The sequence below is a fragment of the Methylobacterium sp. CB376 genome, from assembly GCF_029714205.1.
Lineage (GTDB): Bacteria > Pseudomonadota > Alphaproteobacteria > Rhizobiales > Beijerinckiaceae > Methylobacterium.
On sequence record NZ_CP121648.1, the window covers coordinates 5,151,760 to 5,208,070 of the forward strand.

Annotated in this window: 50 protein-coding genes, 1 tRNA gene, 6 pseudogenes and 1 other annotated feature (2 of these 58 running past the window's edge); of the genes and pseudogenes, 39 read left to right on the top strand and 18 right to left on the bottom strand. The window is 68.7% G+C overall.

Annotated features, from left to right (window positions below; genetic code table 11):
* On the top strand, positions 1-501 hold the final stretch of the coding sequence (gene istA, locus QA634_RS23620) for an IS21-like element ISMtsp8 family transposase (protein ID WP_012290058.1). Its footprint begins 783 nt before the window's first position; 501 of the gene's 1,284 nt are visible here — the last part of the coding sequence; the start codon falls outside the window, past its left edge; its stop codon occupies positions 499-501.
* Complete coding sequence (istB, locus tag QA634_RS23625; protein WP_012290057.1) at positions 498-1,373, top strand: IS21-like element ISMtsp8 family helper ATPase IstB; 876 nt, start codon at positions 498-500, stop codon at positions 1,371-1,373. The genes istA and istB overlap by 4 nt, the downstream gene beginning before the upstream one ends.
* On the opposite strand, the gene QA634_RS23630 is transcribed toward istB, so the two are convergent.
* Together QA634_RS23630 and QA634_RS23635 are read right to left on the bottom strand one after the other, a co-directional pair.
* Positions 1,355-1,696, bottom strand: a complete 342-nt coding sequence (locus tag QA634_RS23630) for a hypothetical protein (RefSeq protein ID WP_012334426.1) — start codon at positions 1,694-1,696, stop codon at positions 1,355-1,357. The two genes, istB and QA634_RS23630, sit on opposite strands and share 19 nt — an antisense overlap.
* Positions 1,697-1,748: 52 nt before the next feature.
* A pseudogene (locus QA634_RS23635) lies at positions 1,749-1,829 on the bottom strand (IS5/IS1182 family transposase); the annotation flags it as partial.
* Positions 1,830-2,117: 288 nt separating this feature from the next.
* Between QA634_RS23635 and QA634_RS23640 the strand changes: the two are divergent.
* The 5 genes and pseudogenes from QA634_RS23640 to QA634_RS23660 all read left to right on the top strand — a co-directional run bounded on the left by QA634_RS23640 (position 2,118) and on the right by QA634_RS23660 (position 5,498).
* Entirely contained in the window at positions 2,118-2,669 is a 552-nt protein-coding gene (locus QA634_RS23640; RefSeq protein ID WP_012334427.1) for a cupin domain-containing protein, read from the top strand.
* 562 nt (positions 2,670-3,231) lie between these two features.
* Positions 3,232-3,435 (top strand): dodecin family protein, encoded by a 204-nt coding sequence (locus tag QA634_RS23645; RefSeq protein WP_012334428.1) that lies wholly within the window; start codon positions 3,232-3,234, stop codon positions 3,433-3,435.
* Between the two features lie 94 nt (positions 3,436-3,529).
* Positions 3,530-3,757 carry a hypothetical protein gene (locus tag QA634_RS23650; protein WP_012334429.1) on the top strand — a complete coding sequence of 76 codons (228 nt, stop codon included), beginning with the start codon at positions 3,530-3,532 and terminating at the stop codon, positions 3,755-3,757.
* 171 nt (positions 3,758-3,928) lie between these two features.
* A pseudogene (locus QA634_RS23655) lies at positions 3,929-4,488 on the top strand (IS3 family transposase); the annotation flags it as partial.
* Positions 4,210-4,326, top strand: a sequence feature (AL1L pseudoknot). (Overlaps the previous pseudogene by 117 nt.)
* Positions 4,489-4,784: 296 nt before the next feature.
* A complete protein-coding gene (locus tag QA634_RS23660) occupies positions 4,785-5,498 on the top strand; it encodes a PAS domain-containing protein (protein ID WP_265576412.1) in 714 nt (237 codons plus the stop codon).
* Between the two features lie 27 nt (positions 5,499-5,525).
* Here the strand turns inward: QA634_RS23660 and QA634_RS23665 are convergent, their stop codons facing one another.
* A complete protein-coding gene (locus tag QA634_RS23665) occupies positions 5,526-6,866 on the bottom strand; it encodes a polyhydroxyalkanoate depolymerase (RefSeq protein WP_012334433.1) in 1,341 nt (446 codons plus the stop codon).
* Between the two features lie 341 nt (positions 6,867-7,207).
* On the opposite strand from QA634_RS23665, the pseudogene QA634_RS23670 reads away from it, so the two are divergent.
* Positions 7,208-7,680 (top strand): annotated as a pseudogene (locus tag QA634_RS23670) (helix-hairpin-helix domain-containing protein); the annotation flags it as partial.
* Positions 7,681-7,820: 140 nt separating this feature from the next.
* Here the strand turns inward: QA634_RS23670 and QA634_RS23675 are convergent.
* From QA634_RS23675 to QA634_RS23685, 3 genes are all read right to left on the bottom strand, one after another.
* The gene (locus tag QA634_RS23675) at positions 7,821-9,872 is read right to left on the bottom strand and encodes an ATP-binding protein (protein ID WP_012334434.1); all 2,052 of its coding nucleotides are present in this window, start codon (positions 9,870-9,872) and stop codon (positions 7,821-7,823) included.
* A complete protein-coding gene (locus tag QA634_RS23680; RefSeq protein WP_012334435.1) occupies positions 9,869-11,392 on the bottom strand; it encodes an ATPase domain-containing protein in 1,524 nt (507 codons plus the stop codon). The genes QA634_RS23675 and QA634_RS23680 overlap by 4 nt, the downstream gene beginning before the upstream one ends.
* A 596-nt stretch (positions 11,393-11,988) precedes the next feature.
* The gene (locus QA634_RS23685) at positions 11,989-12,327 is read right to left on the bottom strand and encodes a hypothetical protein (RefSeq protein WP_012334436.1); all 339 of its coding nucleotides are present in this window, start codon (positions 12,325-12,327) and stop codon (positions 11,989-11,991) included.
* Positions 12,328-13,067: 740 nt separating this feature from the next.
* Between QA634_RS23685 and QA634_RS23690 the strand changes: the two genes are divergently transcribed.
* The 3 genes from QA634_RS23690 to QA634_RS23700 are packed head-to-tail and all read left to right on the top strand — an operon-like array spanning position 13,068 to position 14,642.
* Entirely contained in the window at positions 13,068-13,250 is a 183-nt protein-coding gene (locus QA634_RS23690) for a hypothetical protein (RefSeq protein ID WP_150108715.1), read from the top strand.
* A gap of 59 nt (positions 13,251-13,309) precedes the next feature.
* Positions 13,310-13,837 carry a hypothetical protein gene (locus QA634_RS23695; protein WP_236728647.1) on the top strand — a complete coding sequence of 176 codons (528 nt, stop codon included), beginning with the start codon at positions 13,310-13,312 and terminating at the stop codon, positions 13,835-13,837.
* A gap of 10 nt (positions 13,838-13,847) precedes the next feature.
* Positions 13,848-14,642 carry a cobalamin-binding protein gene (locus tag QA634_RS23700; protein ID WP_012334438.1) on the top strand — a complete coding sequence of 265 codons (795 nt, stop codon included), beginning with the start codon at positions 13,848-13,850 and terminating at the stop codon, positions 14,640-14,642.
* 75 nt (positions 14,643-14,717) lie between these two features.
* Here the strand turns inward: QA634_RS23700 and betA are convergent, their stop codons facing one another.
* From betA to QA634_RS23720, 4 genes and pseudogenes are all read right to left on the bottom strand, one after another.
* Complete coding sequence (gene betA / locus QA634_RS23705; RefSeq protein ID WP_012334439.1) at positions 14,718-16,403, bottom strand: choline dehydrogenase; 1,686 nt, start codon at positions 16,401-16,403, stop codon at positions 14,718-14,720.
* Between the two features lie 389 nt (positions 16,404-16,792).
* Positions 16,793-17,790, bottom strand: a pseudogene (locus QA634_RS23710) (IS3 family transposase); the annotation flags it as partial.
* 104 nt (positions 17,791-17,894) lie between these two features.
* Positions 17,895-18,033 (bottom strand): annotated as a pseudogene (locus QA634_RS23715) (IS3 family transposase); the annotation flags it as partial.
* Between the two features lie 169 nt (positions 18,034-18,202).
* A complete protein-coding gene (locus QA634_RS23720; protein ID WP_012334440.1) occupies positions 18,203-18,415 on the bottom strand; it encodes a hypothetical protein in 213 nt (70 codons plus the stop codon).
* A gap of 769 nt (positions 18,416-19,184) precedes the next feature.
* Here QA634_RS23720 and QA634_RS23725 point away from each other — a divergent pair.
* The 7 genes and pseudogenes from QA634_RS23725 (at position 19,185) to QA634_RS23755 (ending at position 23,427) form a co-directional block, all read left to right on the top strand.
* Positions 19,185-19,334 carry a hypothetical protein gene (locus QA634_RS23725; RefSeq protein ID WP_210161162.1) on the top strand — a complete coding sequence of 50 codons (150 nt, stop codon included), beginning with the start codon at positions 19,185-19,187 and terminating at the stop codon, positions 19,332-19,334.
* Positions 19,335-20,920: 1,586 nt separating this feature from the next.
* Positions 20,921-21,136, top strand: a complete 216-nt coding sequence (locus QA634_RS23730; protein WP_012334442.1) for a DUF6894 family protein — start codon at positions 20,921-20,923, stop codon at positions 21,134-21,136.
* Between the two features lie 114 nt (positions 21,137-21,250).
* Positions 21,251-21,634 (top strand): hypothetical protein, encoded by a 384-nt coding sequence (locus QA634_RS23735; protein WP_012334443.1) that lies wholly within the window; start codon positions 21,251-21,253, stop codon positions 21,632-21,634.
* 53 nt (positions 21,635-21,687) lie between these two features.
* A pseudogene (locus QA634_RS23740) lies at positions 21,688-22,133 on the top strand (hypothetical protein).
* 385 nt (positions 22,134-22,518) lie between these two features.
* Positions 22,519-22,686: a hypothetical protein gene (locus QA634_RS23745; protein WP_012334444.1), complete on the top strand. Its 168-nt coding sequence runs from the start codon at positions 22,519-22,521 to the stop codon at positions 22,684-22,686.
* Between the two features lie 178 nt (positions 22,687-22,864).
* The gene (locus tag QA634_RS23750) at positions 22,865-23,038 is read left to right on the top strand and encodes a hypothetical protein (RefSeq protein ID WP_012334445.1); all 174 of its coding nucleotides are present in this window, start codon (positions 22,865-22,867) and stop codon (positions 23,036-23,038) included.
* A 137-nt stretch (positions 23,039-23,175) separates the two neighbouring features.
* Positions 23,176-23,427 (top strand): hypothetical protein, encoded by a 252-nt coding sequence (locus QA634_RS23755; RefSeq protein WP_012334446.1) that lies wholly within the window; start codon positions 23,176-23,178, stop codon positions 23,425-23,427.
* 799 nt (positions 23,428-24,226) lie between these two features.
* Here the strand turns inward: QA634_RS23755 and QA634_RS23760 are convergent.
* Complete coding sequence (locus QA634_RS23760) at positions 24,227-24,370, bottom strand: hypothetical protein (protein WP_168169170.1); 144 nt, start codon at positions 24,368-24,370, stop codon at positions 24,227-24,229.
* A 443-nt stretch (positions 24,371-24,813) separates the two neighbouring features.
* Between QA634_RS23760 and QA634_RS23765 the strand changes: the two genes are divergently transcribed.
* The 3 genes from QA634_RS23765 to QA634_RS23775 all read left to right on the top strand — a co-directional run bounded on the left by QA634_RS23765 (position 24,814) and on the right by QA634_RS23775 (position 26,457).
* Positions 24,814-25,113: a hypothetical protein gene (locus tag QA634_RS23765; protein ID WP_012334448.1), complete on the top strand. Its 300-nt coding sequence runs from the start codon at positions 24,814-24,816 to the stop codon at positions 25,111-25,113.
* Between the two features lie 423 nt (positions 25,114-25,536).
* Positions 25,537-25,746, top strand: a complete 210-nt coding sequence (locus tag QA634_RS23770; protein WP_043701539.1) for a hypothetical protein — start codon at positions 25,537-25,539, stop codon at positions 25,744-25,746.
* A gap of 273 nt (positions 25,747-26,019) precedes the next feature.
* The gene (locus tag QA634_RS23775; RefSeq protein ID WP_012334449.1) at positions 26,020-26,457 is read left to right on the top strand and encodes a MucR family transcriptional regulator; all 438 of its coding nucleotides are present in this window, start codon (positions 26,020-26,022) and stop codon (positions 26,455-26,457) included.
* Positions 26,458-27,341: 884 nt separating this feature from the next.
* On the opposite strand, the gene QA634_RS23785 is transcribed toward QA634_RS23775, so the two are convergent.
* Positions 27,342-27,746, bottom strand: a complete 405-nt coding sequence (locus QA634_RS23785) for a ribbon-helix-helix domain-containing protein (RefSeq protein WP_063826015.1) — start codon at positions 27,744-27,746, stop codon at positions 27,342-27,344.
* A 510-nt stretch (positions 27,747-28,256) separates the two neighbouring features.
* On the opposite strand from QA634_RS23785, the gene QA634_RS23790 reads away from it, so the two are divergent.
* Complete coding sequence (locus QA634_RS23790) at positions 28,257-29,219, top strand: BON domain-containing protein (RefSeq protein ID WP_085984500.1); 963 nt, start codon at positions 28,257-28,259, stop codon at positions 29,217-29,219.
* 144 nt (positions 29,220-29,363) lie between these two features.
* Here the strand turns inward: QA634_RS23790 and QA634_RS23795 are convergent, their stop codons facing one another.
* Positions 29,364-29,789: a YybH family protein gene (locus QA634_RS23795; protein WP_012334452.1), complete on the bottom strand. Its 426-nt coding sequence runs from the start codon at positions 29,787-29,789 to the stop codon at positions 29,364-29,366.
* A 215-nt stretch (positions 29,790-30,004) separates the two neighbouring features.
* On the opposite strand from QA634_RS23795, the gene QA634_RS23800 reads away from it, so the two are divergent.
* Positions 30,005-30,889 (top strand): hypothetical protein, encoded by an 885-nt coding sequence (locus QA634_RS23800; protein WP_150108716.1) that lies wholly within the window; start codon positions 30,005-30,007, stop codon positions 30,887-30,889.
* Between the two features lie 146 nt (positions 30,890-31,035).
* Positions 31,036-32,505, top strand: a complete 1,470-nt coding sequence (locus QA634_RS23805; protein WP_018259584.1) for a short-chain fatty acid transporter — start codon at positions 31,036-31,038, stop codon at positions 32,503-32,505.
* A 912-nt stretch (positions 32,506-33,417) separates the two neighbouring features.
* Here the strand turns inward: QA634_RS23805 and QA634_RS23810 are convergent.
* Positions 33,418-33,492: transfer RNA gene (locus QA634_RS23810), tRNA-Thr, on the bottom strand.
* A gap of 198 nt (positions 33,493-33,690) precedes the next feature.
* Between QA634_RS23810 and QA634_RS23815 the strand changes: the two genes are divergently transcribed.
* From QA634_RS23815 to QA634_RS23830, 4 genes are read left to right on the top strand one after another with little or no spacing between them, the layout of a single operon-like run.
* On the top strand, positions 33,691-34,680 hold the full coding sequence (locus tag QA634_RS23815) for an ABC transporter ATP-binding protein (RefSeq protein WP_012334455.1): 990 nt from the start codon (positions 33,691-33,693) through the stop codon (positions 34,678-34,680).
* Between the two features lie 25 nt (positions 34,681-34,705).
* Complete coding sequence (locus QA634_RS23820) at positions 34,706-35,986, top strand: ABC transporter substrate-binding protein (RefSeq protein WP_012334456.1); 1,281 nt, start codon at positions 34,706-34,708, stop codon at positions 35,984-35,986.
* On the top strand, positions 35,983-36,939 hold the full coding sequence (locus QA634_RS23825) for an ABC transporter permease (RefSeq protein ID WP_012334457.1): 957 nt from the start codon (positions 35,983-35,985) through the stop codon (positions 36,937-36,939). Before QA634_RS23820 ends, QA634_RS23825 begins: the two co-directional genes overlap by 4 nt.
* A gap of 2 nt (positions 36,940-36,941) precedes the next feature.
* Positions 36,942-37,838 (top strand): ABC transporter permease, encoded by an 897-nt coding sequence (locus QA634_RS23830; RefSeq protein WP_012334458.1) that lies wholly within the window; start codon positions 36,942-36,944, stop codon positions 37,836-37,838.
* 69 nt (positions 37,839-37,907) lie between these two features.
* Here QA634_RS23830 and QA634_RS23835 read toward each other — a convergent pair whose 3' ends face one another.
* The 4 genes from QA634_RS23835 to QA634_RS23850 all read right to left on the bottom strand — a co-directional run bounded on the left by QA634_RS23835 (position 37,908) and on the right by QA634_RS23850 (position 42,120).
* Positions 37,908-38,195 (bottom strand): hypothetical protein, encoded by a 288-nt coding sequence (locus QA634_RS23835; RefSeq protein WP_012334459.1) that lies wholly within the window; start codon positions 38,193-38,195, stop codon positions 37,908-37,910.
* 238 nt (positions 38,196-38,433) lie between these two features.
* Positions 38,434-39,807, bottom strand: a complete 1,374-nt coding sequence (locus QA634_RS23840; RefSeq protein WP_012334460.1) for a TAXI family TRAP transporter solute-binding subunit — start codon at positions 39,805-39,807, stop codon at positions 38,434-38,436.
* A gap of 31 nt (positions 39,808-39,838) precedes the next feature.
* Positions 39,839-40,588: a bifunctional 2-polyprenyl-6-hydroxyphenol methylase/3-demethylubiquinol 3-O-methyltransferase UbiG gene (gene ubiG / locus QA634_RS23845; RefSeq protein ID WP_012334461.1), complete on the bottom strand. Its 750-nt coding sequence runs from the start codon at positions 40,586-40,588 to the stop codon at positions 39,839-39,841.
* Between the two features lie 176 nt (positions 40,589-40,764).
* Positions 40,765-42,120 carry a glycerophosphodiester phosphodiesterase family protein gene (locus tag QA634_RS23850; RefSeq protein WP_012334462.1) on the bottom strand — a complete coding sequence of 452 codons (1,356 nt, stop codon included), beginning with the start codon at positions 42,118-42,120 and terminating at the stop codon, positions 40,765-40,767.
* Positions 42,121-42,315: 195 nt separating this feature from the next.
* Between QA634_RS23850 and QA634_RS23855 the strand changes: the two genes are divergently transcribed.
* The 11 genes from QA634_RS23855 to aroQ all read left to right on the top strand — a co-directional run.
* Complete coding sequence (locus QA634_RS23855) at positions 42,316-43,551, top strand: aspartate kinase (RefSeq protein WP_012334463.1); 1,236 nt, start codon at positions 42,316-42,318, stop codon at positions 43,549-43,551.
* Positions 43,552-43,723: 172 nt separating this feature from the next.
* Positions 43,724-45,985, top strand: coding sequence for a phosphoenolpyruvate--protein phosphotransferase (ptsP, locus tag QA634_RS23860; protein ID WP_026190438.1), 2,262 nt, complete (start codon positions 43,724-43,726; stop codon positions 45,983-45,985).
* A 151-nt stretch (positions 45,986-46,136) separates the two neighbouring features.
* Positions 46,137-47,216: a peptide chain release factor 1 gene (prfA, locus tag QA634_RS23865; RefSeq protein ID WP_012334465.1), complete on the top strand. Its 1,080-nt coding sequence runs from the start codon at positions 46,137-46,139 to the stop codon at positions 47,214-47,216.
* Entirely contained in the window at positions 47,213-48,100 is an 888-nt protein-coding gene (gene prmC / locus QA634_RS23870; protein ID WP_012334466.1) for a peptide chain release factor N(5)-glutamine methyltransferase, read from the top strand. Before prfA ends, prmC begins: the two co-directional genes overlap by 4 nt.
* 381 nt (positions 48,101-48,481) lie before the next feature.
* Positions 48,482-49,501: a DUF4167 domain-containing protein gene (locus QA634_RS23875; protein WP_018259579.1), complete on the top strand. Its 1,020-nt coding sequence runs from the start codon at positions 48,482-48,484 to the stop codon at positions 49,499-49,501.
* A 154-nt stretch (positions 49,502-49,655) separates the two neighbouring features.
* On the top strand, positions 49,656-50,786 hold the full coding sequence (solA, locus tag QA634_RS23880; protein WP_012334468.1) for an N-methyl-L-tryptophan oxidase: 1,131 nt from the start codon (positions 49,656-49,658) through the stop codon (positions 50,784-50,786).
* Between the two features lie 60 nt (positions 50,787-50,846).
* A complete protein-coding gene (locus QA634_RS23885; protein WP_012334469.1) occupies positions 50,847-51,764 on the top strand; it encodes a LysR family transcriptional regulator in 918 nt (305 codons plus the stop codon).
* Between the two features lie 122 nt (positions 51,765-51,886).
* On the top strand, positions 51,887-52,744 hold the full coding sequence (locus tag QA634_RS23890; protein ID WP_012334470.1) for a shikimate dehydrogenase: 858 nt from the start codon (positions 51,887-51,889) through the stop codon (positions 52,742-52,744).
* A gap of 144 nt (positions 52,745-52,888) precedes the next feature.
* On the top strand, positions 52,889-54,292 hold the full coding sequence (locus QA634_RS23895; protein ID WP_012334471.1) for an MFS transporter: 1,404 nt from the start codon (positions 52,889-52,891) through the stop codon (positions 54,290-54,292).
* 83 nt (positions 54,293-54,375) lie between these two features.
* Entirely contained in the window at positions 54,376-56,289 is a 1,914-nt protein-coding gene (locus QA634_RS23900; protein ID WP_012334472.1) for a bifunctional sugar phosphate isomerase/epimerase/4-hydroxyphenylpyruvate dioxygenase family protein, read from the top strand.
* Between the two features lie 14 nt (positions 56,290-56,303).
* Positions 56,304-56,311 carry the 5' portion of a type II 3-dehydroquinate dehydratase gene (aroQ, locus tag QA634_RS23905; RefSeq protein WP_012334473.1) on the top strand. The gene runs 418 nt beyond the window's last position, so only the first 8 of its 426 coding nucleotides appear in the window; it begins with the start codon at positions 56,304-56,306; its stop codon lies beyond the right edge, outside the window.

The window sequence follows — 56,311 nt, forward strand, 5'->3', positions numbered from 1 at the left end:
CAGCTGCGGCACTGGCTCGACACCGTGGCCAACGCCCGCCGGCACGCCACGACCAAGCGGATCGTCGCCGACGCCTTCGCGGAGGAGCGCAGCCAGCTGCGGGCGCTGCCGCCCGTGCCCTACGAAGCCGTGCTCAGCCTGGAGCGGCGCGTCACCCACGAGGGCTTCGTCTCGGTGGCGGGCAATCTCTACAGCGTGCCCGACACCACCCGCCGCCGCGCCCTGGAGGTGCACGTGCTGGCCGATCAGATCCGCATCTACGAGGCGGGTGAGCTCGTTGCCTGCCACCTGCCCCTGGAAGGGCGTGGGCTGACGCAGGTCGATCCAGCCCATCGGCGGCCGCGATCTCCCCCGCCCGAGCCACGAGACCCTGCCGAGCCGGTGGTCGTCAGGCGCGCCGGCGACCAGGTCGCGCGTCGCCCGCTGGCCATCTACGACGCCGTAGCCCGCCAACTCGCGGGAGCCGGCGTGCCCAGGACCGACCGGGGAGACGCGGCATGAGCGGAACTGGCGAGCTGATCCCCCCACTGGTCGAGCGGATCAAGGCCACGCTGGTAGGGCTGAAGATGCCGCGCGCCCTGGAGATCGTCGACACCACCGTGCGGCGGCTGGAGCGCGGCGAACTCAGCGCGCTGGAGGCGGTCGATGCCCTGCTGAGCGAGGAGCTGAGCCTACGCGAGAGCCGGCGGGTGAAGACCGCGCTGGTGATGGCGCGGCTCTCGACGGTCAAGACGCTGTCGGGCTTCGACTTCGCCTTCCAGCCCTCGCTCGACCGCACCCGCATCCTGGCCCTGGCCGAGCTGGGCTTCGTGGACCGCTGCGAGGTGCTGCACTTCCTCGGCCCGCCCGGCACCGGCAAGAGCCACTTGGCGGTGGCCCTCGGGGTCGAGGCGGTGAAGGCGGGCCGCAGCGTGTACTTCACCACCCTGGCCGACCTTGTGGGAACGCTGGCGCGGGCCGAGCGGGAAGGAACGTTGCGCGAGAAGATCCGCTACTTCTGCCGGCCGGCGCTGCTGATCGTGGACGAGATCGGCTACCTGCCGGTGGTGCCGGGCGGGGGCAACCTGTTCTTCCAGCTCGTCAACGCGCGCTACGAGCGGGGCGCGATGGTCCTGACCTCGAACCGCGGCTTTGCAGAGTGGGGGGAGGTGTTCGGCGATCCGGTGGTGGCGACCGCGCTGCTGGACCGGTTGCTTCACCACGCCGTGGTGGTGCAGATCGAGGGCTCAAGCTACCGGCTGCGCCAGCACACCGCGCTCATGCCCGAGCACATCCGCTCGAAGGCAGCCCTGCAGGCTCCGCCGCTCGCCCCGCCTCCGCGTCGGCGCGGACGCCCGCCCAAGAATGGAGGTGCTCACCTCGGCATCGCCTGACCGCCGAGCCCGCCGATCTGAGGAAAATTGCGCGCCCGAAATTGCGGAAGGTTCGAAGCCCGTTGACAGGACGCGTCGAACCCCTCCCGCTCGGGCGGCCGCCAGCCGGCAGCGTTCAGCCGATCGGCGATGGCCGCGGCCGAGCAGCCCTGCCCGCGCAGGTCGCGGATCGTGGCCAGCACCTGCTCGCACCCGCGCAGCTGCTCGAACCGCCGGACGGGCCGGACCAGCGCGTGGCGGGTCCGCGCACCGCCGGCCCGGTCGCAGGCGACCTCGACGTGCTCGCTGCTGCCGTCCACGCGTACGGCGACCTGCTCCAGCATCAACCGGGCGATCGCCTGGCGGTCCTGCTGCGTCGTCGGCGCATGCCACAGCGCCCTTGGGGCGCGGTTTCGGCGAGGGCAGGAGCGGAGCGATCTCAGTCCAGAGATCGTCAGGGAGCAGCGGACGGGCCATGCAGCCGAACGCGCAAGCCGCCCGTCCGTGCCGTTCTGTTAGGCGCGCTAGAGCATTTTCCGACGAAGTGGATGCCGGTTCGTCGCAGAAAATGCAGCAAGATCAAAGACCGAGAGCAGTACCCGATTGCAACGTGATCGGGTGCTGCTCTAAGCTGGCAGTGGGGGCTTTACACCCTGATCCATGATAGGTTCGGAGCCGCTCGGCAGAAAGGCCTTACTTCTATGGCTGCTTCGACCCGATCGGCCTCTTCTATTGAGGCGCGCCTGGAAACGCAAATACGGAGTGATGCCCGTGAGTGATGCGCTCAGTGCCGAAGACGTCGTCACGCTTTTGGGACTGGAGCCGAACGCAACATGTGGTTGTGTTCGCGCAACCTACCATAGCGCGCGCTGTATTGCGCCTGGTGGGCTGGCTGAACCCTTTGGAGATGGGCGTCCATTAGGGTCAGCGCTGTACTTCATGGTCACACCACCAGCGCCCGTAAGGCTGCACCGGATTCAAAACGATCAGCTCTACCATTACTATCTCGGTAACTCCCTGGAGGTATTTCTTCTACACCCAAACGGCGCCGCCGAGCGAGCAGTTGTAGGACCAAACCTGCGCAATGGCGAGCGCGTTCAACTGCTGATCCCTGGCGGCGTATTCCACACTGCACGGCTCATCGGTCAGGAAGGTTGGTTTCTGGGCGCGAGCACGGCCTGGCCTGGTGTGACGCCAGCGGATGCGGAGATCGGCGATGTCGAGGAACTGAGCACGAGGTTTCCAGTATTCGCCGCCGACCTGCGGGCGATTGCAGGGTCAGCGCAAGCTTCCAGACCGCCTAAAGGCCACAATTAGTAACCAAAATCTAGAAAAGGCCCGCCACAACAGGATCGGGCGGACTGAACATCTGTGGTGATTCCGGATGCTCAGAACCGGAAGAAGCTCGGCAGCCGTCGCGCCGGCGAAGTCGCAAGAGAAGCCAGCCGCGGCCGGACCGGGCGGGCTGAAAGGTTACGATCCACGTTTCGGGGGAACTGGAACGGGCGTACGTCAAGCATATTCTGAGTGCCGTTGCATCTCGTATTCAGAGCTAATCCACAATAACGAAAGAAATCTCGCCACGGCGGGGCGCCGGGTGGGCTAAGGCTCTGTAGAGTAGAAGCGGGCCAGAAAAGCATGCTGGACTCTAAGCTGGCAAGGCGCTGCCGAATCGGCTCCTACACAATCGTCTTCGCAACGTAGTCTGCACGTTCTGCAGGCCGAACGCTGTCGCGTCGACGAAGCCTGCTATTCGCATAACCCCATTACGGACGCGCCTCGGCGTTACTGCCAAGCCACCGCACGTAAATGCACAGAGGATTGCGTCCCTATTGAGCCGGGCATAGCATCACATGCCTGACCCGCAAGGGAGGCAGTCATGTCGGTGGTGAAGTTCCTCGAACTCTCCGCACAATCCCCGCAAGGCTACGAGGACGCGATCAAGCAAGCGGTCGAGCGCGCATCCAGCACGCTGCGCGGCATCCAATCCGTCTGGGTCAAGGAGTTCGAAGCCGTTGTGGAGAACGACAAGGTGACCCAGTTCCGGGCCACCGTGAAAATCTCGTTCCTGCTTGAGGGCTGAGGCGCGGGCGCCGGCTGAAAGGGGCGTTCTGATCGAGCCGTTCAGCGGCCTTGTAGGTCACGCGAGGACCCAAACCAAAACACGAGTGCCTGCGATGAGCGCGGCCGCAATCCTTCAGCCACAGCTGGTCCTTGTCTGGGCTGGTGTGCTGCTTTTTATAGGCGGCCTCCTGCTCACAGCCTTCACGGCGCTCTGGGGTGGGCGCTTCAAGGCCAAGAGCCGGACGGATAGCGCGGCCGGCTTCAGCCCTCGGGCAAACTGGCCGGGGCTGGTGATGCTGGCAGCGGGCATCCTCTGCTTCCTGGCTGCCGCTGCGGTCTAGAGCGGCACCCGATCACGTTGCAATCGGGTGCCGCTCTCGATCTTTGATCTTGCCGCATTGTCTGCGACGAACCGGCATCCACTTCGTCGGAAAATGCTCTAGACAGAAACGAGCGGACTTGTGAACCGCTCCGGGTTTCCCGGAGGCTCCAACTCTTGAGAGGATGGAGCCATGACGAAGCGCAGCACACCCTTTTCGCCTGAAGTCCGCGAGCGCGCGCTGCGGATGGTGTTCGACCATCAGGGCGAGCATGGCTCGCAGTATGCGGCGATCCGCTCGGTCGCTTCCAAGATCGGATGCTCGGGCGAGACGCTGCGCAACCGGGTTCGTCATGCCGAGCGGGACCAGGGCCAGCGCGCCGGACCGACGACGGACGAACGCGAACCGATCAAGGTGCTGGAGCGGGAGAACCGCGAACTGCGACAGGTCAACGAGATCCTCAGAAAGGCGTCGGCGTATTTTGCGATGGCGGAGCTCGACCGCCGGTCGCGGACATGATCGCCTTCATCGACGATCACCGGGAGGCCTACGGGGTCGAGCCGATCTGCCGCGTGCTGCCGATCGCCCTGTCGACGTACTACGCCCAGGCCGCGCGGCGCGCCGATCCCGACAGGCTGCCGGCCCGGGCTCGCTCGGACGCGGCGCTGATGGTCGAGATCCGGCGCGTGTTCGAGGAGAACTTCTGCGTCTACGGCGTGCGCAAGGTCTGGCGGCAACTCGGCCGGGAAGGCGGTCTTGGACAGGTCCACGCGAGCCGTCATGCCCGCAGGGGTCGATGGCGGCCAATAAGCTTAGCCATATGACGGCCGGGCAGAGGCCAAAACTGAGATGTTCGGTCCCGGCACGAGGGCGACGGGGGCGAATGGCGACGCAGCTCGGCCTTCCGAGTTCGGCCACCCTGCCGCGGGCGTCACACATTCTGCACGCTTGTCGTATACCTAGCCAGCAACCATTTCACCCCCACACGAAAGCTCCACTGCCGCTCGGCCGAAAATCCGCCGGCTTCAGCATGGAGGACCGCCCAGGCATGACCGCTGACTGGAACTACGAGCCGCCTGTTGCGCACGTGTTCGACGATGCCATCGTACCGATTTATACGACGGACGCTGACGGCTGGCTGACGTACTACAATCGGGCAGCAGCGGAGCTTTGGGGATATCATCCGGAGATTGGCCGCACCCGCTGGTGCGGCTCATGGCGCATATTCACGCCTGCCGGTTCAGAGTTGCCGCTCGATCAGTGCCCGATGGCGATCGCTTTGAAGGAGGGGCGGCCCGTTCGCGACGTGTGGGCCGTGCTGGAGCGGCCCGAGGGCACGCTGATCCCGTTCATGCCCTACCCGACCCCGATCCGCGCCCCGTCAGGAGTGATTATTGCAGGCTCGAACATGCTGGTGGCGCTCGGCTCAAGGCCGATGCGGCACTCATTGGAGCTGTCAGGTGCGGTTACGGTGTCAATCCACTCCCCGGATATTTTGAGAGGCGCGGAACTGGATGATTTGACAGGCCAGTTACAATCCACGTTGGGCGCCATCGCTGATATTGAGGTTGCTTATCAGCTCGACTGCGAGCGCCTGGACGACTGGACCGGACCAAGCGCTGAGAAAGAACGAATTCTCATGCAGCTACAAACCAAACGGGAGCGGAAGCGGACGGCTTTGATGAAGCGGCTGAACGATCTGCAAGAGCGGGCAGTCTCTCTGAAGCCGCTCTCGCGTCAGGAGCCATCCACTCTACACTGAAAGGCTGATCGCTGGCTTGACCTCGCCTCAGGACTGCCCCGCAACTTGCAGAGTACCAGCCACAGGATAGTGGTGTGGGGCTTTGTACACGATCAACGCCACGGATCGATTGAGAGCGTCGACCTCGTCCTGATCGAGCCCGAGCGTGGATGCCTCTTCGCAAGTCGTTCCCCGCTCAGCGGGCCGCTCGCTGCTGCTCTCCATGAAGTGCTTGATCTTCGGCACAACCTCGGCCTGGAAGCGCGAGCCGTTGAAGATGCCGTAGTGACCCGCTCCCGCCTGGAGATGGTACGCCTTCTTCTCGGGCGGCAGGTTGGGCGTGAGGTCGAGAGCCGCCAGCGTCTGTCCGACGCCCGTGATGTCGTCCTTCTCGCCCTCCACCGCCATTAGAGCGCAGCGGCGGATCGCTCCGAGGTCGACGGCCTTGCCGCGATGCTGCATCTCACCCCGCGGGAGCCGGTGGCTGATGAACACCTGCTCGACCGTCTCAAGGTAGAATTCGGCGGTGAGGTCCATCACGGCGAGGTACTCGTCGTAGAAGGCCCGGTGCTTGGCCGCGGAGTCGCCGTCACCCTCGACGAGATGGTTGAACATGTCCCAGTGGGCGGTCAGGTGGCGGTCGAGGTTCATACCCATGAAGCCTCCCAGCTGAAGGAAGCCCGGGTAGACCGCGCGGCCGTTGCCCGGATGGCTCGGCGGCACGGCATGGATGCAGTGCTGCCGGAACCACGTGATGCCGCGCTCCCGCGCCAGTTCATTCACCGCGGTCGGAGAGCGACGGGTGTCGATCGGACCACCCGCGAGCGTCGCCGAGAGGGGAACCAGGGGGTGGTTCTCGGCCTCCATGCGGGCAATGGCGGCCAGGACGGGCACCGAGGGCTGGCAGACCGCCATGACGTGCAGGTCCGGCCCGAGCGCCGCGAACATCGCCATGCAGTAGTCGATGTACTCGTCCAGCCCAAAGCGCCCGGCCGCGCGCGGCACCTGCTTGGCGTCGGTCCAGTCGGTGATGAACACCTGATGCGTGTCGAGGAAGGCCGCCACCGTACCCCGCAGCAGGGTCGCGTAGTGGCCCGACATGGGAGCCACGAGCAGCAGCTTGGGCTTGTCACACGGCTCGCCGAAGGCGATGACCCGGCAGAAGGGCTGCTCCCACACGATCCGCTCCGCGGCCGGCAGGCCGAAGGCGGGTTTGGGATAGGAGCGGGTGGCCCGCTCGAAGATCTCACACGAGGCCGCAATCGAACGGCCGGCTACCGTGTAGGTGAGAGGGTTGAGCGGGTTCTCGCACGCGAGCTTCGCGAGGTCTGCGGCGACGCGGGCTGGCGTGAGCATCAGTTCGCACGACTCACGCATGAGGTACATCATACGCATCCACCTCTCAGCAGCCCGGGCGCTCAGCCCTTCGGCGACACAGTAGGCGATCAACACCTCTGGTTGCTGTTTGGTTTCGCACCATGCGCTATCGCCTTTGGTTTTGCTCAAGCTTCAAGGGCGCTGGAGAGCTATGGACGAGTGCGTGGGTGCGATGCGTCTCCACTGGGCCCGCACCGATCGGCACCTCGTCGCAAGTCCGGGATGGAAGCGGGACCAAACAAGGACCATGTTCGGGCGGATGACAGTGGCCCAGCTCTGGAAGTGGTCTCGTGGCTCTGCTTAGCTGAGGGGGCGGGAGCCGGTCATGGGTCCCGCGGGGACACACGAACCAGATGGTCCGGCCCAAGCAGGTCGAGAGGAACGGCCCGATCGAGGCCCTCGCGGGCACGGTCGAGCGCGTGACGTTCCACCCGCCCGAAACCGGCTTCCGCGTGCTCAAGGTGCACGCTCGCGGCAAGCGCGACCTCGTGCCGGTGGTCGGGCATGCGCCCGCGATCGGCGCGGGCGATTGGATCACGGCGACAGGAATTTGGATCACCGACCGCGCCCACGGCCTCCAGCTCTAGCCGAGACCCTGAAAGCCACCCCGCCGACCGGCGCCGCGGGCATCGAGAAGTACCTCGCCTCCGGCTACATGCGCGGGATCGGCCCCGCCATGGCCAAGCGCATCGTCGCCGCGTTCGGCGAGAACACCTTCGAGTTCATCGAGGCCGAACCCGACCGGCTTCAGGAGGTCTCCGGCATCGGGCCATGGCGGGCCGCCAAGATCGTGGCGGGCCGGGCCGAGCAGAAGTGCGCGACTCAGGAGAGCTACCATTCCTGGTATCTCTTTGGACAAGGCAGGCCCAAGATGTTGTCTTCGAGCGCTTCGCGCACAGGTCTCATAAGTCGACTTGAGGGCGAGTAGAGGACAAGAGGTGTCCTGGTGCTCTCGTCGAGAAGGCCTCAACCGCCCTCGCCCCCGAGCACCAGCCGAAGCGAGCGGGCGAGCTCGTCGCGGCGATACGGCTTGTTTAGCACGGGCAACTTGCCCTGGCCGATGACTTGCCCCTCGTCGGGATTCGCCACGTAACCGGAGGTGAGCAGGATCCTGATGCCCGGGCGCACCCGCTGTGCCTCGGCCGCAAGCTGCGACCCGTTCATGCCGCCGGGCATGACCACGTCCGAGAACAGGATGTCGATGCGCTCCACACCCTTGAGATGCTCCAACGCCTCGGCGGCGTTGCGGGCGACGATGACCCGGTAGCGCAATTCCTCCAAGCTCTCGACGGCCATCCCGAGCACCTGCTCGTCGTCGTCCACCAGGAGCACCGTATCGCCCTCACCCGCGCGGCGAAGTGGGATCGCGCCGACGGGCCCGATTCCGGCCTCCTCGTCGGCCGGGTCGGTGGAGCGCGGGAAGTACAGGCGAACCGTCGTGCCCTTGCCGATCTCCGATTCGATCTGCGCGAAACCCCTGGCGCTGCGCGTGAAGCCGTACACCTGGCTAAGCCCGAGCCCCGTTCCCTTGCCGACCTCCTTGGTGGTGAAAAACGGCTCGAACACGCGCTGGAGCGTATCAGGCGGGATGCCGCTGCCCGTGTCAGTGACCGACACCGCTACGTAGGGGCCGGGCGGCACGCCCAGATCGGTGACGGCGCCAGTCCCAAGGTGGACGTTGCGGCTCGTCACCACGATGCGGGGGTGCCCCTCGCTCCCCTCCATCGCGTCGCGCGCGTTGACGATCAGGTTCAGCACCGCCGCCTCGAACTGCGCAGGGTCGATGCGGATCGGGTCGAGCGCCGGATCAAGGTCGAAGACCAGCTCGACGGCCCCGCCCGCGGCGCGCTCGGCGAGAGGCTTGAAGTCGAGCAGCAGGCGGTTGGGGTTGAGCGTCTGCGGCCGCAGCATCTGCCGGCGCGAGAAGGCGAGTAGCTGCTGGGTCAGTTGCTCGCCGCGCTTGGCCGCGCCCATGGCCGCCTCGGCCAGGCGCTTGACCCGCTCGACCTGCTCGGGCCGGCGCAGCATCATGTCGAGGCCGCCCACGATGACCGTGAGCAGGTTGTTGAAGTCGTGGGCGACCCCGCCCGTCAATTGCCCGATGGCCTCCATCTTCTGGGCTTGCCGCAAAGCCTCCTCGGTGGTCCGTTGGTCGGTGCGGTCCATCAGGATCCCGGCGACGCGCAGGGGCTTGCCGGCCTCATCGTGCTTCACCTGCCCCCGCATCGCGATCCAGCGCACCGCCCCGTCGGTGCGCCGGATGCGGCATTCCAGGTCAAGCGTGCCCGTCGCCGCCGTCGCCGCGAGCGCCCTCTCGGCCACATCGCGGTCCTCCTCCACGACGTGGGCGAGCAGGGCCTTCCGGTCCCAGTGTGGCGCCGCATCCACGTAGCCGAAGGCGGCGTCGAAGCGGGGCGAGCGCCGCGACGCGCCGGTGCGGCAATCGAGGTCCCACGACGCCATGCCGGCCGCGTCGAGTGCGAAGGCGAGGGTCTCGTGCGCGGCCTCGACCTCCCCCGTGCGTTCGGCCACGCGCCGCTCCAGGTCCTCGTTGGCGCGCCGAAGCTGCTCCTGGGCTCGCTCGCGCTCCAGGAGATGCTCGCGGGCCTGGTACTGGCGGCGTCGCGCTCGCAGGGCGGAGGCGGTGGCGCTGACGAGCGTCTCCGCGTTGATGGGGCGTTCCAGCAGGACCACGTTGCCGAGCCGGGCGAGCAGCGCGGAGGCCCTTTCGGAGCGCGGCCCGGTCTGGCGCGTCGCCAGCACGACGAAGGGGAAATCCGACCAGGCGGGCTGCGCGTCGAGCCACGCGAACAACTCAGCCGGCTCGGCGCCGAGCGCCTCCTCGGTGACGAGCGCGGCGCCCGCGCCGGCCGAGAGGCAGTCCAACCAACTCGCCAGGTCCGGACACGCGGCGGCGCGCGCGCCCGCCCGGGTGAGCACCTGCTCGGCCACGAGGGCGTCGCGCCCTCGTGGCGCCAGGATGAGGACGCGCTCGTCGTCCGCCACCGATGCGGTCACCGGACTTCGCCGTCGGCAGGCGCTTCGCCCGTCAGCATCGGCACCCTGCCCCGGTAGGACGGCAAGCCGGTGAGTACACCCTCGAAGTCGGTCAGCGCCCTCCCGACCTGTATCCCGTGCCCCGACAGCTTCATCTCGCGGATGGTCCGCTCGTGCGCGTTGACGCGGCTCTTCACCACGGAGAGCGCCGTGCGCACCTCGCCCTTCGCCTCGAAGAACCGGAACAGCAGGATGCAGTCGCTCAGGTAGCTCAGGTCGACGTCGGTGCGCACCTCGCCGACGACGCCGTGTTGGCCCAGGACCAGGAGCGTGGTGATCCCTTGCTGGTTCAGGTAGCTCAGCAACTCGTGCATCTGCAGGATGAGGAACTCCTCGCCCGGCATGGCGTGCAGGTAGGCGTTGAGGCTGTCGACCACGACGAAGGTCGAGCCACGCTCCTCGACGGCCTGCCTGGTCATGCTGGAGAACTCGCCGGGCGAGAGCTCGGCGGGGTCGATCTGCGTGATGGTCAGGCGCCCGGCCTCGATATGCGGGGCCAGGTCCATGCCGAGCATCGCGGAGCGAGCGAGCAGCGTCGCCAGCCCCTCGTCGAACAGGTAGTAGGTCGCCTTCTCTCCGCGCTCCAGGGCGGCCACCATGCAGCGGATGGCCGTCGTGGTCTTACCGACGCCGGAGGGGCCGAGCAGCAGCGTGTTGGTTCCCGGCACGAGGCCTCCGCCGAGCAGGAGGTCGAGTTCGTCCGAGCCGGTCGAGCGCGCCCTCGCGTCGAAGGCTGAGCGGTGCTCGGCCGCGATCAGGCGCGGGAACACCTGGACGCCGCCGGTCTCCAGGACGAAATCGTGGTAGCCGCCGCGGAACTTGATGCCGCGCATCTTGACGATGCGCAGCCGCCGCCGTTCAGAGCCGAACTCGCGCGGCGCCTGCTCCAGGGAGACCACCCCGTGCGCAATGCTGTGGAGCTGCAGGTCGCCCGTCTCCGAGGTACGGTCGTCGAGCATCAACACGGTGCAGGCCCGCGTGGCGAAGAACTGCTTGAGCGCGAGGATCTGTCGCCGGTAGCGCAGCGGGTTCTGGGCTAGCAGCCGCAGCTCCGAGAGGCTGTCGAAGACGACTCGGTCAGGCCTCAGATCGTCAACCCGGGCGATGACCTCCTTGACGGTCTCGCCGAGCTCGATCTCGGAGGGGTGCAAGATCGACTGCTCGCCATCGGGGTCGAGGCCCATCTCATTGACGAGCTCGTAGACCTCGATTCCGTCGAGCGCCCAGCCGTGGGTCGCGGCCGCCGACCGGAGTTCGTCGGCGGTCTCGGACAGGGTAACGTAGAGGGTGCGCTCGCCGCGACCCGCGCCATCGCGGAGAAACTGGAGCGCGAGGGTGGTCTTACCCGTCCCGGGATTGCCCTCCAGCAGGTAGAGCCGGCTCGGCGTCAGGCCGCCGCAGAGAACATCGTCCAGGCCGACCACGCCGGTCGAGATGCGCGGTCCCACGCTGGTCGGCGGGCTCGTCGAAGTATCGGTCATCGGTTCGGTTGAGGCTCCGTGGCGTAGAGCGCGGCCCCGGGTCGGCGGGCACCGTAGAGGTCCGCCAAGCCTAAGTCAGCGCACGGGACAACGCATCGTGGGGATCCTGGCTCCCGCGGCAGTGCCGACCCGAACGGCGCCCGAAGGGCTTGCGCTGCCTCGGATGCGGACCTCAGCCAGCCTTGCTGGCGTAGCGACCATCCTCCAGCCGGTCGCAGCATTTCCTATTCCTGATTCGGCTGCCTATCTTCTTCAGATTGTCGGGTGAGAGGAGCACCTTGTGGAGGGCGACACGGCGAATGACTCGGGACTTGAATTGGGGCGCGGCCTCGGCCGGGTTCGTGGCACGGCGCTCTGTCAGGAACTCGGCTAGCTTTTCGTGAAGCGGCCCTCCTTCTGTCCGCATTCGCCTCATGACCCGACCTTTTGCGACTTAAGATCGGAGGCCAGGAAGTGGCGCATAGCCGAACACGCCGGGAGTGATCCGGCCCGGCCACCGCCTGGGCGAACCCGGAATGGGTGGTGAACGGTGGCAGGCCGTCGCACGTCGACCCGCCCCTGGTCGCGGCGTATTGGCATCAGCTCGGCCGACTCGTTCACTCCGGTGCCGTTCTCACACCATCCGAGCCGAGGTGCGCCATTCCGAGCCTGTGCCAGAGCTGTGAGTACGCCTCGGTCAGGAGCCGCTTTCGGCGGCCTATTACCCCTGGCTCATCCGCCTCCGCTGCGGCGTACGCGCGGGCGCAGGAGCAGAGATCATCCGCCGCGGCATGGATGCCGGGATCACGCGCGACGAGCTGCAGGATCTCGACGAGCTGGGCTCGGACGTTCTCGATTTCGGCCGCGGGATTGCCACCCGAGGTCAAGTGCTCAAGGGCTTGGGCGACCGCAGTCATCCGGGCTTCGAGCGTCTCAAGAAGCAGTGCGGGACCCATGAGCTTCGCCCTCCGCAGCCACGCGGCAGGCTACGCCGGGACGCTCCCGGACGCACCAGGACTGGGCCGGAGTTCACTGCCCGAGAAGCGAGCGGCGGCGACAAGGTGGGCAGTTCGCCCTCCCCTGCCCCCCGGCCAGCACGTCCGGTCGATGGTCGCCCACGCCCGTCCTGAGGCGCTGTGAGAGCCGGCGCATTGCGCGACCGACGTGACGAGAGGAGGCCTGTGAGCTGCCTCCGGACCGCTGAGAAGGCTGGCTTCGCGTTGCATCCGTGTTGCACGGAGCCGCGATGCAGTGAGCGCTATTATTCTCATTGCATATTCATAACCCGTAAAACTTGCAAGAAATAAAATATCTGCCGCTATCGAGTAGCTTAAGGCGCGCGACTTGCCCCGGGGCTGTCGCTCAACCGGCCAAGCCACTGCTGAATCCTGCAAACGCGGGTGTCGACCCCGACACGTCTAACCTCCAATGGGAGGGGCGGATATAAGCCCGGGCTCGGTTCGGATGTGGGATGGAGGGCTTAGCAGCGCCTCGGGGCAGGGCACCGGCCACCAGAGACGGCCGTTGGGACGGTACTCTGGGCTTTCTGCCGATCGAAGCGCCGAGCTCGCTCGGCACTTTGCGCGTTCACCCTGGTACGCCCTCCCCTTGCGGGCCCTCAGGGCTGCTCGGGTCACCCAGGAACAGCTACCCCAGATCCTGGCTGCCACCCCTTCCTGGGCGCGCCTGGGATCTGATGATCGCGCTGCTGGTGATAGGGGCCATATTCGGCTTCCATCCTGCCGCGGCGCCGATCTTCCATGCCTACCGGAAAAGCGAGCTCGCGCGGCGGCGCCGGATCAAAGCGCGGGTGACGGGCGGGTGGACCGGCGTGCATCGCGCGGCCAGCGCGCGTAGGAGAGGTGAAGGCGTGTGCTGACGGGCGAGGCTGACGTGGCTGGACATCCTCATGGGCGCGCCAATTGGGCGGATGCCGCGGTGGCTCACTATCGGAGCGCCGCGGGCGTCGGCCTTCCCGTAATGGCCGCGGCGATGGCGAGCAGTGCCCTGGCCTGCGCCACACCTTTCGCGGCCTTCGCGACCTGGGCAGCCCTCCGGCTACCCCGCCGGGCCGGTCTCCTTCTCATAACTGCCGTCTGGCTGACGAACCAAGCCGTCGGCTTTGGCCTACATGGCTACCCACTCGACCCGAGCACGATCGGCTGGGGCCTGGCGATCGGCTCGGGGATGCTGCTGGCCTGGGCCGCCGCCGCGGCCACATCCCGGCTCGTGAGAGCCGAATGGCCCGCCATTCTGCCGTCGTTGGTCATCGCCTTCCTGGCTTGCGAACTCGCCTTGTGTACGGCAGGCTTCGTGCTGCCAGGCGACGCGGAGGCGTTCGCGCCCTCGGTGGTCGCACACCTCTTTCTCATCAACCTCGCTGCCTTAGGCGGCTTCGTGCTGCTGCAAGCGGCCGGCGAAGAGGTCGCGCACAGATGGGCGGCTCGCAGGCTGCAGAGCGCGTGAGAGAAGGGTCGTGCGCGGTTTCCCGCCGGAGCGGATCGTCTGCCTGACCGAGGAGACGGCCGAAACCCTCTACCTCCTCGGCGAGGAGCATCGCATCGTCGGGGTCTCGGGCTACGCGGTGCGGCCGCCGCGGGTGCGGCGCGAGAAGCCGCGCGTCTCGGCCTTCACCAGCGCCGACCTGCCCAAGATCCTGGCGCTGTCGCCCGACCTCGTACTGGCCTTCTCCGACCTGCAGGCCGGCATCGCGGCCGACCTCGCCCGCGCCGGGATCGCCGTGCACCTGTTCAACCAGCGCGACGTGGCCGGCATCCTGGCGATGATCCGCACCCTCGGCGCCCTCGTGGGGGCGCCCGGACGGGCCGAGGACCTCGCGCGGGGCTACGAGGAGCGCCTCGGGCGCGTCGCGGCCGAAGCCGAGGGACGGCCTCGTCCGCGGGTGTATTTCGAGGAGTGGGACGATCCGCTGATCTCCGGCATCGGTTGGGTCTCGGAGTTGATCGGCGTCGCAGGCGGACAGGACGTCTTTCCTGACCTGGCGCGGCAGGCGGCGGCGAAGGACAGGATCGTGTCGCCCGACGCGGTGGTCGCGGCCGCACCGGAGGTGATCCTCGCCTCCTGGTGCGGGAAGAAGGTGGTGCCGAGCCGCATCGCGGCCCGTCCGGGCTGGTCGGCCATTCCGGCGGTGGCGCGCGGGCGGATCACCGAAGTCAAGTCGCCGCTGATCCTGCAGCCTGGACCGGCGGCACTGACCGACGGCCTCGACGCGATCCGCGCCGCGCTGCGTCCCGCTGATCCTTCGCCCTGAAGATGCAGGATACATGCGCTCAGGGTGCTGTTCAGAGAACCGAGCCACCTCTCGTCGACAGCGAAGCGCAAAGTCTCAGCTTGCGCGAACCGGCCTCCTCCGCGGCGGCGTATCGCCGGCCACGAAATAGGCTGCCTGGCTGCGCGGCAGGGGGGTCCGGCCGCGAATGTCGTCGGCGATCTTCTCCGCGATCATGATCGTCGGGGCGTTGAGGTTGCCCGTGACGATCTGCGGCATGATCGAGGCGTCGACCACGCGCAGACCCTCCAGCCCATGCACCCGGCCCCGGCCGTCGACCACCGCCATCGCATCCTCGCCCATCTTGCAGGAACAGGAAGGGTGGTAGGCGGTCTCGGCATGGGCGCGCACGAAGGCGTCGAGCTCCGCGTCGGAACGTAGCGCCGCGCCTGGGCTGATCTCGCGCCCGCGGTACGGATCAAGGGCCGGCTGGGCCATGATCTCGCGGGTGATCCGAATCGCAACGCGGAACTCGCGCCAGTCCTGGTCGGCCGACATGTAGTTGAACAGGATGCTCGGATGGGCGTGCGGGTCCCGCGAAGTGAGCCGGATCCGACCCCGGCTCGGTGAGCGCATCGAGCCGACATGGGCCTGAAAGCTGTGCGATTTCACCGCGTGGCTGCCGTTGTAGCTGATCGCCAGCGGTAGGAAGTGATATTGCAAGTTCGGCCAGGCGAATTCGGAGTCGGAGCGGATGAAGCCGCCCGCTTCGAACTGGTTGCTTGCGCCGATCCCCGTCCCCGCGAACAGCCATCGCGCGCCGATGGCGGGCTGGTTCCAGGGCTTGAGGGCGGGTGCCAGGGAGACGGGCTGCCGGCACTCGTATTGCACGTACATCTCAAGATGGTCCTGCAGGTTCTCGCCGACGCCGGGCAGGTCGAGAACGAGGGGGACGTCGAGATTGCGCAGGAGATTGGCAGGCCCGACGCCGGAGCGCTGCAAGATCTGCGGCGAGGCGATCGCGCCGGAGCAGACCAGCACCTCGCGGCGTGCCCGCGCAAAGGACGGCTCCTTGTTCCCGCGCAGATAGACGACGCCGCTCGCGCGTTTGCCATTGAACAGGATGCGGTCGGTGAGTGCGTGGGTGACGATAGTGAGGTTGGGCCGCTCCCGCGCCTGGTCGAGGTAGCCCCGGGCGGTGCTTGACCGGCGTCCCTTCGCGGTGACGCTCCTGTCCATCGGACCGAAGCCTTCCTGCTGGTAGCCGTTGAGGTCCGCGGTGCGGGGGTAGCCCGCCTGCACGCCGGCCTCGATCATGGCCTCGAACAGAACGTTTCCGCCGGGCTTGGCCGCGGTGACGTAGAGCGGTCCGTCTCCGCCGTGATAGGTGTCCGGCCCAAGGTCGCGTGTCTCCGCCCTGCGGAAGTACGGCAGGCAATCGCCGTAGGACCAGTCCGCGAGGCTGGGCAATCGCGCCCAGCCGTCGTAGTCGAGGGGATTGCCGCGGATGTAGCACATGCCGTTGATCAGCGACGAGCCGCCGAGCCCCTTGCCCCGGCCGCACTCCATGCGCCGGTTGTTCATGTGAGGCTCCGGATCGGTGAGATACGCCCAGTTGTAGCGCCGCCCCTGGAGTGGATAGGCGAGCGCCGCTGGCATCTGGGTGCGAAAGTCGAAGCGGTAGTCGGGACCACCCGCCTCCAGGAGCAGGACGCTGACGTCCGCGTCCTCGGTCAACCGGGCGGCCAGCACGTTTCCGGCCGAGCCGGCACCGACGATGATGAAATCGTATTCCTGCGTCATGGTCGGATGGCCGGTGAGGTGGCACGGGAAGCCTCGCGCTCAGCATCAGGGGCGCGGAGTCCGACGGCTCGACCTGGATCGATGTACTGCGCGTGTGGCGCTCCAAGGTCTCGAAGCCAAGCTTCAGCGCCGCCGGCACGAGGATGCACTCTGGCTGACGCCAACACGATTAACTTGGTCGAATGATACTGCGCAGGGCGAAAGCTCTGAAGCGGGACAAGGGAGACGGGCGGTATTGGCCGCAAGCACCCTGACCGGGATGGTGGTCGGGACGTTGGATGCCCCTGGCCAGAACACTTGGACCCGCATAGCACGAGATCATCCTACCGCTTCTGCCCCTCCCCGCTCAATTGACCTGATCGGTATTTTGGACCGGGCCGAGTGCGAGGCTACTGCATGGCCGTTGCCAGGGGTAGCCGGAAGGCCGGATCCGGGAAGGTGACAGGCGCGGGCGGGCGATAGCCCAGGGACGAATGCGGCCGGACGCGGTTGCAGGTGTTCTGCCGTAACCCGATCACGGTCTGCGCGTCCCTCAACGCGTAGAAGATCTCCTGCTTCAGGCACTCGTCGCGCAGTTTGCCGTAGAAGCTCTCGCAAAACCCGTTCTCCCATGGAGAGCGCGGCGCGATGTACTGGATCTGCGGGCCGGTCTTGGCGAGCCATTTGCGTCGCGTCTTCGAGATCATCTCAGGGCCGGTGTCGCAGCGAACGTGCTCGGGGACGCCGTGCAGGCACATGGCGTCGGCCAACGCCTCGAGCACGCCGAGGCTGTTGATCCGCCGTGCCACTTTCAGAACCAGGCACGCCCGGCTGTGCTCGTCGATCAGCGTCAGGATGCGCAAGCTCCGGCCGTCGTGGGTCTGCCCCTGCACGAAGTCGAAGCTCCAGACGTGGTGCGGTGGAGCGGTCGCAGCCGCACGCACGAGCCGTCGTTCAGCCACCGGCGGCTACGTGGTCTCTGTCGGCTGGGGACCTTCAGCCCCTCGCGACGCCAAATGCGCTGAACCCGATCCTTGCCCACCTGCCAGCCGGCTGCCTGCAGCAGTGCGGTGACACGGCGGTAGCCGTAGCGTCCGTACTCGGACGCCAGGGCGACGATGGCACGGGTCGGCGCAGCCTCGTCGGCCGGCGGCGTGGGCACGTAACGCTGCGTGCCCCGGTGCTGGCCGACGATCCGGCAGGCGTGACGTTCCGAGAGGCCGTACTTCTCGGATGCCGTCCACCGCCTGCCGGCGTCGCTCGGGGGCTATGAGTTTCCCGAGGCGACGTCCGCCAGGACCTGCTTCTCCAGCGAGAGATCGGCCACGAGCCGCGGCAGCCGCGCGTTCTCGCGCTCCAAGTCCTTCATCTTCCTGGCCTGATCAACTTGGAGACCGCCGTACTCCTTGTGCTAGAGCATTTTCCGACGAAGTGGATGCCGGTTCGTCGCAGAAAATGCGGCAAGATCAAAGATCGAGAGCAGCACCCGATTGCAACGTGATCGGGTGCTGCTCTAGCGGTCATAGCTCTGCTCGGAGATCTCCGCCTCCGTGCAGGCCAGGGCCCAACTCTTGCCCTGTGCCGTCTGCACCTCAATCTGGCGCAGCTTGAGCATCACCTGCTCCGCGCTCGTCTTCTGACCTCGCCGCATGTCCGACTCCTTCGGTCCGGGCTGATCCTCTCAATCAGCCCGGACCGAAGCCAGCCGGTCAGGTCACTGGGGAGGCCGCCGCTGATCCGCACCACCCGCACCCGACCCTCGCCAGAAAACACAGTCAGGGTGGCAGGGACGGTGACCGATCGGCCGCGCGCAAGGGCGGTCACGACACCGCTCGCTCGACGAGCCACAGGATGAGCATCGCAACCAGCCCGGCGACCACCACCTGAACGATGAACTGTGTTCCCGCGCCCCATCCAAATTCTGCCTCCAGGTATCGCTTGACGGCGGTGCTGGCGAACCAGCCGAGACCGCCCGCAATGAACGTCACGAAACGGCTGCGGTACCACGGTCGAGGATCCTGCGGCTTGGCCATGGTCGGCGATGCGCCTCCTGGGTCTCGAAGCTAACTGCCGGTGCGACCGACCTGGCTGCTTCACGCGCTGTCGGGCGGGGTGGCGTAAGTCGCCAAGCTGGCGACTTACGCGAACGCTGCAGCTAATCGCATTGTTTGATCTGGATGTGCAAAGGTATGACAGGCTTGTCTTGAAATATAATCCCAAAAACATTGCTAACTCTGCTGCTTGCAGAGAAGCCCGGAGGAATAGGTTGAGGATTTAATCCAGCTACGGTTTCGGAGAGCTCGTCGTTGCTCAAGGTATTATGAGTGCAATACTTTGATTTATTCTCTGGCTTTCTAAGTGTGAGCTGTTTCAAGGATTTGAGCATAGAAGCCTCCCGAGGCAACATCATTGCCCTCCGAGAGAATGCAAGTCCAACACGCCACCCGATGTGCTCAGACGCACATGCGTCAGCCCCACTCCTAGCCCAACCTCCGCCCTAAGCTAAGGCTGCTCCAACCGTGCGAGTGGTTGTATAGCTGCTCGCACGCGTGAGACCGGCCCATCCGCATAGGCGCGGTTACGGAGCCGCTCTTTGGGCGATCTTGGCGATGTGCGCCCGGCGGCACCCGGTCGCCGCCTGGATCTGCGACCACGTCATTCGGCACGGCCGACCGAGGCCTGTAGCGTGCCCTGGAGCGGTTCCGGCGGGGATGGGCGAACCGGGATTGAGCAAAGCGGGATCGGTCCGTGCTGTGCCCGTAGCCATGCCGCAACCGCCAGGAGAGCGGCACGGTCGAGCCGATGCGCCAGCTCGTCCTCACGCTGCTGCCGGGCCCGGGCGCTCAGGCCGGCAAATCGCAGCAGCAGCTGCTGGGGCACGTCGTCGAGCAGCAGCCCCGGTGGAGCGATAGCGGCCGGCAACGGCTCGCCGAGTTCGCTCCGGCTGGCTGAGCTTGCTGAAGCCACGCTGCTGCGACACCGGGTCAAGAGGGAAGACGAACGCGGCGGTAAGCGCGCCGACCGGGCGCCTTAAAATTTGGTTAAAACTGAGACAAGGCGCCGCCGTGCTTAGTGAAGAAGCAGCATTATTATAGCGAAGCTTGCGCTCGCCGCGCCAATAAGGCCGACACTTGCCATTGTTTCCGCAATCACCGCCGCCCTCTCTTTTTTATTGAGGCTGGCCATATCGAGTGTTGAGTGATTTGGCAACTCGGATAGGCGGCTTAGGGCTTGCTCAGACCGCATCCATCTGAGGCCGGTAATTAAGTTGTGCACGCTGCAAATAGCGGCCGTAAGTGCCTCGGAATGTTAGCGGTCAAGCTGTCCGGAGCATGCGCGGACGTTGAAGTAAGCTGTGGAACTACCCTGGTCTGTGCGACAAACTCAGCACAGAAGCTTGCCCCGGTGTGTCACCGCGAGCACACTGGCACCATGTCTCGTAGCCCGCCCACGTCGCACTTCCAGCTCTGGTTACTCTGACCACGGCCAGACGGCGCCAGCGTTGTGACCGATCATGAGGAACTGGGCGCCGTCACCGAGGAGACGGCAGTCGCGGCGGCCGCGGACCGGGCTTGCGAACTGTTCTCGCAGTCTGACGCGGTCGTCATGCTGCTGGACGGAACGGGCAAGCTGATCTGGTCGCGGCGGTGCGGCATGCCTCGGCCGGGTGACCTCCTCGGCAAACGAGTGCAGGAGACCACAGGGGGCGCTGGGGAGCTGGTGCCCCAGGTCACGGCGATCATGGCGGGGCAGCTGAGCGGCGTCGCCTCGCTCCGACCCGCTTGGCGATCGTGGCAAGGTGAGCCCGATTGTACCCGGTCGCCGCCTGAACCTGAGACCACGTCATCCCGGCTGACAGCATCGCGGCGATCCCCGCGTTGCGCTCCGTGTCCTCCGCCCGGCCCCGGCAGAGGCCCTGCGCCTTCGCCCGTGCCTGTTGAAGGGTCACGCGGGCCCTGTTGAACCAGCTCCGGGCTGGTTCGCCAGGGGTATACCCTTCCTGAACCGATGCGGGCACGCCTGGTGCCGGGCCGCAGTCTCCGCAACGGCCCTATGACGGGGAACGATCGATACACTACACGATAAATATCTTTGATCTCGCCGACTATGAATTCGTGTTTCGGCCCTTGTTTATCTATCGATTTTCTTACAAATTTTCTAATATGGTCACGAATTCTCTCGCTTCTCTCTGATGAATTGTCAGTCGCGTCATGTGCTTCGGTCATGAACGGGTCGCGCATCGATCGGGTTCCCGGCGCCAGAGAGCCCGCATATTCAACAGAGAGCCCAGCCTCTTAGGCAGGGCGACATGTCGGTGTGACTACACAACCTATTCTGCCCTAATCCTGCTATATAGCGCAACGTTCCCAAAGTCATGTAGTCGTTACGGCCTATGCGTGATCGTGCAGTTGATTTCGAAAGTCTTCGTTGCGCGGATTAAGCTTACATAAACGAAGTATGCGGATTAACTTGCTGTCGGATACGTAGCCTGCCGGACGGAGCCGCGCACTCCCGTCCTCGCAGAAAAGGACCTAGTCATGCGGCACTTCTACTTCGACCTCGCCGACGGGGTCACTACCATCCGGGACGAGGAGGGGGTCGAGGCCACGAACCTGGATCAGGCCCTGGAGGCGGCCGAATCCGTGATCCGGGAGATGCGAGCCAATGGCGTGCTGGCGCACCTCGGAGACGGCTGGACCCTCTGCATCCGTGTGGAGGCCGAGACCGTCCTGGCTATCCTGCCCGTGGAGTAGCGGCTGATCGCACGGGGTGTGGCGCTCGACTTCGCGGCGATCCTGGTGGCGAGGCCGATGTAGGCCGGCACGCTCGGCAGGCCCCACTACACCTCGGGGGAGTATCGGGCCGTCATGCGGACCACTGGCCCGATCGCCGATCCCGCCGCCCTGGTCTGCGCGTGGAGCCGCGGCCTCGCCTCCCTCTCCCCCGGCCAGCCGCCCTGCCCCGGCTTCCGCCTGGACGACTGGGCCACCAGCCTGGAGAACTGCCGCCGCTTCGTCGACGAGTTCGGCGCCGAGGCGGCGCGGCTCGGCTGGGACGCGCTCACCCTGTTCTCGGTGCACCCGCAGGCCGGCATCGTCCGGGGCGACTGCTGCGGCGTGATGATGCCCTGCTCCTACCCGGTGTTCGAGCTGGCGGAGGCGTACCTGACGACACACCTCTGGACCTCGCGGAAGGCCAAGCCCGGGCGCTGCCGCGGCGTGACCGTCTGGGAGTTCGGGAAGGCGGCCTAGCGGGATCACGAACTCCGCCGTAGCCTGCGCCGATCAGGGCGCCGATCTCACCCGTGCCGATCCGACCCGAGCACCGCGGCTTCGACCCGATCGACTGGCCCCAGCTCTCCGACGTGATCCGCTTCCGGTCCGCCGGAGGGCGCTGCGAGGGCTGCGGGCGGCCCCACCTGCAACGGGTCGCCTTCAGGGCGGGCGCTGGTTCGACGCCGCGACCGAGATGCGGCGCGACGGGCGAGGCCGCATCCTGCGCAGCCGCATGCTCCCGGAGGACCTGCTCCACACCGTCCGGTTCACCCGCGTGGTCCTGGCGACGGCGCACCTCAACCACGACACGGCCGACGGCGCGCCCGGCAACCTCGCCGCCTCCTGCCAGCGCTGGCACATGCTGCACGACCGGCCCGAGCACCAGCGGCGGCGCCGGTTCACCCTGTTCAGCCGCAAGGCGGCCGGCCATCTGTTCCATGGGCTCTACCCGGGTAGATGGGACACCATAGAATGAGCGTAGCAGGTGTCGTTGGCCCGATAGGCTCGGCATCCCTACTTTAAATGGCTGATGCGCAACGCACTCCAGGAGAACACGCTGCAAATCTGATTATAACAAATTTGTAGGCGAGCCATGTCCGTGCACTATCTACGGCCGTCGCCAAAGAAAGAGGCGCCTCAGTGGGCCGCTCTTGTTGCCGTTGCAGCCTTCGCGTATTTCGAGTTCGAGGTACTTAGGCCCACAGTGCAGAAAATGGGTCGGGAGGCTTATGTTGAAATCATGCACCTGTCAGAGGAAATGTTCTGCATGGGAACCGCGGCGAGCAGTGCTGCTTTCTGCGGTCACTAAAACGCAAGTTTCCGTCGGTGGGCGGTAGCATACAGGGCTGTACATCACCCTCATGTCCAAGGCCGTCACCGACGAGCGTGTGAACGCCGCAGTCTCCGGCTACCTCGACGATCCCACGCCGGGACTGCGCCTGATCGCCGAAGGCGTCGCCGTGGACCTCGCGGCGGTGATCCTTGCGAACATCCACGCCCGGGGGGCTGGTCCTGACGAACGCCCTTGAGGCGCAGCGACGGATGGCGGTGCGCGCGGCCATCCTACTGGCGCGGGCCGGTTGAGCGAGACAATCACGCCCTCGCTCCCGACCCTCATGGAGGGCGCTCTCACCCGAATGAGTGATGAAAGCTTGGCCTTTTGGGCATACACCAAGTCCAGCGCTCGCCACCCAAGGAAGCCGTGCGATGGATGCCAATCTCAGGACCGTTCTGTCCTTCGCCGCCGTGTACGCGGTCATCGCCATCGCCCTGCTCGCCGCACAGCCGATTGCTGGTGCAACTCAGACGGCGGATGCGGCCGGCAACTTCGAAGCACCTGTGAGCCGCTGGTTGCACGTCGTGATCGCCTCGGCCGAGTAGCGACGATCACGGTCCTTCCGGGGGGCCGGCTGATACGCGCACGCAATCCCCGCCGCGCCTGCGACGAGCAGGGCCGCGAGATACCACCGCCCACGATCGGCTGGCCCCGGTCCGAGGAGGGCGACCGCACGGCCTTCGTGCACTGCAACGCGACCGATTGCGGCCACGAGGCGACGATCAGCACGGACCGCTTCCCGGCCGACTTGCCCTTTCTCGACATCGCCCTGCGGGTGCGCTGCTCGGCCTGCGGCGCGAAGCCGGTCGGCGTGGTGCGCGACATGCTGGGCGTCTACGCCCGGCTGCACGCGAAATACAGCTGGGGCATGCGTGTCCGGCCCGCTACCGGCGAGTTATCGCGTCGTAGGGTGGGACGTGCCGTGGCCGGATGAGGGCGGCCGCACCGCTTAAGGGGGACACGGACGCTGCCCTTCTCGTATTCAGGCGAGAACTACCTCAAGCTCAACTCGCTCGCCCGAGTGTCCAAGAAAGCGGTGATGTTCTTGATCCGGTTCAACGCCTCCTGCTGTGTGCAGGTGTTCACGTCCGACCCGTAGAACAGGAGTCCGTACCGCCTCCGTATGGCACAGTCAGTCTGGGTTAACAGTATGAACGCGGCCATCAGCACGATCGCTATCCAAATCGGCCGCCTCGCTGTCAGATGAAGCATGCCGATCGGCATAACCAGAACTGATCTTAATTCGGCACCCTTCTTAGGTCTTCGCTGGCGTGCGGAAAAGGCATCCTGATTTGCCTCACGGTTGGCAAGTAGCCTTTCCAGGCGCAGCACTGCACGATTTCGTATGCGCAGCATAGGGAGCGTCCTTCTCTCCCGTAGCATAAAACGCGACCACCTCTTAAATGCGGCTGTACTTGCGCGTAAAACTGCGACGTTTTATTTTGCATTAAGTTCGATTTAAGTTCACCAAATGGCCGCGGGCATCTTGCCGGCGCCAACGGGGACCCAGATAGGCACAACATTAGGGATGCCGCTTCAGGCCCGCACATTGATCCAGGATAGAAAAGGCCCGCCGCTACCGGAGCTGAGCGGGCCGAAGATGTCCCCAACACGATTGAGAGCTTCTAACAGAACCAGGGTTGGCGCCTTAGCGGCCGCGCCGAGCTCACGGGTGTCCTGTTCGTGTTGCGCTCGGGCACGCCATGAGAAGTCTGCTATTGCAACTGTTTTGCTCAGTCTGTTCCTTTCGTCAGTTGCTGCGATATTTGGCCAAACATCTGCACAGGATCGCTCTGTCCTGCCGTAGAATTTGATGATATTCCTAAGATCCTCTTGAAGAACCCGCCCGCAATTCCATCAAGTTCTTCATCGGTCAAGAGCCCGATCTCCTCTGACGTTCTGATTTGCTTTGACGTTGAAGCGCGGTCCTGTTGGCACGTGTTCATGGGGCATCTCCCTCGCGGGTTGGCTGCCTCTCCGGCTGGGCTCCGCCGTGGTGTTGAGGACAGCCTGAAGCCCGCCAACCAGAAATCTGTGCGCGGCTGCACAGAGCCGGTTCCGGGGGCACGTGGCTCTACCACCGCCCGCAAATTGTCAGAGACGAGGGGCTTGGCTCTGCCCCTCGAACGCGCCAGCCTAGTTTGGTTAAAACCTAAGGAGCATCGTGCACCCGCACACCCGGGGCGATCAAGCGCCATCGCCTTCGAGCCGAACCCGAAACTCGTTCGGCTTGGCCGCGGGAGGGCCGCTACAGGTGGGAGGCCGACGCAGAACGATGCATGATCGTCCGATCGCGTCGGTCACGAGGGCCACACCGTCGATGAGCCTGCGGTCCCAGTACGAGCAAGCCGTGCGCGACTTGCGCGAGCACGCGGCTGAGATGCGCCGCCGCGGCGCCTCCGCCGAGGCCATCGCGCGGGCGATGCACGCGGAGCGCAGGCGACTGGCCTCCCTGTTCAAGGAGCAGACCCCCGAGCCGCACCGGACCCGCATCTACGAGCGCACGGTGAGGGTCTACGGGAACGAGATCGGCCCCTCGATCGAGTCCCTGCGCGCGATGGGCAAGTCGTGGGAGGCGATCATCGAGAGCGCGACGCGTCCGGGGCCGCCCGTCGAGTGAGGACCCGAACAGGCGAACGCAGGGTAGGGCGAGGTTGACGACCAAGCTCGGGCCTCGCAGAGCACCACTCGAAGGCCCATTTTCGGGCAGCCCGCGCCGGAAGCGCGCGGCGGACCAGCCGCTGCTCCCGATCCGGGTGTGCAGTGTCCAGACGGGCGCCGCCTTGATCGAGATGTCGACCTGCCTGCGCTGGGTGATCGAGACGTCCTTGAACAGGTCGTCCATCGCGGCGCGGGCGCGCGTCCCGGTCGGGACCCGACCATGGTGATGGGCAGGTGGCCATTGCCGCCGGCCGAGGCCCCCGCGCCGTCGAAGCGCCGGCCCCCCATGTCGTCGCCGATCCGGCGCGCCGCGGGTCGGCCCGGCGGCGGGTCGTTGACAACCTCGCCGTCGCGCAGGCGCGAGTAGCCGCCCGACCTGGACTTGAACTGCGCGATCCCGAACGCCCCCGAGCGCGAGTTCGCCGAGGTGGGGCCGCCGCGGGCCTCCACGGCCGAACAGCGCGCCACCAGGGCCTTCGCGCCCAGCGCCGAGGCGCCGCCCTTCGCCAGCACGTCGACCGCGTGTTGCTGCTGCTTCGCCGTCCACCAGCCCCCGGCGCACGGAACGCCGCCGACCTTCTCGACGGCCTGACCGACCTCGGTCCAGTCCTTCTTGAACGACTTGACGCTGTCGTCCTTGGCGACGCGGGTCAGTGCCCCCCTGAAGCTTCGCGAGCGGCGCCGAGACCTGGTCGTCAACGCCGTTCCGAAATCGCTGGCTCCCGCCAGTCATCTACATAACCTTAGATTGCAAGTTTTGGCCAGATTAGGTTGCGTTTGTGTGCTTGCGAATCGGCCTGATCTTACCTTGAATTTTCTGCGAGTTAGTCGCACGATAAGCTGCCGACCGAAGAGGAGGGCTGAGATGAGTGCCGGTCAAGCTAATGCGCTGGCAGGTAGCGCAGACCTCATCGAGGTGACATCCGGGCTCGTAGCTGCGTACGTCGCCCACAACTCTGTCGCGCCTTCCCAGGTGCCCACACTCCTTAGTCAGGTGCACGCGGCGCTGGTTGGTCTGCACAGGCCGCCCGCGCAGGAACTTGCCAAGCCGGTTCCGCCGGTCCCGATTAAGAAGACGGTGACGCCGGACGCGATCATCAGCCTGGAAGACGGCAGGCCCTACAAGTCGCTCAAGCGCCACCTCTCCAGCCGCGGCATCACCCCCGACCAGTACCGCCAGAAATGGGGCCTGCCGCCCGACTACCCGATGGTGGCGGCGAACTACGCCGCGCAGCGCTCCGAGCTTGCCAAGAGCATCGGCCTCGGCCAGTCCCGCCGCGCCGCGGGCCAGAAGGGCAAGTAGGCGGGACCCGCCCGATCGTCAGTGGGGTCGCGGCCCGCCTCGGGGCCCGTCGCCACGACCTCCGTCCGCGACAGGTCCTTCCGGCGCGGGGACTGCCGGCTCGCGGGCGTGTGCGAGACCCTCTGGTCCGGAACGCCCTGCGCGAGGCCGCCCACCGCGGCTTGGTGCCTATCGAGGAGCGCGCGATCAGCGGCTGGCGGAACGACACGAACGTGGTGCGCCTGGTCTCGGAGGAGTGGCGCTCCTGGCTGCGCCTCGCCAGAGGCCGGCAGGTGCCCGCCCCGATGCTCCGTTGGCCCGTCGACCAGGGCGCCCGTAGGCCGGCCACCTCGCCCGCGGGCGCGAGCAGACCGGGCTCTCTCGCGAGGCCGCCGTCCAACGCGTCACCTTGCTGAAGAGGCTGGCGCTCGCTGGCGCCGGCGCCACCGATCTGCCGGTCATTCCGCGCTACACGATCCACTGAGGCCCAGACGCACGAACGCCCGCCGGAGGGTTAGGACCTGTCCGGGCGTCGGGTCACAGGGACTCGTGATGACTACAGCCACCTAACGACCACGGCTGGCGCCTTGTTCCGGCTCGGCAAGCTCATCTTCAACGATGATTTGTTTATCTACGTCAGGCGCGTGTATCGGCCCTCGCGCGCGTCAGGGCGGCCCATTCGCATAAGATCAAGTACGGGACGCGTTATGGCGCCTGCGGACAGTTTCCGGAAGCATTCGAGCGCGCCATGAACCGGTCGCCAGTCGAGGGCCAGTTGATCGGCCCTCGGCAGGGCCTCGCGGGCTGGCGTCTCGACCGTGCTAGACTAGGTGCGCCTGCGCCGGATCCCATCCCCGGCGACGGGCAGCGGGTCGGGTTTCGGCCGTCCGGATTCGGCCTTCCGGCTACCCATGGCAACGGCCATGCAGCAGCCTCGCACTCGGCCCGGTCCAAAATACCGATCGGGTCAACCCGAGCATCACGCCCATGAGCGTCTTGAGCGAGTGCGGCCACGCCTCGGCGTCTCCAAGCGGTGTGGCCGCCCAGGGATGCTGACGCATGAGCGCGCCCATCATATCGCCACCTTGGAGGAAGGCCGGGGTTGCCGCTGCTGGCCTCGCCTGCTCACTGGTCGTCACTGAGTAGGCCGCTTCGACGTGCACGTCCCTGTCATTCTGCTGACCGAGGCAGCGGAGAGCGGCGCGAATCACCTCACCGGCGGTCCGGTACTGCCCGCTCGCGACCTTTTCCGCGATGAAGGTGTTCAGTTCAGTGGTGAGCGACGCAGTGATGGCTGCTTTGGCGGGCATCTTACCAGGGGGTTATGAAGCTTTCTCACCCGGTCAGCTGGCGTCGCCTCACCCGAAACCCTGGTGGCAGTGATCCACGCGAGTGTGGCTGACGACCAATCGCCACGGGCGTTCTGGCGGTTTCGCCCGACCATTGCTGGACGCAAGTTGGCGTCGTTAACCGCTCCTATGCCGCGACAATGCCCCGGACTCCTCGCCGTCCGCTGCACGTCAACGCCTTCTCTCAGGCTCCGCAGCATCGTGCCCGGTGACATGGCTGGTTGAGAGCCAGCCAGCGCCCCCACGCGTCACTCATTAGCGGGAAGGACGGCTGTAAGGCAGCGTTGGGCGCGAGCGCCGACAGCGCTGCGCCAAGTCCGCCCACCGCACGTGCCAAGCTGGAACGCGCGAATCGGGATGGAGTTGGGCTGACAGCGGCCGGGGGGCACCCGGCCACATGTGAGCCCCTGACCCTGAGCCGTGAATGGCGGCGCTTGGGGCAGGAGGAGAAAAATGCGAGAGGAGACGCGCATGAGCGACTACGATCGCTGGCGCAACGAGCGCGACCGCTCACGTGAGATGGGCGACCGAGATCGGGACCGTTTCTCCAGCCGCAGCGACCGCGGTTACGGTGAAGACCGCTACTACGGTCGCGATGATCGTGACTACGGCCAAGGCCGGCACGGCCGCGACGATGACGATTGGCGTCGGCGCGAACGCGAGCCCGGTGCGATGGATGTCGCGTTCGGGCGCGGGATGGGCAGCAACTACGAAGGCCGCGACATGTCCGGCCGCGGCCAAGATCGCTCCCGGTACACTGGCGGGGACAACGACTACTACGGCGGCTTCTACGGCGCGGATCAGGGCTATGGCCGTGGCCGGTCCGATCGCCCGAGCCAGGGCGGCTACGGCCGTGGTGATTACGGCGCACGCGACTACGGACGTGGCGGCTCTCGTGATTACACCCGCTCGTATGATGATCGCGATGTGACCGGCTATCGTGGGGAGCGTGGCTTCCTTGATCGAGCCGGGGACGAGATCTCGTCGTGGTTCGGAGACGACGAGGCAGCCCGTCGTCGGGAGCGTGATGCCGCACAGGGCGACCAAGGTGCCCAGCATCACGGAGGCCGGGGTCCTCGCAACTACCAGCGATCAGACGAGCGCATCTGTGATGACGTGAATGACCGCTTGACTGATGATCGACAGGTAGATGCGACCGAAATCGAGGTCACGGTTCAAGGCCGCGAGGTCACGCTGAACGGAACGGTCAACAACCGTTACGACAAACGTCGAGCCGAGGACATAGCCGAGTCCGTGTCAGGCGTCACTCACGTGCAAAACAACCTTCGCGTCCGGCAGAGTTCATCAATGAACACCGGTGGGCTTGGCGGTGAACGAGCCACCTCTAGCACCGGGCAGCCCTCCACGGCAGGGACAAGCAGCAGCAACTTCAGCGGCGTTGGGATGGGCCGACAAGAGAAAATTGGCACGTAGCATCACACTGGAATGCGGCGGCCCTATTCGGAGCCGCCGCTTCTGGCAGTGAGGGTTGAATCTCGATCCAAAACGCGATGCCGGATCGCGCTGACGCCGCGCGATCGTGGCCAGATCACGACCGCACGGAAGCCCGAGGCGTGCTCACTTGTCGCTGTTCCAGATATCGGTCGAGAGCTTCCAGTCGTTCCCGACCTTGCGCCAGACCACGACGTACTTGCCGGACGCGTCCTGCGCTGACTGATCCTTCAATTTAAGCACGAAACGGCCGACTTCACGCGCGGCCTCACCGCCCAGCGGCTGAACGTCTAGCGTCGTGAGTTTGATGTCGGTGATGACCTTCCCCGCCTCCGTCCAGAACTTCTGGACTTCTGCGCGACCATGTACGAGTGGGCTGCCAGATGGGAGCACGTAGGCGTCCTCAGTGTACATGTTCGCTACTGCTGAGAAATTCCCGCTCCGAAACGCGCTCTCAAATTCCGCGTTCAGCTTATCGATAGCTGCCTTATCCTGTGCCAGTGCATGTCCCGCAAGCAGGAAGAGCGCTGTGGCGAGAGTTGGTGCGCGCATGGGAGCCTCCTCGATCTCGGTTCTACATCGAGACTAAACCGGGAAAGCTGAGCAGCATAGCGGACGCGACCCTCAGTGTACTGGCTCGGTGACGCGGGAACGTCTCGACATGACGACATCGGGTACCGACTCGCACTTAGAGCATTTTCCGACGCAGTGGATGCCGGTTCGTCGCAGAAAATGCGGCAAGATCAAAGATCGAGAGCAGCACCCGATTGCAACGTGATCGGGTGCTCTGCGACGGCGGCGGGCTCGACATTGCCGTGCTCGGGATGGCGGAGGCGGACGCGGCCGGGAACGTCAATGTCAGCCGCTTCGGCCCGAAGCTCGCGGGGGCCGGCGGCTTCATCAACATCAGCCGGAACGCCCGCAAGGTCGTTTTCGCCGGCACCTTCACGGCCGGCGGCCTCGGTGTGAGGATCGAGAGCGGTCAGCTCCGGATCGTCCAGGAGGGGCGGGCCAGGAAGTTCCACGAGCACGTCGAGCAGATCACCTTCTCGGGCCGGGTCGCGGCGGACAAGACGGTCCTGTACGTCACCGAGCGCTGCGTCTTTCGACTACGCCAGGACGGCCTGGAACTGATCGAGGTTGCGCCGGGGGTCGATGTCGAGCGGGAGACCCTCGCCCACATGAACTTCCGGCCGATGATCAAGGGTGCGCGCACGATGGATCCGCGCATCGTTGCCGCGCAGGCGATGGGGCTGCGGGAGCGGATGCGCGATCTCAACCTCGCTGACCGGCTCGCCGATGACCCTGACCGCAACGTCCTGTTCCTGAACCTCGAAGGACTGCACGTCCGTCGGATCGAGGATGTCGCGATGATCCAGGAGGCCGTGGCGGCGCGCTGCCGGGAAGTCGGCCGGCGCATGGCCGTGGTCGTCAACTACGATGCCTTCCAGCTTGATCGCGAGGTGGCGGACGCCTACGCCGAGATGGTTCGCGCGCTGGAGCAGACCTACTCCACCCGCGTTTCCCGCTCCACGACGAGCGCGTTCATGCGCGTGAAGCTCGGACACGTCCTCACCCGCACCGTGCGGCCGCACATCTTCGAGAGCAGGGCCGAGGCGCAGGCGTTCCGCGACAGCGTCCGGGAGCCATGACCGCGCACCTCGCGTCCCGTGGGTGCGCGCTGCACGGGGTGTCGCGCTCCCCGCCTGTCGCTTTCGCGCTGTCGGGAAACCGCCAGCCAGCGTTATCCCTTTTTAGGGCAAAGCCGAGCGAACCGGCCGGCCAGGGAGAAATGCTCATGAAGACAGTATCGGCGCAGACCAGCCGATCCTCAGGTCTCCAATCGATCGAGGGAAGAGCCGCTGCCACAGGAGCCCTCGCGCGGCTCGGCATTCGCTTCACCGCCTGGGCCGAGCGCTGGTTCCCGGACGCCTTCATCTTCGTGGCGATCGCGGTGGTCCTCGTGGCGCTCGGCGCCCTGGCGAACGGGGCGCCGGCCGCGGCGGTCGCCAAGACCTTCGGGGACGGCTTCTGGAGCCTCATTCCGTTCACGATGCAGATGGCCTTCGTGACGATCGGCGGCTACGTCGTCGCCACCTCGCCGCCGGTTCAGTTCTTGATCGACCGCCTCGCCCGGATCCCGCGCACCGGGCGTGGGGCGGTGGGCCTCGTGGCCGCCGCCACCATGCTGTCGTCCTTCCTCAGCTGGGGCCTCAGCCTCATCTTCGGCGGCCTTCTCGCGCGGGCGCTGGCCCGCCGGACGGAGTTGAACATGGACTACCGGGCTGCCGGGGCCGCGGCCTATCTCGGTCTGGGTGCGACCTGGGCGATGGGCCTGAGTTCCTCGGCCGCCCAGCTCCAGGCCAATCCGAAGAGCCTGCCGCCGAACGTGCTGCCGATCACCGGCGTGATCCCGTTCAGCGAGACGATCTTTCTGTGGCAGTCGATGCTGATCGCGCTGGTCCTGTTCTTGGTCTCGGTGGCGATCGCCTACGCGTCGGCCCCGGCAGCCGTCAGCGCCGTCACCGCGCAGGATCTCGGCGTGGACGTTTCGGCCAAGGAGGAAAAGCTCGATCCGCCCGCGCAGCCCGGCGAGAAGCTGGAGCATTGGCCGCTCCTGAACATCCTGCTCGTCATCATTGCCGGCGGCTGGATCTGGCAGGAATTCGCGCGGCAATCGTGGATCGTCGCGATCTCGAACCTCAACACCTACAATCTGCTGTTCCTGACCCTGGGCCTGCTGCTGCACTGGCGCCCGAAGCGGTTTCTGGTCGCCGTCGCGAAATCGGTGCCGGCGACGGCCGGAGTCCTGATCCAGTTCCCGCTTTATGCCTCGATCAGCGCGATCCTCACGGGTGCCAAGAACGCGTCGGGCGACACGCTGTCGGAGGTGATCAGCCACGCCTTCGTCAGCTTCAACACGGCTGGCAGTTACCCGCTCTCGATGGGCGTCTACTCGGCGGTGCTCGGCTTCTTTGTGCCCTCCGGCGGCGGCAAGTGGCTGCTCGAGGCGCCCTACGTCATGCAGGCGGCGAACGAGTTGAAGGTGCATCTGGGCTGGGCCGTGATGATCTACAACGCGGCCGAGGCCCTGCCGAACCTGATCAATCCGTTCTGGATGCTGCCGCTGCTCGGCATCCTTGGCCTCAAGGCGCGCGACATCGTGGGGTTCAGCTTCCTGCAGCTGCTCGTCCACTTGCCGGTGGTGCTCTTCCTGTTATGGGCGCTCGCCTTCACGCTGACCTACCACCCGCCCGTCATGCCCTGAGGACGGATATCTCGGGGACGGCGCTCTCGTGGCGAGCAGCGGCCGTCCTCGTCTCAGGCGTGGCCTCCAGGCTGATCGTGGCTTGTGCGAAAGGGTGGCTGAGCGATCTTCAGGCCGTTGAGAAGTCTGCTATCGGGTGGCGAGCGGCCCCTCAAGCGGCCCTGACCGAAGGTCCGGAGATGGCGCATAGCCGAACAAGGCGAACGCGGACTCCTGGCCGGTTGCCGCTCACCGCCTCCGTTCGTGGCCTCATACGACATCCGGTTGATTGCGCCGCCATCTCCCCTTTCGGCCATGCGGACGTCGGCTTCGCTCAGGCGCCGCGCGGGCTTGGGATACGACATCCGACGGATTGCTTCGCAATGCGGATGTCGGCTTCGCTCAGGCGCCGCGCGGGCTTGGGATACGCGATCCGCTTTGATCAAGCGGATCCCGGATCAGAGAGCCAGATGCGATATGCCGCAGATTTATTCAGACGCCTTGCGGTCCTGCGGCGTGTCCGAGGGGCACCCTCGTGGGCCAGGCCGGCCCAGCGCCGCCACAGTGCTGCTCACGGGCGGCATTCTGGTGGCCGCCTACGCGGCGTGGCTCAAGCACGAGAGGGCAGCCCTGTTGCGCGGAACCGACAACCCGCAATTCCAGAGATCAATCTCGCGCGGCAACCCGACCGCCAGTTGGCACTACCTCATCGATGAGAGGTGCGCCGGCAGCAAGGCGCGGCAGCAGGCTCCGGTGCCCCTCTGGGCCGCGGGCGTTCCGCTCACGAGCGCGGAGGCTGACAGGATGTGGGGTGGGCCACTCGTTTAGGCGCGGCAAATTGGACCGATTCGCCTTCTACAGAACGGGTCCGAGCTGTTACCCGCAGCGTTACCCGGCTTCGATCCAGGAGAGCGGACTTTTGAGCTAAGTGTCTGGTGCCGCTGGGGAGGATTGAACTCCCGACCTCGTCATTACCAATGACGCGCTCTACCACTGAGCTACAACGGCAAACCCCGGTTCGGCCCCGGTCCGGGAGGCCCGAGAGCCCCGCCGCGGCGGTTGCGCCGAACACGGGTGGGGCTTTAGCGGATCGACGCGGCCAATGCAATCGCCGCGTCGCAGCAATCGGCCGAAACCCCGGCACCACCCTGGCCTGAGCCTTGCAACCTTCTCCCTGCGAAGCGGGCGCGGCGCGGGGGAGAGCGCATGGACATCGAACTCGTCGGCCTGACCAAGCGGTACGGCGCCACGCTGGCGGTGGACGCCATCGACCTGAAGATCCGCTCCGGCTCCTATTGCTGCCTGCTCGGCCCCTCCGGCTGCGGCAAGACCACGACGCTGCGCATGATCGCCGGCCACGAGACCGTGACGCGCGGCGACGTCGTGATCGGGCCGCGGGCGGTCGGCGACCTGCCGCCGGCCCGGCGCGGCACCGCCATGATGTTCCAGAGCTACGCGCTCTTCCCCCACCTCACCTGCCGGGACAACGTCGCCTTCGGGCTGCGCATGCGCGGGGTGCCGAGGGCCGAGCGCCACCGCCGCGCCGAGGCGATGCTGCGCCTCGTCCAGATGGAGGCGCTCGCCGGGCGCCTGCCGGCCCAGCTCTCCGGCGGCCAGCAGCAGCGGGTGGCGCTGGCCCGCGCCCTCGTCACCGGCCCCAAGGTGCTGCTCCTCGACGAGCCGCTCTCGGCCCTCGACCCATTCCTGCGCGTGCGGATGCGGGCCGAGCTCAAGCGGATCCAGGCCGAGCTGGGCATCACCTTCGTGCACGTCACCCACAGCCAGGAGGAGGCGATGGCGCTCTCCGACCTCGTCGTGGTGATGAATGGCGGCCGCATCGAGCAGGCCGCCGACCCGCGCACCGTGTTCGAGCGGCCCGCCACCGCCTTCGTCGCCCGCTTCATCGGCGGGCACAACGTGATCGCCCTGCCCGACCGGCGCATCGCGGTGCGCGCCGACCGGATGCGGCTCGGCCCGGAGGCCGGCCCGGACGCCGTCCCGGCCCGCGTCGTCGCGGTCGAGTACCAGGGCAGCACCGTCCATCTCGGCCTGGAGGCGGAGAGCCTCGCCACGGAGGCCGGGACGCCGCTCACCGCCATCCTCAGCGACCGCGCCTTCGCCCGCCTCCCCCTCGCGCCCGGGGACGAGGTCCGGCTCGGCTGGTCGGCCGAGGAAGCCCACCGCCTCGACGCCTGACACGTCGCATACAGGGGAGACACGGATGACCGACTCGACGAAGCAGACGGGCCTGACCCGGCGCGGCCTCCTCGCGGGCGCGGCCGCCGGCGCCGCCGCGGGCAGCGGCGCCGTCACGGGCTTTCCCTCCATCATCGCGGCCGAGCCCGTGACCCTGCGCTATCTCGGCACCGCCGTGAACCAGAGCGCCGACATCGCCCGCAAGGTGAAGGAGGATCTCGGCATCACCATCGAGTACATACCGGTCGTCACCGACGAGGTATCGAAGCGGGTCGTCACTCAGCCGAACTCCTTCGACATCGTCGATTCCGAGTATTTCAGCCTCAGGAAGCTGATCCCGTCCGGCAACCTGGTCGGCATGGACGCCCGCCGGATCAAGTACGCCGACAAGATCACCACCGTGTTCACCAAGGGCGAGCTGAACGGCAAGGCGATCGGCGACCAAGGCACCGCGCCCAAGAAGGTGTTCTACCTCGAAGGCCAGACCGCGACGAAGTTCGCCGGCGCGCCGACCGAGTGGATCACCCTGATCCCGACCACCTACAACGCCGACACGCTCGGCATCCGGCCCGACCTGATCAAGCGGCCGATCTCGAGCTGGAAGGAGCTGCTCAACCCCGAATTCAAGGGCAAGGCCTCGATCCTCAACATCCCGTCGATCGGGATCATGGACGCCGCCATGGTGGTCGAGGCGATGGGCGAATACACCTATCCCGACAAGGGCAACATGACCAAGGCCGAGATCGACCGCACCATGAAGGTGCTGATCGAGGCCAAGCGGGCCGGGCAATTCCGGGCCTTCTGGCAGGATTTCAACGAATCCGTGAACCTGATGGCCTCCGGCGAGACGGTGATCCAGTCGATGTGGTCCCCCGCCGTCACCAAGGTGCGCTCGCAGGGCGTGTCCTGCACCTACCAGCCGCTGAAGGAGGGCTACCGGGCCTGGGCCGCCGGTTTCGGACTCCCCAAGACCCTGACCGGCCGGAAGCTCGACGCAGCCTACGATTTCATCAACTGGTTCCTGTCGGGCTGGGCCGGCGCCTACCTCAACCGCCAGGGCTACTACTCGGCCGTGCTGGAGACCGCCAAGGCCGAGATGGAGCCCTACGAGTGGGCCTACTGGATGGAGGGCAAGCCGGCCGAGAAGGACATCAAGGCCCCGGACGGCACCGTGCTGGAGAAGGCCGGCGCCCTGCGCGACGGCGGCTCCTTCGCCGAGCGCATGGGCGCGGTGGCGTGCTGGAACTCGGTCATGGACGAGAACACCTACATGGTCCGCAAGTGGAACGAGTTCATCGCCGCATGAACCCGGCGGCAGAGCGCGCGATCCCCCTGCCCGAGGTGGCTGCGGCGCCCGCCGCCGCGGCGCCCGGGCTCGCCGAGGAGGGGCGGCGCCAGCGCCGCCTCGCCACCCTGCAGGCCGCCCCCCTGGCGCTGGTCTTCCTGGTCTTCTTCGTGGTGCCGCTGGCGCTCACCTTGATCGTCAGCTTCTGGGAATACAACGAGTACGAGATCATCCCGGCCTTCACGCTGCAGAACTACGCGGACGTGTTCGACGGCTGCTTCTCCGGCGGCGACCTCTGCACCACCTTCCGGACCTACCTCTCGACCCTGAAGTTCTGCCTGCTCGCCTGGGCCTTCACCCTGGCGATCGGCTTCACGGTGGCCTACTTCGTCGCCTTCCACGTCCGCACCAGCGCCATGCAGACGGTGCTGTTCCTGATCTGCACCATCCCGTTCTGGACCTCGAACGTGATCCGGATGATCGCCTGGATCCCGCTGCTCGGCCGCAACGGCCTCGTCAACGACGCCCTGATGGGCCTCGGCCTCACCGCCAAGCCCCTGGAGGGGCTGCTCTACTCCGACTTCGCGGTCGTGCTCGCCTTCATCCACCTCGACACGGTCTTCATGATCGTGCCGATCTTCAACTCGATGATGCGCATCGACCGCGCGCTCATCGAGGCGGCGCGGGACGCCGGGGCGGGCGCGTGGCAGATCCTCTGGACCGTGATCGTCCCGCTGGCGAAGCCCGGCATCGCGATCGGGTCGATCTTCGTGCTAACCCTGGTGATGGGCGACTTCGTCACCGTCGGGGTCATGGGCGGCCAGCAGATCGCCTCGGTCGGCAAGGTCATCCAGGTGCAGATGGCCTACCTGCAATTCCCGGCCGCGGCGGCCAACGCGGTCGTCCTGCTCGGCGCCGTCATCCTGATGATCGTCGGGCTCACGCGCCTGATCGACCTGCGGCGGGAGCTCTGACCATGGTCCGCGACGGTCCGCGCCCCCTCTCCTTCTACCTGCTGGCCGGGTTCTTCGGCCTGTTCGTGCTGTTCCTCTACGGGCCGACCCTGACGATCCTGGTCCTGAGCTTCCAGGGCCCGCAGGGCGGCCTCACCTTCCCGCTGAGCGGGGTCTCGACCCACTGGTTCGCGCGGCTCTGGGCGGGGCTCGGCGTCGTCGACATCTGGGCGGCCTTCCGGCGCTCGCTGGCCCTCGGCGTCGCGGTGATGGGCCTCACGGTGGCCATCGCCTTCTTCGCCGGCCTCGCCTTCCGCAAGGGGTTCCGCGGCCAGGGCCCGCTGTTCTACACGGCGGTGGCGAGCCTGATCGTGCCCTCGATCGTGGTCTCGCTGGGGATCGGCCTCGAGTTCCGCCTCGCCGACGAGGCGATCAAGGCGCTCGCCGCCGCGACCGGCTGGGCCGCGCTGCAGGAGCACGGCACGATCATGGGCCTGTTCACCTCGGCGCTCGGCGCGCACCTGACCTGGACCCTGCCCTTCGGGCTCCTGATCATGTTCGCGGTGTTCAACCGCTTCGACCCGGCCTACGAGGAGGCGGCGCGGGATCTCGGCGCGAGCGGGCCGCGCACCCTCCTCCACGTCGTGGTTCCGATCATCCTACCCTCGCTCGTCGGCGTCGCCCTGTTCGGCTTCACCCTGTCCTGGGACGAGCTGGCGCGCACCAGCCAGGCGATCGGCGGCCGCAACACCCTGCCGCTCGAACTCCAGGGCCTGACCACCACGGTGACGACGCCCGAGATCTACGCCCTCGGCACGGTCACGACCGGGGTCTCCCTGGCGGTGATCGCGCTCGCCGCCTCGGCCTTCACCTGGCTCCAGCGCCGCCGCGCCCGCCGCAGCCTGCGGCCGGGCGCCTGAGCGCCGCCGATCCCGCCGCGGGAAGCCGAGGCTCGGGGCGACGCCGCCCGCGGGCTCCGGGCGGCCCGCTCAGCGATAGGACCGGCGGTGGCGATAGGGGCGGGCGTGGTGGTGGCGCCGCCCGGAGAGGCCCGTGCGGTAGGCCCTGCGTCCCGGATCGATGCCGAGCACGCCGTTGACGCCGCCCACGGCGCCGCCCACCGCCCCGCCGACGATCCCGCCGATCGGGCCGGCGACGCGGTCGCCCTCGGCGGCGCCGCGGCGGATCCCGCCGGGAATGCCCTGGGCCTCTGCGGCGCCCGCGAGCGCGCCGAGGACCAGGGCGGCCGAGAGGAGGGAGAGGACAGGCCTGATCATGTCGAAGCTCCGAGCGAGGTCGCGGCGGGGGCACGTCCCGCCTGCCCGGCGGGCGTCCCCTCACGGGAACAACGGCTGAGCTTCCGGAAAGTGCCGCGGCTGCCCGCGGGCGGGGCATCATCCGACATCCGGTTGATGGCTTCGCCATCTCCCATTTCGGCAATGCGGATGTCGGCGTCGCTCACGCGCCGCGCGGGCTTGTGATCCGCCGTCCGGACGATCACGTCCGGACGGCGGATCACTCGACCGCCCGCAGGCCCGGCCGGGGCGGATCCCCGGCCCCGTCGCGGGCGCGGCGAACGGTCGAGCGCGCGGCGTCGATCGCGATCGTGGCCGCCGTCATGGTGCGGACCTCCGTCGGGCGGCTGAGGGCGTAGCGGGCGATGTTGCCCGCGAGATCGTCGATCTCGGCCGCCATCCCGTCGAGGGCGGCCCGGTCGCTGCTGCGGCGCGCCTCCGAGCGGATCTGCAGCAGCCGGCGGGTCGCGACCTCGACCCGCTCGCGGCGCATGCGCATCAGTCGCTGGCGCAGCCACGCCCCGGCCGAACCGAGCCCGCCGCCGAGCAGCGCGACGAGGTAGATCCAGGTCTCGTAGCGCTCGATCAGGCTCTGCTGCTCGCGCTCGTAATAGTCGATGGCGCCCGGGTGGATCGGCAGGCGCGCGCTGGTCGCCTCCGCGTTGGTCTCGTAGCTGGGCGCCGCGACGGCGTTCGCGGCCGGCACCGTCTGGGCGAGCAGGCCGCGCAGCTCGAACAGGTGCTGGGTGACCTCCGCGGCGGCGGGTCGCGGCAGGCTGGCGCGGGCCATCAGCCGGTAGGAGGTGCCGACCGTCGCGAGGTCCTCCGCGGGCAGGCCCGGCGTGCCGGGGAAGAGGCCGGCCGGCACCGTGACGGCCTGCAGGCGCGGATCGCGCTCGGTGAGGGCCGCGCCGTCCTCGACCCCGATCAGCCGCGCCTTGCGGGCGCGCCCGGCCGCCTGGACGACGCGCAGGATGCGCTGGGCCGCCGCGGTCGTCGGGGTGGTGAGGAGGATCACCGCGTCGATGCGCTTCTCGGCCAGGAAGGCGGCGAGGTCCTGCTCCTGGACCGGCACCAGCCCGACGCTGCCCGGGGCCGGCATGCCGGGGGCCGGGTTCTCGACCGGGGCGAGGCCGGCATGCTCCAGCACCCGCCGGACCACGTCGCGGTCCGAGACCCGGTCGGCCAGGAGGCCGAGCCGCTTGCGGGCGAGGTCCGGGAGCGCCTTGATCGGGGAGGGCTCGGGCACCGCCACCATGACCGCCTGGCTGCGCAGCACCGCGAGGGTGAGGCCGTTGCCCGGCATCAGGATGTCGGGCCGCACCACCGCGAGGTCGGCCCGCCCCTCCTGCAGCGCCAGCGCGCTCTCCCGCACCCCGTCGAAGGGCAGGATAGTCAGCTGCAGGCCGCGGCGGTTCACGGCCAGCGCCTCGGCATAGGCGCGCAGCAGGGCCGGCTCGGTCCCGCCGCTCGGGGCGACCGCGACCGTCAGCACCGTCGCCCGGGTGAGCAGGCTCGCGAGGACGCCGCCGGCGGCGAGCAGCACCGCGACGATCAGGAAGAGCAGTTCCCGGCCGAAGCGAAGCCTGGGCATGGCACCTCGCCGATGGCCCCCTCGCGCGCCCTCAGGCGGCGGGGCGCTCCGCCGTGATCATGTAGTTCACCGCGGTGTCGCGGGCGGCCGACCAGCGTCCGCTCAGGGGATGGTAGACCACCCCGGTCGTGTCCGCGACCACGAGGCCACCGCTCTCCACCGCCCGGGCGAGCTCCTCGGGCGTGACGAACTTCTCCCAATCGTGGGTGCCGCGCGGCAGCCAGCCGAGCACGTACTCGGCGCCCACGATCGCCAGGGCGAAGGAGCGCATCGTGCGGTTGATGGTGGCGGCGAAGAACAGCCCCCCGGGGCGCACCGCCGCACAGGCCGTGCGCACGAAGGAGGCCATGTCGGCGACGTGCTCCACCACCTCCATCGCCACGACGAGGTCGAAGCGCTCGCCCGCCGCGACGACGGATTCGATGGTCTGGGGCCGGTAATCGACCGGCACGCCGGCCTCCTCGGCATGGGCCTTGGCCACCCGGATGTTGGTCGGCGCGGGGTCGAGCCCGGTGACGCGGGCGCCGAGCCGCGCCAGCGGCTCCGACAGCACGCCGCCGCCGCAGCCGATATCGACCAGGGTGAGGCCCGCCAGGGGCTCGGGGCCGAGCGGGTCGCGGCCGTGGTGCCGGCACGCCGCGTCGCGGATATAGGCGAGGCGCACCGGGTTGAAGCGGTGCAGCACCCGCATCGGCCCCGCCTCGTCCCACCACGTCGCGGCGATGCGCTCGAAGCGGGCGACTTCCCTGGCGTCGATCGAGGGTCCGGTCGGTGCGCTCATGCGCGGCAGGCTCCAGGCGGCATCCGCCTCGACCTAAGCATCATTCGCCGAAGGGGTCACCGGTTCGGCGGCGAAAAATGATGCGGGCACAAGCGACCAAGCAGAATGGCCCGATGCCGTTCTGCTCAGCGCATCGGGGGCCGCGCACCAACGGCGCCGCGCGGCCCCGGCCCGGCTCAGTGCCCGGACCGGCCCAGGAAGGCCGCGCGGGCCGCCACGGCCGTGTGGGTGAAGTCGGTGAACACCCCGTCGACCCCGAGCCGGTAGAAGGCGAGGTACTCCGCCGCCGGGTCGCCGCCGAAATCCGCCGCCAGGTACTTGGCCTCGTTGCGGAAGGTGAAGACGTGGACGAACAGGCCGGCCGCGTGCGCGTCCGCGATCAGGGAGGTCGGGGCGAGGAGCCGCGCCTGCGGCGTCGCGCCCTTGAAGGGCGTGCCGTCCGGGTTGCGCTCCGGCCAGGGCGCGATCCGCAGCGGCAGCACCTGCGGCTTCCAGGGGCCGATCCCGTCCGCGTAGGTGCGGATCTCGGCGAGGCCGGCCGGGCTCAGCATGGCGCCGAACCAGCGCGGGTCGCCCGCGAGGGTCCAGTCGTAGGGCCGGCCCTCCGTGATGCTCGCGTAGGTGACCGCGCCGGTGCGCAGGTCGACGCCGTCGCCGTCGATGAGCTGAACCACCCGGGCCTTCAGCCCATGCGCGGCCAAGTACTTCAGGCTGCTGGGCTCGAAGCTCTGCACGAAGAGCGGCGCCGTCTTGGCGTTGAGGCCGTTCGCCTCCACGATCCGCAGGAGCGCATCCTCGAGCGGGCGCTCGCCCGGGCAGCCGTTGGCCCGGGCCTGGGCGTTGTTCCAGGTCGGGTTCTTGGTCTCGGGATAGACCGCGATCGCGCGGCCGGTGCGGGCGCTCTCGGCCCTAGCGAGATCGATGATCTCCTGGAAGCTGAGGATCGGGAACTTGCCGTTCAGGGTCTTGGGGCGCTCGGTGCGGGCATCGTAGGTCGTGCCGCCGATCCAGGCCTTCAGTTCCGCCAGGGTGAAGTCGGTGATCGACCAATCCCCGGTATGGTCCTCCCCGTCGACCACGAGGGAGCGCAGCACCGAGGTCGGATCGGCCGGGTCGGTGAGGTCGGTGAGGTAGGTCTCCGGGCCGGAATCCGGCCGCGCCGGCCACGCCACCCTGACGAGGCGGCCGGGCACGGTGCGGCGGCGGCGCGCCACCTCCGGGTTGGTGCGGGCGACCTCGGCGATGTCGGTGTTGTCGCCGAGCCAGGGATTGTGCCGCGCGACGAGCACGCAATCCTTGGTGAGGTGCAGATCCTCCTCGAAGGCGTCCACTCCCAGATGGGCGGCGAGTTCGTAGGAGGGGGCGGTCTCCTCCGGCACCAGGCCCGGCAGGCCGCGATGGCCGATCACCAGGGGCGGGCGGCCGTCGAGGGTCGGGAGCTCGGCGGCCGAGGCCAGGCCGAGGCCGAGCGGAACCAGGAGGCCGGCGCCGCAGAGGCGCCGCAGGGCGGATCGAAGGGGTCGAAGCGGCATCGCGTGTCTCTCCCGCGGGGGCAGGCCGCATCTAAGCCGGCCCGGTGACGGGGGCGTGACCCGGCCGCCTTCGCGGTCCGCCGCCCTGCCGCTTTCGCGGCCCGCCGCATTGACAGGGTCTGCCCCCGCGTTTACCGGCCCCGGAATTCCGCCGCGGCCCCGCGCCGCCCGCCCCGGCAACCGTCCTTGGGTCCCATGCCCCGCCTGGTGATGAAGTTCGGCGGCACGTCCGTCGCCACGGTCGACCGCATCCGCAACGTCGCCCGCCACGTCGCCCGCGAGGTGCGGGCGGGCTACGAGGTGGCGGTCGTGGTCTCGGCGATGGCCGGCAAGACCAACGAGCTCGTGGCCTGGTGCAAGGACGCCTCGCCCCTCTACCCCCAGTCCGAGTACGACGCCGTCGTGGCCTCGGGCGAGCAGGTCACCTCGGGCCTCCTCGCCATCGTGCTCGCCCAGATGGGCATCCCGGCCCGCTCGTGGCAGGGCTGGCAGATCCCGATCGAGACCTCCGACCAGCACGGCTCGGCCCGGATCGCCCGGATCGACGGCGCCCGGCTCGATGCCGGCTTCCGGCATGGCGAGGTCGCGGTGATCGCCGGCTTCCAGGGCATCCATCCGGAGAGCGGTCGCCTGACCACCCTCGGCCGCGGCGGCTCGGACACCAGCGCGGTCGCGGTGGCGGCGGCGATCGGGGCCGAGCGCTGCGACATCTACACGGATGTGGACGGGGTCTACACCACCGATCCGCGGGTCGTGCCGAAGGCGCGGCGGCTCGAGCGCGTCGCCTTCGAGGAGATGCTGGAGATGGCCTCCCTGGGGGCCAAGGTGCTGCAGGTGCGCTCGGTCGAGCTGGCCATGGTGCACCGGGTGCCGACCACCGTCCGCTCCTCCTTCGACGACCCCGACGACGCCCGCCCCGGCACCCTCATCTGCGACGAGGACGACATCGTGGAACAGCAGATCATCACGGGCATCGCCTTCTCGAAGGACGAGGCCCAGATCACGCTCCGCCGGGTGAAGGACAAGCCCGGCATCGCGGCCGCCATCTTCGGCCCGCTCGCCGACGCCAACATCAACGTCGACATGATCATCCAGGTCGTGTCGGGCGACGGCGCGACCACCGACATGACCTTCACGGTGCCGGCGGGCGATTACGAGCGGGCGCGGGCGATCCTCGACGCGCAGGCCGGAACGATCGAGTTCGAGCGCATCGAGGGCGCCACCGACGTGGTGAAGATCTCGGCGATCGGCGTCGGCATGCGCAGCCACGCCGGCGTCGCCGCCAAGGCCTTCCGGGCGCTGGCCGACAAGGGCATCAACATCCGGGCGATCACCACCTCGGAGATCAAGTTCTCGGTGCTGATCGACGCCGCCTACACGGAGCTGGCGGTGCGCACCCTGCACGCGCTCTACGGCCTCGATCGCGCCTGACCCCTGCGACTTTCGCCCGAACCGGGCCGCCGCGGGGACGCGGCGCTTGCCCGGCGGGCGCGGGACTCGCTATACGGCCGTGACAGGGCCGGTCCGGCCGCACCGCTCGCGCCGGCGTCTTCCGGTTGCACTGCACCGGGCCAGGCCCGCTCAAGGGGTGGAAGTCGAGACGATGCCCGCTGCGCCTGGAGGCCCGCGCCTGCTTCTGCGCCGCCTCCGTGAAGCCATGGCGGAGCCGGTCAGCGCCCAGGCGCGCCTCGACCGCATCGTCGTGATCATCGCCGCCAACATGGTGGCCGAGGTCTGCTCGGTCTACGTGCTGCGCGACGACGGCATGCTGGAGCTCTTCGCCACCGAGGGCCTCAACCGCGAGGCGGTCCACCTCACCAAGATGCGGGCCGGCGAGGGCCTGGTCGGCCTGATCGCCGCCACGGCCGAGCCGCTCTCGCTCTCGGACGCCCAGTCGCACCCGGCCTTCTCGTACCGGCCCGAGACCGGCGAGGAGATCTACCACGCCTTCCTGGGCGTGCCGCTCCTGCGCGCCGGCAACACGATGGGCGTGCTGGTGGTCCAGAACCGGACCTACCGGGTCTATTCCGAGGAGGAGATCGAGGCCCTCCAGACCACCGCGATGGTGCTCGCCGAGATGCTCGCCTCCGGGGAGCTGCAGGCCCTCTCGCCAGGCACGGTCAGCGCCTCGCGCCGGGCGCTGAGCCAGTCCGGCGTCGCGCTGGCGGACGGCGTCGGGCTCGGCCACGTGGTCCTGCACGAGCCGCGCATCGTGGTGAAGAACCTGATCGCCGAGAACGTCGAGCGCGAGGTCGCCCGCCTCGACGCGGCGATCGCCGAGGTGCGCTCGGCCATCGACGACCTCGTCGAGCGCGGGGACGTGGCCGGGGCGGGCGAGCACCGCGAGGTGCTGGAGACGGTCCGGATGTTCGCCCACGACCAGGGCTGGCTGCGGCGCATGCGCGAGGCGGTGCTCTCGGGCCTCACCGCCGAGGCGGCGGTGGAGCGGGTCCAGTCCGACAACCGCGCCCGCATGCTGCGCCAGAGCGACCCCTACCTGCGCGAGCGCCTGCACGACCTCGACGACCTTGCCAACCGGCTGCTGCGCCAGCTCGTCGGCAGCCAGGGCACCGCCCAGGGCTCGCTGCCCGAGAACGCGATCCTGGTCGCCCGCTCCATGGGCCCGGCCGCCCTGCTCGACTACGACCGGGCGCGGCTGCGCGGCGTGGTCCTGGAGGAGGGCGGGCCGACCAGCCACATCGCCATCGTGGCGCGCGCGCTCGGCATCCCGGCGGTGGGCGAGGTCGCCAACGCCACCGCGCTCGTCGAGGCGGGCGACGCGATCATCGTCGATGGCGGCGCGGGCGAGGTGCAGATCCGCCCCGGCCCGGAGGTGGAGGCGGCCTACGGGGAGAAGGCGCGGCTGCGCGCCCGCCGCCAGGAGCAGTACCGCGCCCTGCGCGACCTGCCCTCGGTGACCCGCGACGGCGTCGAGGTCGCCCTGCAGCTCAATGCCGGCCTCCTGGTCGACATGTCGCATCTGCAGGAGACCGGGGCGCAGGGCGTCGGGCTGTTCCGCACCGAGCTGCAATTCATGGTGGCCGAGCGCATGCCCTCGGCGGCCGAGCAGCAGAGCCTCTACGAGGCGGTCTACGCCGCGGCGGGCGACCTGCCGGTCACCATCCGCACCCTCGACATCGGCGGCGACAAGATCCTGCCCTACATGAAGGGGCCCGAGGAGGAGAACCCGGCGCTGGGCTGGCGGGCAATCCGCATCGGCCTCGACCGGCCCGGCCTGCTGCGCATGCAGCTGCGCGCCCTGCTCAAGGCGGCGGGCGGGCGGCCCCTCAAGATCATGTTCCCGATGGTCGCGACGGTGGACGAGTTCGTGCGCGCCAAGGCGATCGTCGAGCGCGAGAAGGCCCACCTCTCCCGCCACGGCCACGCGCTCCCCTCCGAGTGCCGGCTCGGCGTCATGGTCGAGGTGCCCTCGCTCCTGTTCCAGATGGACGAGATCGCGGCCGCCGCCGACTTCCTCTCGGTGGGCTCGAACGACCTGATGCAGTTCCTGTTCGCGGTGGACCGCGAGAACCGGCAGGTCGCCAACCGCTTCGACCCGCTCTGCGCGGCGGCCCTGCGCGCCTTCGGGCTCATCGCCGAGCGGGCGGACGCGGCCGGGACTCCGGTCACGGTCTGCGGCGAGATCGGCGGCCGCCCCCTGGAGGCGCTGGCGCTGATCGGCCTCGGCTACCGGGCGCTCTCGATGTCGCCGGCCTCGATCGGGCCCGTGAAGGCGATGGTGCTGAACGTCAACGCGGCCGAGGTCGGCGCCTTCCTGCGGGCGGAGATCGCCCGCACCGGCAACGGCACCTCCCTGCGGCCGGCCCTCGCCGCCTACGCGGAGGCGCATGGCATCCCGGTCTGAGGCCCGGCGCTCCGCGGAAAGTGCAAGGCTCCTCCCCCCCTGCGCCGCCTCGTCAGCCGGCGCAGACCTGCTATACGCCTGCGGTCCGCGCTTCGGCGCAAGCGGCCGCTGCCGGCTGAATCCGGCCCGGATCGAGCCCATATCCCCGGCGATGATTGCGATACCTTCCGACAGACTGGACGCCATCCTGGCGCGGCACGACATCGTCACGGCGACGCTGAGCGCCGGCGAGGCCGATTCCGAGAGCTTCGTCCAGCTCTCGCGCGAGCTCTCGGACCTCGACGACGTCGTGGCGGCGATCCGCGCCTACCGCGCCGCCGAGGCCGAGCTGCGCGGCGTCGAGGCCATGCTGCAGGAGGGCGACCCCGAGATGCGGGCGCTCGCCGCCGAGGAGAAGCCGGAGGTCGAGGCGGCCCGCGACGCCGCCGCCAAGGCGCTGCAGATCATGCTGCTGCCCAAGGACGCCGCCGACGAGAAGAGCGCGATCCTGGAGATCCGGGCCGGCACCGGCGGCGACGAGGCCGCGCTGTTCGCGGGCGACCTGCTGCGCATGTACGCCCGCTACGCCGACCTCAAGGGCTGGAAGATCGAGGTCGTGTCCGAGAGCCCGGGCACGATGGGCGGCTACCGCGAGGTGGTCGCCGAGGTGAAGGGCCGGGGCGTGTTCGCGCGGCTGAAATTCGAGAGCGGCGCCCACCGGGTGCAGCGCGTGCCCGAGACCGAGACGCAGGGGCGCATCCACACCTCCGCGGCCACCGTGGCGGTGCTGCCCGAGGCCGAGGAGGTGGACATCCACGTCAACGAGGCCGACCTCAAGATCGACACGATGCGGGCCCAGGGCGCGGGCGGCCAGCACGTCAACAAGACCGAATCGGCCATCCGCATCACCCACATCCCGAGCGGCATCGTGGTCTTCGTCCAGGAGGAGCGCTCCCAGCACAAGAACCGCGCCCGCGCGATGGCGGTGCTGCGCGCGCGGCTCTACGAGCAGGAGCGGAGCCAGAAGGACGCGGCCCGCGCCGCCGACCGCCGGGCCCAGGTCGGCAGCGGCGACCGCTCCGAGCGCATCCGCACCTACAATTTCCCGCAGGGGCGGGTCACGGATCACCGCATCAACCTGACCCTCTACAAGCTGGAGGAGGTGCTGGCCGGGACCGCCCTCGACGAACTCGTCGACGCCCTGGTGACCGAGCACCAGGCCGCGCTCCTCGCCGCGGAGGGGCTCGGGTGAGCGAGCCGGTGCCGGGCGGCCTCGGCCTCTCCGCCGCGCTCGGTCGGGCGAGCGCCTACCTCGCCGGGTGCGGGATCGCGACCGCCGCCCTCGACGCGCGCCTGATCCTGACCGAGACCCTGGGCGTGAGCCGGGTCGACCTCCTCCTGGGCGCGGATGGGCCCCTCGACGAGGCGCAGGCGCGCAGCCTGTCGGCGGCCCTGCGGCGGCGGGCCTCGGGCGAGCCGGTGGCCCGGATCCTCGGCGCCTGGGAATTCTGGGGCCTGCCCTTCCGCCTCTCCCCGGACACCCTGGTGCCGCGGCCGGACACCGAGACCCTGGTCGAGGCGGCCCTGGACCTCGGCCATCCCCGAGACGCGGCCCTGCGCCTCCTCGACCTCGGCACCGGCTCGGGCTGCCTCCTCGTGGCGCTCCTCAGCGAGTGGCCGCGCGCGGAGGGCGTCGGAATCGACCTCTCCCTCGAAGCCCTCCGCACCGCGCGGGCCAACGCCGCCCGGAACGGCGTCGGGGCCCGCGCGGCCTGGCTGCGGGGCGACTGGGCCGCCGCCCTGGCCGGCCGATTCGACGTCGCGGTCGCGAATCCGCCCTACATCGCCGCGAACCTCATCCCGGGCCTCGCCCCCGAGGTGCGCGACCACGATCCCCGCCTCGCCCTCGACGGCGGCGCCGATGGACTTGACTGCTACCGCGTCATTCTCGCGCAGGCGGCGGACTTCCTGGCCCCGGGGGGACATCTGGTCGTGGAGATCGGCTACGATCAGGAGGAGGCGCTGCGTCACTTGGCGGAGGCTGCGGGATTGCGGGTCGTGGTCGTCCGGCGCGACCTCGCCGGCCATCCGCGGGCCGCATTGCTGGCCCGCGAACCGGATTCCTCTGGTTCCTGATGCCGTTGCCTCTGATTTCGCTTGGCTCCTGCGGCCGAACCCGCTAACGTCCTCGCGCAGATCGCGAATGGTCCGGTAAGCCAGCCTGGCAAAGGTGAGACCTCTTCTCCAGGCGCGGACCTTGGACGATCTTCCCCACCGGACAGACCAAGGGGCACGAAGCGGTCCGGTTCGGTGGTCCGTATCTGACAATCGCTGGGCGACCCAAACCTGCGTGAGCCCGCGGATGTGCAGTGAACGACGGACATCGTCGCGGGATCGCGGACGGGCTCCTGGCCTGGCCGGATCACCGCAGACGGACCGATCGCTCAGTCGAGTCCCCTTGAGTTGTCGTCGAACGAGGGTCAGTCGAGACCGATGAGACCAAACCAGAACCGGCGTATGCGTGGCCGCAACCGCAACAAAGGCCCGAATCCGCTCACCCGGGCCTACGAATCCAACGGTCCCGACGTCAAGATCCGCGGCACGGCCCAGCACATCGCCGAGAAGTACGCCCAGCTCGCGCGCGACGCGCAGGCCAACGGCGATCCGGTGATGGCGGAGAACTACTTCCAGCACGGCGAGCATTACCACCGCATCATCGCCGCCGCGAACGAGCAGTACCGGCAGCAATTCGGCGGCTTCCGCCAGCCCTTCGACGAGGACGACGAGGGCGACGACGACTCGCCCCAGGCGAACGGCTACCCGGCCGGTCCCGAGATGCGCGGGCCGAACGGCTACGCCCAGAACGGCTACGGCCACGCCGACGAGTACGTCGATCCCGGCCAGCAGCCGCAGCCCTACGAGGCCCGCGACGACCGCGCCGGGCGCTTCGACCGGCAGCCGGATCGCCGCGACCGCTTCCAGAACCGCGAGCGGCCGCAGCGCCAGGACCGTCCGGAACGCTACGAGCGCCAGGACCGGCCCGAGCGCCAGGACCGGCCGGAGCGCCAGGACCGGCCCGAGCGCCAGGACCGGCCGGAGCGCCAGGACCGGCAGGACCGGCCCGACAGGCAGGGCGAGCCGCGCCAGGAATTCCGCGGCGAGCCGCGCCAGGACGGTTACCGCGACGGGCCCCGGCAGGGCGACGCGCCCCGGCCGGAGGGCGGACGCCGCGAGCGGCCGGAGCGCCCGCGGCGCGAGGAGATGCGCCAGGATCCGCGTCAGGATCCGCCGGCGGCCGAGGAGACCGGGCTTCCGGCCTTCCTGACCAACCCGGTCCGCCCGGCCCCGGCGCCCGCCCCGGTCGCGGCGGCGCCGGGCGACGAGGCACCGCAGGCGCCCGCCTCGGAAGCCGGCGACGCCCCCGCCCGCCCGCGCCGCCGCCGCCGCACCCGCTACGAGGGGGCGCCGCAGGACGGGGCCGAGGGCGGCACGGACCTGTTCCCGCCCAAGGCCCAGGCCGACGCGCCGTCGGAGTGAGGAGCGGGACCGCCGCGTGAGCCGGGAGGGGCACCCCTCCCGGCCGGCACCCGCGGGCGCCGGCGCGGCCCTCCCCGCCGCGGCGGGGATGCCGGGACAGCCGCGCGGCACCGCGGGGCCCGGCCCGGAATGCGGGCGCATGAGGACGGTATCCGTGTCACAGACCTACGACGTGATCGTGCTCGGGATCGGCGGCATGGGATCGGCCGCCTGCTGGCAGCTCGCCCGGCGCGGCCAGCGCGTGCTCGGCCTCGAGCGCTTCGACATCCCCCACGCCATGGGCTCCTCCCACGGCGCCAACCGCATCATCCGCCTCGCCTATTTCGAGGACCCGGCCTACGTGCCGCTGCTGCGGCGCGCCTACGCCAATTGGCGCGAGGCCGAATCGCGCTTCGGCGAGCGGCTGCTCTTCGTCACCGGCTCGGTGGATGCCGGGCCGGAGGACAGCCGGATCGTCGCCGGCGCCGTGGAGGCCTGCCGGATCCACGACCTGCCCCACGAGCTCCTTTCCGCCCGCGACCTCAACGCCCGCTTCCCGGGCTACGCGCTGCCGGCCGGCCACCTCGCCCTGCTGCAGCCGGAGGGCGGCTTCGTCGCCTCGGAGCGCGCCATCGTCGCCCACGTCGCTCTGGCGCAGGCCGAGGGCGCCGAGATCCGCGCCCGGGAGCCGGCCCTGTCCTGGGAACCCGTCGCGGGCGGCGTGCGCGTCCGCACGGCGCGCGGCACCTACGAGGCCGGGCGCCTCGTCCTGACGGCGGGCGCCTGGATGCAGGACCTCGTGCCGGCCCTCGCCGGCCGCGCGGTGCCCGAGCGGCAGGTGCTCGGCTGGTTCCAGCCCGCCATGCCGGACGCCTTCGCGCTCGGCCGCTTCCCGGTCTTCAACGCCCTCTTCGACGAGGGCCACTTCTACGGCTTCCCGGTCTGGGGCCTGCCGGGCTTCAAGATCGGCCTCTACCACCACCTGCGCGAGACCGGCCCCGCCGACGCGATCGACCGCGAGGTCCATCCCCGGGACGAGGCGGTGCTGCGGGAGGCGGTGCGGCGCTACTTCCCGCACGCGGACGGGCCCACCATGGCCCTGCGCTCCTGCCTCTTCACGAACACGCCCGACGAGCACTTCGTCATCGACACCCTGCCCGACTGTCCCCAGGTCGTGGTCGCCTCGCCCTGCTCGGGCCACGGCTACAAGTTCTGCAGCGTGGTCGGCGAGATCCTGGCCGACCTCGCCACGACCGGGCGCACGGGCTTCGACATCTCCCTCTTCGGCCTCGGCCGCCTCGCCTGACCCGGCCGCGCGCGGCAGGATGGCGGGACCCGCGCCGCGCGGGCCCCCGGGGAGGACGGGATGCTGACGCTGCGACAGATCGAGGTCGCCCGGGCCATCATGGTCTCCGGGACGATCGCCGGGGCGGCCCGGCTCCTCAACGTCTCGGCGCCCGGCATCAGCCGCCTGATGAAGTACACCGAGGCCGCGCTCGGCATGCGGCTGTTCGACCGCCAGGGCGGCCGCCTCGTCCCCTCGCAGCAGGCGCGCGCCGTCTTCGACCAGATCAACGCCGTCTACGACAGGGTCGAGGATCTCCGCTACGTCGTGGCCCGCACGCAGAGCGGCAGCGGCCAGGAGCTGCTGATCGGCTCGGTGCCGTCCATCTGCCACGTCATGGTGCCCCGCGCGGTGGAGCGCCTGCGCGCCAAGCACCCGCAGCTGCTCATCGACATCAACATCCTCAAGCTCGAGGAGGCGATCGACTACCTGCTGCTCGGCAAGGGGGAGGTGGTGGCGATGAGCTACCGGCTCGACCATCCGGGCCTCGCCTTCGAGCCCCTCGCCCGCGGCAGCCTGCTCTGCATCGTGCCCGAATCCCATCCCCTCGCCGGGCGCGACGCGATCGAGGCGCGGGAGATCGTCCGCTACCCGCTGATCGGGATCGACCCCAACGACCCCTACGGGCGCGTCATGGCCGACATCTTCCGGGAGCGGCGCCTCGCCTACGAGATCACCATCCGGGCGCGCTTCGGCACCACGGTCTGCGCCCTGGTCCGGGCCGGCCTCGGCATCGCGGTGATCGACCAGTTCACCATCGCGGAGGGCGCCTTCCCGGGCATCCGGGTCCTGCGCATCGCCGAGGCCCCGACCTTCCAGACCTGGACCGCCACCAAGGCCGGCAGCAGCCCGAGCCTGTTCGCCTCGAACTTCGTGAGCCTCCTGCGCCAGGAGATGACGCGCGAGGCGGAAGGGGCCGCCGGGCCCGGCGGACCGTAACATGATGTTACGATCGTCGCCCAACTTGGTATTTTGGATAGCCGGCTCGTCTGCAGTATGTCTCGCCGCAGGGAGGCCCGGTCCGGCCGGGCAAATTCAGACCTGAAGAGGCATAGCAGGTCATGGCAAAATCACAGCAGAACCGTGCCCTCCTCGGCCTGATCGGCGCGCCGATCAAGCATTCGGCCTCGCCGGCCATGCACGAGGCGGCCGCCGAGGCGCTCGGGATGCGGGCGCATTACCAGCTCATCGAGATCGCCGGGGCGGATGCGGGGCTGCTGCGCAGCCTGCTCGACGGCGTGCGCCACCTCGGCTTTGCGGGCGTCAACGTCACCTTCCCGTACAAGGAGGCGGTGCTTCCCCTGCTCGACGACCTCTCGCCGGGGGCCCGCGCGGTGGGCGCGGTCAACACCGTGGTGGTCGAGGGCGGGCGCCTGATCGGCCACAACACCGACGCGAGCGGGTTCGGCCGCGCCCTCGTCCAGACCTTCGGTCCGGCCCCGGCCGGCCCGGTGGCGCTGATCGGGGCGGGGGGCGTCGGCAAGGCGATCGCGGTGGCGCTGAGCGACGTCCCCGGCACGGAGATCCGCCTCGTCGACACCGACCCGGCCAAGGCCCGGGCGCTTGCGGCCTCCCTGGACGGGCGGGCCGAGATCCGGGTCTGCGCGGGTGCCGAGGAGGCGCTGGCGGGCGCGCGCGGCCTCGTCAACGGGACGCCGATCGGCATGCTGCCGAACCGCGACGCGCCGGTGCCCCTCCACCTGCTGCGGCCGGACCTGTGGGTGGCCGACGCGGTCTACTCGCCGCTCTGGACGCCGCTCCTCACCGCGGCCCGCGCGCTCGGCGCCCCGACCATGACCGGCCGCGCCCTCGCGATCCACCAGGCCCTCGACGCGTTCCGGCTGTTCACCGGCCGCGAGGCGCCGCAGGCCGCGATGGAGCGGGCCTTCGACGCGATCATCGCGGCCCGCGCCGCCTGAGCCGCGGCCAAGTCGCGCCGTGGTGAAGTCCCGCCGCGGGCGGGACCGGCGCTCTTTCGGTGAAGGCCGCCGCTCCGACGCGGCGTCCGCCTTCGCCCACCAACAATAACCAAACCCGCACCACTACACCTGGAGGAAACCGAGATGGCCACCACGCTCGACCGGGCGTCGCATACCCGCCAGCAATCCAAGAAGGCCGCGGCGAGCGGCTGGATCGGATCCGCGCTCGAATACTACGACTTCTTCATCTACGCGACGGCGGCATCGCTGATCTTCCCGCAGATCTTCTTTCCCGCCGGCAACCCGACGGTGGCGATCGTGGCCTCGCTCGCCACCTACGGCGTCGGCTACGTCAGCCGGCCGATCGGCGCCTTCGTGCTCGGCCACTGGGGCGACACCCACGGGCGCAAGAACGTGCTGATCCTGTGCATGTTCCTGATGGGCCTCTCCACCATCGCGGTCGGCCTGCTGCCGACCTACGAGCAGGTCGGGATCCTGGCGCCGGTGCTGCTGGTGATCCTGCGGCTCATCCAGGGCTTCGCGGTGGCCGGGGAGATCTCGGGGGCGAGCTCGATGATCCTCGAACACGCGCCCTTCGGCCGCCGCGGCTTCTTCGCGAGCTTCACGCTCCAGGGCGTGCAGGCGGGGCAGATCCTGGCCGCGGCCGTGTTCCTGCCGCTGGCCCACTTCATGCCGGCGGAGGCGTTCAATGCCTGGGGTTGGCGGATCCCGTTCCTGCTCAGCGTCGTGGTGATCGTGGCGGGCTTCGTCATCCGCCGCGAGGTCGAGGAGACCCCCGCCTTCGCCAAGGAGGGCGCGCGGGGCGAGATCCCGCACTCGCCGGTGATCGAGGCCTTCCGCTCCAGCTCGGCCGACATGGCACGGGTCGTCTGCATGGCGCTGATGAACGTGATCCCGGTCGTGGCGACGATCTTCGGCGCGGCCTACGCGGTCCAGCCGGCCTACGGGATCGGCTTCGAGAAGGACATCTATCTCTGGATCCCGGTCCTCGGCAACATCGTGGCGGTGGCGGTGATCCCCTTCGTCGGCAACCTGTCGGACCGGATCGGGCGGCGCCCGCCGATCATCGTGGGCGCCCTCGCCTCGGGCCTGCTGTCCTTCGGCTATCTCTACGCCATCAGCATCCACAACGTGCCGCTCGCGATCCTGATGTCCCTGCTGATGTGGGGCGTCGTCTACCAGGGCTACAACGCGGTCTATCCGAGCTTCTACCCGGAGCTCTTCCCGACCCGGACCCGCGTCTCGGCGATGGCGATCTCCCAGAACGTCGGCACGGCGATCACCGCGATGCTGCCGGCCCTGTTCACCGCGGTGGCGCCGCCCGGCGCGGCCAACATCCCGCTCACCATCGGGGCGCTCGCCTTCGGCATCACGGTGATCGCGGCGGCGGCGGCCTACAGCGCCCGCGAGACCTACCGCATTCCGATGAAGGACCTCGGCGAGCCGGGCGCGCAGCCCCTCGGCAAGCAGGATTACGAGCGCCTGCGGGCGCAGGAACTCTCGGGCGGCCGCCTCGCGGGCGCCTGATCCGACGGGCGGGCGCGGGGCAAGGCTCCGCGCCCGCCCGGTGCCGGGCTCCGGAAGCCCCACCTGCCAACGGGAGACCCCGCATGAAGCTCGCGATCGCGACCGTTTGCCTGAGCGGCACCCTCGGCGAGAAGCTGGAGGCCATCGCCGCGGCCGGCTTCTCGGAGGTCGAGATCTTCGAGAACGACCTCCTCTCCTTCAGCGGCACGCCCCGGGACCTGCGCCGCCGGGCGGAGGATCTCGGCCTCGCCGTCGCCGTCTACCAGCCCTTCCGCGACTTCGAGGGGATGCCGGCGCCGCAGCGCGCCAAGGCCTTCGCCCGGGCCGAGCGCAAGTTCGACACGATGCAGGAGCTCGGCTGCGACCTCCTGATGGTGTGCTCCAACGTCTCGCCCGACAGCCTGGGCGGGCTCGACCGGGCGGCGGAGGATTTTCGCGAACTCGGCGAGCGCGCGGCCCGGCGCGGCATGCGGGTCGGCTACGAGGCCCTGGCCTGGGGCCGGCACGTCAGCGATTACCGCGACGCCTGGGAGATCGTGCGCCGGGCCGATCATCCGGCCGTCGGCTTCGTCCTCGACAGCTTCCACGTGCTCGCCCGGGGCACCGATCTCGGGGCGATCCGCTCCATCCCGCGGGAGAAGATCGTCCTGGTGCAGATGGCCGACGCGCCCCGCCTCGCCATGGATCACCTCTCCTGGAGCCGCCACTACCGCTGCTTCCCGGGCCAGGGCGACCTGCCGATCCCGGCCTTCGTGGACGCGCTCGGGGCGACGGGCTTCGACGGGATCCTGTCGCTGGAGATCTTCAGCGACCGCTTCCGGGCGGGCTCGGCCCGCGGCGTCGCCCTCGACGGGCGCCGCTCGCTCCTCGTCATGCTCGACGACCTGCGCCGCCGGGCGGGCGCGCCGGAGGATCCCGCCGGGCGGGGGCCGGCCCCTCTCCTGCCCGCCCTGCCGCCGCGGGCCGCCTGCGAGGGGATCGAGTTCATCGAGTTCGCCATGGACGAGGAGGAGGCGCGGGCATTCGAATCGGTCCTGTCCGGCCTCGGCTTCGCCCGGACCGCCCGCCACCGCTCCAAGGCCGTGACCCGCTGGAGCCAGGGCGCGATCAACCTCGTGGTCAATACCGAGAAGGAGGGCTTCGCCCATTCCTTCCAGGTCACGCACGGCGCCTCGGTCTGCGCGGTCGCGCTGCGGGTCGACGATGCGGGCGCGGCTCTGGAGCGGGCGCGCGCCCTCCTCGACGAGCCGTTCCGGCAGGCGGTGGCGCCGGGCGAACTCGACATCCCGGCCGTCCGCGGCGTCGGCGGCAGCCTGCTCTACCTCGTCGATCGCCGCAGCGGCCTCGACCGCCTCTGGGACGTGGATTTCGAGCCCCTCGCTCCGGAGCCGGTCCGCGGCGCCGGGCTCGTCGCCGTCGATCACCTCGCCCAGAGCATGCGCCACGAGGAGATGCTGACCTGGCTCCTGTTCTACACCGGGCTGTTCGACCTCGCGAAGCTGCCCGTGCAGGACGTGGTCGATCCGGGCGGCGTGGTCGAGAGCCAGGCCGTCGAGGCCCCGGGCGCGGCCCTGCGCCTCGTCCTCAACGCCTCGCAGAGCAGCCGCACCCTCTCCTCGCGCTTCCTGTCGGAGGCGCTCGGCGGCGGGGTGCAGCACGTGGCGCTCGCCACCGACGACATCGTCGCCACCGTCGCGTCCCTGCGCGCCGCCGGGGTCGCGCTCCTGCCGATTCCGGAGAACTACTACGACGACCTGGAGGCCCGCACCGACCTGCCGCCCGAGACCCTGGCGCGGCTGCGCGACGGGAACATCCTGTACGACCGCGAGGGCGGGGCCGAGTTCTTCCAGGTCTACACCCGCGGCCTCCTCGGCGGCGGCTTCGCCTTCGAGATCGTCGAGCGGCGCGGCTATCGCGGCTACGGCGCCGCGAATGCCCCGATCCGGCTTGCGGCCCAGACCCGCCTGGCCCCACATCCGGCCCTCCCCACCCGGTAAGGCACGACCCCGTCATGCGCTC

Excerpts from the sequence above, each read along its gene's own strand:
- istB (WP_012290057.1), top strand. The coding sequence starts at position 498 with ATGAGCGGAACTGGCGAGCTGATCCCCCCACTGGTCGAGCGGATCAAG.
- QA634_RS23630 (WP_012334426.1), bottom strand. The coding sequence starts at position 1,696 with ATGCTGGAGCAGGTCGCCGTACGCGTGGACGGCAGCAGCGAGCACGTC.
- QA634_RS23640 (WP_012334427.1), top strand. The coding sequence starts at position 2,118 with ATGCCCGTGAGTGATGCGCTCAGTGCCGAAGACGTCGTCACGCTTTTG.
- QA634_RS23645 (WP_012334428.1), top strand. The coding sequence starts at position 3,232 with ATGTCGGTGGTGAAGTTCCTCGAACTCTCCGCACAATCCCCGCAAGGC.
- QA634_RS23650 (WP_012334429.1), top strand. The coding sequence starts at position 3,530 with ATGAGCGCGGCCGCAATCCTTCAGCCACAGCTGGTCCTTGTCTGGGCT.
- QA634_RS23660 (WP_265576412.1), top strand. The coding sequence starts at position 4,785 with ATGACCGCTGACTGGAACTACGAGCCGCCTGTTGCGCACGTGTTCGAC.
- QA634_RS23665 (WP_012334433.1), bottom strand. The coding sequence starts at position 6,866 with ATGATGTACCTCATGCGTGAGTCGTGCGAACTGATGCTCACGCCAGCC.
- QA634_RS23680 (WP_012334435.1), bottom strand. The coding sequence starts at position 11,392 with ATGACCGATACTTCGACGAGCCCGCCGACCAGCGTGGGACCGCGCATC.
- QA634_RS23685 (WP_012334436.1), bottom strand. The coding sequence starts at position 12,327 with ATGGGTCCCGCACTGCTTCTTGAGACGCTCGAAGCCCGGATGACTGCG.
- QA634_RS23690 (WP_150108715.1), top strand. The coding sequence starts at position 13,068 with ATGATCGCGCTGCTGGTGATAGGGGCCATATTCGGCTTCCATCCTGCC.
- betA (WP_012334439.1), bottom strand. The coding sequence starts at position 16,403 with ATGACGCAGGAATACGATTTCATCATCGTCGGTGCCGGCTCGGCCGGA.
- QA634_RS23720 (WP_012334440.1), bottom strand. The coding sequence starts at position 18,415 with ATGGCCAAGCCGCAGGATCCTCGACCGTGGTACCGCAGCCGTTTCGTG.
- QA634_RS23725 (WP_210161162.1), top strand. The coding sequence starts at position 19,185 with ATGCGCCAGCTCGTCCTCACGCTGCTGCCGGGCCCGGGCGCTCAGGCC.
- QA634_RS23730 (WP_012334442.1), top strand. The coding sequence starts at position 20,921 with ATGCGGCACTTCTACTTCGACCTCGCCGACGGGGTCACTACCATCCGG.
- QA634_RS23735 (WP_012334443.1), top strand. The coding sequence starts at position 21,251 with ATGCGGACCACTGGCCCGATCGCCGATCCCGCCGCCCTGGTCTGCGCG.
- QA634_RS23745 (WP_012334444.1), top strand. The coding sequence starts at position 22,519 with ATGTCCAAGGCCGTCACCGACGAGCGTGTGAACGCCGCAGTCTCCGGC.
- QA634_RS23750 (WP_012334445.1), top strand. The coding sequence starts at position 22,865 with ATGGATGCCAATCTCAGGACCGTTCTGTCCTTCGCCGCCGTGTACGCG.
- QA634_RS23765 (WP_012334448.1), top strand. The coding sequence starts at position 24,814 with ATGAGCCTGCGGTCCCAGTACGAGCAAGCCGTGCGCGACTTGCGCGAG.
- QA634_RS23775 (WP_012334449.1), top strand. The coding sequence starts at position 26,020 with ATGAGTGCCGGTCAAGCTAATGCGCTGGCAGGTAGCGCAGACCTCATC.
- QA634_RS23785 (WP_063826015.1), bottom strand. The coding sequence starts at position 27,746 with ATGCCCGCCAAAGCAGCCATCACTGCGTCGCTCACCACTGAACTGAAC.
- QA634_RS23790 (WP_085984500.1), top strand. The coding sequence starts at position 28,257 with ATGAGCGACTACGATCGCTGGCGCAACGAGCGCGACCGCTCACGTGAG.
- QA634_RS23795 (WP_012334452.1), bottom strand. The coding sequence starts at position 29,789 with ATGCGCGCACCAACTCTCGCCACAGCGCTCTTCCTGCTTGCGGGACAT.
- QA634_RS23805 (WP_018259584.1), top strand. The coding sequence starts at position 31,036 with ATGAAGACAGTATCGGCGCAGACCAGCCGATCCTCAGGTCTCCAATCG.
- QA634_RS23815 (WP_012334455.1), top strand. The coding sequence starts at position 33,691 with ATGGACATCGAACTCGTCGGCCTGACCAAGCGGTACGGCGCCACGCTG.
- QA634_RS23820 (WP_012334456.1), top strand. The coding sequence starts at position 34,706 with ATGACCGACTCGACGAAGCAGACGGGCCTGACCCGGCGCGGCCTCCTC.
- QA634_RS23825 (WP_012334457.1), top strand. The coding sequence starts at position 35,983 with ATGAACCCGGCGGCAGAGCGCGCGATCCCCCTGCCCGAGGTGGCTGCG.
- QA634_RS23830 (WP_012334458.1), top strand. The coding sequence starts at position 36,942 with ATGGTCCGCGACGGTCCGCGCCCCCTCTCCTTCTACCTGCTGGCCGGG.
- QA634_RS23835 (WP_012334459.1), bottom strand. The coding sequence starts at position 38,195 with ATGATCAGGCCTGTCCTCTCCCTCCTCTCGGCCGCCCTGGTCCTCGGC.
- QA634_RS23840 (WP_012334460.1), bottom strand. The coding sequence starts at position 39,807 with ATGCCCAGGCTTCGCTTCGGCCGGGAACTGCTCTTCCTGATCGTCGCG.
- ubiG (WP_012334461.1), bottom strand. The coding sequence starts at position 40,588 with ATGAGCGCACCGACCGGACCCTCGATCGACGCCAGGGAAGTCGCCCGC.
- QA634_RS23850 (WP_012334462.1), bottom strand. The coding sequence starts at position 42,120 with ATGCCGCTTCGACCCCTTCGATCCGCCCTGCGGCGCCTCTGCGGCGCC.
- QA634_RS23855 (WP_012334463.1), top strand. The coding sequence starts at position 42,316 with ATGCCCCGCCTGGTGATGAAGTTCGGCGGCACGTCCGTCGCCACGGTC.
- ptsP (WP_026190438.1), top strand. The coding sequence starts at position 43,724 with ATGCCCGCTGCGCCTGGAGGCCCGCGCCTGCTTCTGCGCCGCCTCCGT.
- prfA (WP_012334465.1), top strand. The coding sequence starts at position 46,137 with ATGATTGCGATACCTTCCGACAGACTGGACGCCATCCTGGCGCGGCAC.
- QA634_RS23875 (WP_018259579.1), top strand. The coding sequence starts at position 48,482 with ATGCGTGGCCGCAACCGCAACAAAGGCCCGAATCCGCTCACCCGGGCC.
- QA634_RS23885 (WP_012334469.1), top strand. The coding sequence starts at position 50,847 with ATGCTGACGCTGCGACAGATCGAGGTCGCCCGGGCCATCATGGTCTCC.
- QA634_RS23890 (WP_012334470.1), top strand. The coding sequence starts at position 51,887 with ATGGCAAAATCACAGCAGAACCGTGCCCTCCTCGGCCTGATCGGCGCG.
- QA634_RS23895 (WP_012334471.1), top strand. The coding sequence starts at position 52,889 with ATGGCCACCACGCTCGACCGGGCGTCGCATACCCGCCAGCAATCCAAG.
- QA634_RS23900 (WP_012334472.1), top strand. The coding sequence starts at position 54,376 with ATGAAGCTCGCGATCGCGACCGTTTGCCTGAGCGGCACCCTCGGCGAG.